Annotated in this window: 58 protein-coding genes (1 of these 58 running past the window's edge); 30 read left to right on the forward strand and 28 right to left on the reverse strand. The window is 73.9% G+C overall.

Going from position 1 to position 54,854, the window contains the following annotated elements; all coding sequences use genetic code 11:
- Positions 1–543 (forward strand): sensor histidine kinase (locus tag O2W53_RS03790; RefSeq protein WP_331253780.1); only part of this gene is annotated, 543 nt, incomplete at its 5' end.
- On the forward strand, positions 540–1,202 hold the full coding sequence (locus tag O2W53_RS03795; protein ID WP_269161703.1) for a response regulator: 663 nt from the start codon (positions 540–542) through the stop codon (positions 1,200–1,202). The genes O2W53_RS03790 and O2W53_RS03795, both read left to right, overlap by 4 nt.
- 45 nt (positions 1,203–1,247) lie before the next feature.
- Here O2W53_RS03795 and O2W53_RS03800 read toward each other — a convergent pair whose 3' ends face one another.
- Entirely contained in the window at positions 1,248–2,114 is an 867-nt protein-coding gene (locus tag O2W53_RS03800; RefSeq protein ID WP_269161704.1) for a helix-turn-helix domain-containing protein, read from the reverse strand.
- Between the two features lie 101 nt (positions 2,115–2,215).
- Between O2W53_RS03800 and O2W53_RS03805 the strand changes: the two genes are divergently transcribed.
- Positions 2,216–3,604, forward strand: coding sequence for an MFS transporter (locus O2W53_RS03805; RefSeq protein ID WP_269161705.1), 1,389 nt, complete (start codon positions 2,216–2,218; stop codon positions 3,602–3,604).
- A gap of 114 nt (positions 3,605–3,718) precedes the next feature.
- Here the strand turns inward: O2W53_RS03805 and O2W53_RS03810 are convergent, their stop codons facing one another.
- Positions 3,719–4,459: an alpha/beta fold hydrolase gene (locus O2W53_RS03810; protein WP_269161706.1), complete on the reverse strand. Its 741-nt coding sequence runs from the start codon at positions 4,457–4,459 to the stop codon at positions 3,719–3,721.
- Between O2W53_RS03810 and O2W53_RS03815 the strand changes: the two genes are divergently transcribed.
- The gene (locus O2W53_RS03815; RefSeq protein WP_269162369.1) at positions 4,458–5,231 is read left to right on the forward strand and encodes a helix-turn-helix transcriptional regulator; all 774 of its coding nucleotides are present in this window, start codon (positions 4,458–4,460) and stop codon (positions 5,229–5,231) included. The genes O2W53_RS03810 and O2W53_RS03815 overlap by 2 nt on opposite strands.
- A 44-nt stretch (positions 5,232–5,275) precedes the next feature.
- Positions 5,276–6,070, forward strand: a complete 795-nt coding sequence (locus O2W53_RS03820) for an alpha/beta fold hydrolase (RefSeq protein ID WP_269161707.1) — start codon at positions 5,276–5,278, stop codon at positions 6,068–6,070.
- Here the strand turns inward: O2W53_RS03820 and O2W53_RS03825 are convergent.
- From O2W53_RS03825 to O2W53_RS03835, 3 genes are all read right to left on the reverse strand, one after another.
- Positions 6,060–6,428, reverse strand: a complete 369-nt coding sequence (locus O2W53_RS03825; RefSeq protein WP_269161708.1) for a VOC family protein — start codon at positions 6,426–6,428, stop codon at positions 6,060–6,062. The two genes, O2W53_RS03820 and O2W53_RS03825, sit on opposite strands and share 11 nt — an antisense overlap.
- A gap of 72 nt (positions 6,429–6,500) precedes the next feature.
- Positions 6,501–7,649 (reverse strand): RNA polymerase sigma factor, encoded by a 1,149-nt coding sequence (locus O2W53_RS03830; RefSeq protein ID WP_269161709.1) that lies wholly within the window; start codon positions 7,647–7,649, stop codon positions 6,501–6,503.
- The gene (locus tag O2W53_RS03835; protein ID WP_269161710.1) at positions 7,646–8,053 is read right to left on the reverse strand and encodes a YciI family protein; all 408 of its coding nucleotides are present in this window, start codon (positions 8,051–8,053) and stop codon (positions 7,646–7,648) included. Before O2W53_RS03835 ends, O2W53_RS03830 begins: the two co-directional genes overlap by 4 nt.
- Positions 8,054–8,319: 266 nt before the next feature.
- Between O2W53_RS03835 and O2W53_RS03840 the strand changes: the two genes are divergently transcribed.
- Positions 8,320–9,522, forward strand: a complete 1,203-nt coding sequence (locus O2W53_RS03840) for an HNH endonuclease signature motif containing protein (protein WP_269161711.1) — start codon at positions 8,320–8,322, stop codon at positions 9,520–9,522.
- Between the two features lie 100 nt (positions 9,523–9,622).
- On the opposite strand, the gene O2W53_RS03845 is transcribed toward O2W53_RS03840, so the two are convergent.
- Complete coding sequence (locus O2W53_RS03845) at positions 9,623–10,513, reverse strand: helix-turn-helix domain-containing protein (protein ID WP_269161712.1); 891 nt, start codon at positions 10,511–10,513, stop codon at positions 9,623–9,625.
- Between the two features lie 102 nt (positions 10,514–10,615).
- On the opposite strand from O2W53_RS03845, the gene O2W53_RS03850 reads away from it, so the two are divergent.
- Entirely contained in the window at positions 10,616–11,443 is an 828-nt protein-coding gene (locus O2W53_RS03850; protein ID WP_269161713.1) for an SDR family oxidoreductase, read from the forward strand.
- An 86-nt stretch (positions 11,444–11,529) separates the two neighbouring features.
- Here the strand turns inward: O2W53_RS03850 and O2W53_RS03855 are convergent, their stop codons facing one another.
- Complete coding sequence (locus O2W53_RS03855; RefSeq protein ID WP_269161714.1) at positions 11,530–12,225, reverse strand: SDR family NAD(P)-dependent oxidoreductase; 696 nt, start codon at positions 12,223–12,225, stop codon at positions 11,530–11,532.
- A gap of 100 nt (positions 12,226–12,325) precedes the next feature.
- On the opposite strand from O2W53_RS03855, the gene O2W53_RS03860 reads away from it, so the two are divergent.
- Positions 12,326–13,159 carry a helix-turn-helix transcriptional regulator gene (locus O2W53_RS03860; protein WP_269161715.1) on the forward strand — a complete coding sequence of 278 codons (834 nt, stop codon included), beginning with the start codon at positions 12,326–12,328 and terminating at the stop codon, positions 13,157–13,159.
- A 7-nt stretch (positions 13,160–13,166) separates the two neighbouring features.
- Here O2W53_RS03860 and O2W53_RS03865 read toward each other — a convergent pair whose 3' ends face one another.
- Together O2W53_RS03865 and O2W53_RS03870 are read right to left on the reverse strand one after the other, a co-directional pair.
- Positions 13,167–14,036 carry an RNA polymerase sigma-70 factor gene (locus O2W53_RS03865; RefSeq protein ID WP_269161716.1) on the reverse strand — a complete coding sequence of 290 codons (870 nt, stop codon included), beginning with the start codon at positions 14,034–14,036 and terminating at the stop codon, positions 13,167–13,169.
- Entirely contained in the window at positions 14,033–14,626 is a 594-nt protein-coding gene (locus O2W53_RS03870; protein ID WP_269161717.1) for a carboxymuconolactone decarboxylase family protein, read from the reverse strand. Before O2W53_RS03870 ends, O2W53_RS03865 begins: the two co-directional genes overlap by 4 nt.
- 81 nt (positions 14,627–14,707) lie before the next feature.
- On the opposite strand from O2W53_RS03870, the gene O2W53_RS03875 reads away from it, so the two are divergent.
- Positions 14,708–15,823 carry an NAD(P)/FAD-dependent oxidoreductase gene (locus tag O2W53_RS03875; RefSeq protein WP_269161718.1) on the forward strand — a complete coding sequence of 372 codons (1,116 nt, stop codon included), beginning with the start codon at positions 14,708–14,710 and terminating at the stop codon, positions 15,821–15,823.
- A 15-nt stretch (positions 15,824–15,838) separates the two neighbouring features.
- Here O2W53_RS03875 and O2W53_RS03880 read toward each other — a convergent pair whose 3' ends face one another.
- The 3 genes from O2W53_RS03880 to O2W53_RS03890 form a co-directional block, all read right to left on the reverse strand.
- A complete protein-coding gene (locus O2W53_RS03880) occupies positions 15,839–16,588 on the reverse strand; it encodes an aspartate/glutamate racemase family protein (RefSeq protein ID WP_269161719.1) in 750 nt (249 codons plus the stop codon).
- Positions 16,589–16,592: 4 nt separating this feature from the next.
- Complete coding sequence (locus O2W53_RS03885) at positions 16,593–18,140, reverse strand: NCS1 family nucleobase:cation symporter-1 (RefSeq protein ID WP_269161720.1); 1,548 nt, start codon at positions 18,138–18,140, stop codon at positions 16,593–16,595.
- A gap of 158 nt (positions 18,141–18,298) precedes the next feature.
- Positions 18,299–18,991, reverse strand: coding sequence for a GntR family transcriptional regulator (locus O2W53_RS03890; protein WP_269161721.1), 693 nt, complete (start codon positions 18,989–18,991; stop codon positions 18,299–18,301).
- A 275-nt stretch (positions 18,992–19,266) separates the two neighbouring features.
- Here O2W53_RS03890 and O2W53_RS03895 point away from each other — a divergent pair, with 275 nt between their 5' ends.
- From O2W53_RS03895 to O2W53_RS03945, 11 genes are all read left to right on the forward strand, one after another.
- On the forward strand, positions 19,267–20,958 hold the full coding sequence (locus O2W53_RS03895; RefSeq protein WP_269161722.1) for a lytic transglycosylase domain-containing protein: 1,692 nt from the start codon (positions 19,267–19,269) through the stop codon (positions 20,956–20,958).
- The gene (locus tag O2W53_RS03900; protein WP_269161723.1) at positions 20,925–21,554 is read left to right on the forward strand and encodes a class I SAM-dependent methyltransferase; all 630 of its coding nucleotides are present in this window, start codon (positions 20,925–20,927) and stop codon (positions 21,552–21,554) included. Before O2W53_RS03895 ends, O2W53_RS03900 begins: the two co-directional genes overlap by 34 nt.
- 84 nt (positions 21,555–21,638) lie before the next feature.
- Positions 21,639–22,334, forward strand: a complete 696-nt coding sequence (locus tag O2W53_RS03905; RefSeq protein WP_269161724.1) for a prepilin peptidase — start codon at positions 21,639–21,641, stop codon at positions 22,332–22,334.
- 146 nt (positions 22,335–22,480) lie between these two features.
- Entirely contained in the window at positions 22,481–22,726 is a 246-nt protein-coding gene (locus tag O2W53_RS03910; protein WP_269161725.1) for a Flp family type IVb pilin, read from the forward strand.
- 68 nt (positions 22,727–22,794) lie between these two features.
- A complete protein-coding gene (locus O2W53_RS03915) occupies positions 22,795–23,214 on the forward strand; it encodes a TadE/TadG family type IV pilus assembly protein (RefSeq protein ID WP_269161726.1) in 420 nt (139 codons plus the stop codon).
- Entirely contained in the window at positions 23,205–24,143 is a 939-nt protein-coding gene (locus tag O2W53_RS03920; protein ID WP_269161727.1) for a pilus assembly protein TadG-related protein, read from the forward strand. Before O2W53_RS03915 ends, O2W53_RS03920 begins: the two co-directional genes overlap by 10 nt.
- Positions 24,144–24,148: 5 nt before the next feature.
- On the forward strand, positions 24,149–24,856 hold the full coding sequence (gene cpaB, locus O2W53_RS03925) for a Flp pilus assembly protein CpaB (protein ID WP_269161728.1): 708 nt from the start codon (positions 24,149–24,151) through the stop codon (positions 24,854–24,856).
- Positions 24,853–26,031 carry an AAA family ATPase gene (locus O2W53_RS03930; protein WP_269161729.1) on the forward strand — a complete coding sequence of 393 codons (1,179 nt, stop codon included), beginning with the start codon at positions 24,853–24,855 and terminating at the stop codon, positions 26,029–26,031. The genes cpaB and O2W53_RS03930 overlap by 4 nt, the downstream gene beginning before the upstream one ends.
- Positions 26,028–27,521, forward strand: coding sequence for a CpaF family protein (locus O2W53_RS03935; protein WP_269161730.1), 1,494 nt, complete (start codon positions 26,028–26,030; stop codon positions 27,519–27,521). Before O2W53_RS03930 ends, O2W53_RS03935 begins: the two co-directional genes overlap by 4 nt.
- Positions 27,518–28,456: a type II secretion system F family protein gene (locus O2W53_RS03940; protein ID WP_269161731.1), complete on the forward strand. Its 939-nt coding sequence runs from the start codon at positions 27,518–27,520 to the stop codon at positions 28,454–28,456. Before O2W53_RS03935 ends, O2W53_RS03940 begins: the two co-directional genes overlap by 4 nt.
- A complete protein-coding gene (locus O2W53_RS03945; protein WP_269161732.1) occupies positions 28,456–29,343 on the forward strand; it encodes a type II secretion system F family protein in 888 nt (295 codons plus the stop codon). The genes O2W53_RS03940 and O2W53_RS03945 overlap by 1 nt, the downstream gene beginning before the upstream one ends.
- A gap of 18 nt (positions 29,344–29,361) precedes the next feature.
- Here O2W53_RS03945 and O2W53_RS03950 read toward each other — a convergent pair whose 3' ends face one another.
- The 3 genes from O2W53_RS03950 to O2W53_RS03960 all read right to left on the reverse strand — a co-directional run bounded on the left by O2W53_RS03950 (position 29,362) and on the right by O2W53_RS03960 (position 34,010).
- Positions 29,362–30,633 (reverse strand): Cache 3/Cache 2 fusion domain-containing protein, encoded by a 1,272-nt coding sequence (locus tag O2W53_RS03950; RefSeq protein WP_269161733.1) that lies wholly within the window; start codon positions 30,631–30,633, stop codon positions 29,362–29,364.
- Between the two features lie 154 nt (positions 30,634–30,787).
- Positions 30,788–31,747, reverse strand: a complete 960-nt coding sequence (locus tag O2W53_RS03955) for a sensor histidine kinase (RefSeq protein ID WP_269161734.1) — start codon at positions 31,745–31,747, stop codon at positions 30,788–30,790.
- Positions 31,748–31,913: 166 nt separating this feature from the next.
- Complete coding sequence (locus tag O2W53_RS03960) at positions 31,914–34,010, reverse strand: SpoIIE family protein phosphatase (protein WP_269161735.1); 2,097 nt, start codon at positions 34,008–34,010, stop codon at positions 31,914–31,916.
- A gap of 201 nt (positions 34,011–34,211) precedes the next feature.
- Here O2W53_RS03960 and O2W53_RS03965 point away from each other — a divergent pair, with 201 nt between their 5' ends.
- A complete protein-coding gene (locus tag O2W53_RS03965; RefSeq protein ID WP_269161736.1) occupies positions 34,212–35,801 on the forward strand; it encodes an APC family permease in 1,590 nt (529 codons plus the stop codon).
- Here the strand turns inward: O2W53_RS03965 and O2W53_RS03970 are convergent.
- Positions 35,794–37,347 (reverse strand): DHA2 family efflux MFS transporter permease subunit, encoded by a 1,554-nt coding sequence (locus tag O2W53_RS03970; RefSeq protein WP_269161737.1) that lies wholly within the window; start codon positions 37,345–37,347, stop codon positions 35,794–35,796. The two genes, O2W53_RS03965 and O2W53_RS03970, sit on opposite strands and share 8 nt — an antisense overlap.
- A 90-nt stretch (positions 37,348–37,437) precedes the next feature.
- On the opposite strand from O2W53_RS03970, the gene O2W53_RS03975 reads away from it, so the two are divergent.
- Entirely contained in the window at positions 37,438–38,046 is a 609-nt protein-coding gene (locus tag O2W53_RS03975) for a TetR/AcrR family transcriptional regulator (RefSeq protein WP_269161738.1), read from the forward strand.
- An 86-nt stretch (positions 38,047–38,132) separates the two neighbouring features.
- A complete protein-coding gene (locus O2W53_RS03980) occupies positions 38,133–38,315 on the forward strand; it encodes a hypothetical protein (RefSeq protein ID WP_269161739.1) in 183 nt (60 codons plus the stop codon).
- A gap of 71 nt (positions 38,316–38,386) precedes the next feature.
- Here the strand turns inward: O2W53_RS03980 and O2W53_RS03985 are convergent, their stop codons facing one another.
- Positions 38,387–39,598 (reverse strand): DUF2786 domain-containing protein, encoded by a 1,212-nt coding sequence (locus tag O2W53_RS03985; protein ID WP_269161740.1) that lies wholly within the window; start codon positions 39,596–39,598, stop codon positions 38,387–38,389.
- Positions 39,599–39,713: 115 nt separating this feature from the next.
- A complete protein-coding gene (gene purT / locus O2W53_RS03990; protein ID WP_269161741.1) occupies positions 39,714–40,904 on the reverse strand; it encodes a formate-dependent phosphoribosylglycinamide formyltransferase in 1,191 nt (396 codons plus the stop codon).
- Between the two features lie 123 nt (positions 40,905–41,027).
- Here purT and O2W53_RS03995 point away from each other — a divergent pair, with 123 nt between their 5' ends.
- The 4 genes from O2W53_RS03995 to O2W53_RS04010 all read left to right on the forward strand — a co-directional run bounded on the left by O2W53_RS03995 (position 41,028) and on the right by O2W53_RS04010 (position 44,633).
- Positions 41,028–41,810 carry an isocitrate lyase/PEP mutase family protein gene (locus tag O2W53_RS03995; protein WP_269161742.1) on the forward strand — a complete coding sequence of 261 codons (783 nt, stop codon included), beginning with the start codon at positions 41,028–41,030 and terminating at the stop codon, positions 41,808–41,810.
- Between the two features lie 79 nt (positions 41,811–41,889).
- Complete coding sequence (locus O2W53_RS04000; RefSeq protein ID WP_269161743.1) at positions 41,890–42,417, forward strand: DUF6226 family protein; 528 nt, start codon at positions 41,890–41,892, stop codon at positions 42,415–42,417.
- 202 nt (positions 42,418–42,619) lie between these two features.
- Positions 42,620–43,798 (forward strand): acyl-CoA dehydrogenase family protein, encoded by a 1,179-nt coding sequence (locus O2W53_RS04005; protein ID WP_269161744.1) that lies wholly within the window; start codon positions 42,620–42,622, stop codon positions 43,796–43,798.
- A 130-nt stretch (positions 43,799–43,928) separates the two neighbouring features.
- Positions 43,929–44,633, forward strand: a complete 705-nt coding sequence (locus O2W53_RS04010; protein WP_269161745.1) for a response regulator transcription factor — start codon at positions 43,929–43,931, stop codon at positions 44,631–44,633.
- 91 nt (positions 44,634–44,724) lie between these two features.
- On the opposite strand, the gene O2W53_RS04015 is transcribed toward O2W53_RS04010, so the two are convergent.
- The 9 genes from O2W53_RS04015 to O2W53_RS04055 all read right to left on the reverse strand — a co-directional run bounded on the left by O2W53_RS04015 (position 44,725) and on the right by O2W53_RS04055 (position 51,619).
- Positions 44,725–45,549 carry a response regulator gene (locus O2W53_RS04015; protein ID WP_269161746.1) on the reverse strand — a complete coding sequence of 275 codons (825 nt, stop codon included), beginning with the start codon at positions 45,547–45,549 and terminating at the stop codon, positions 44,725–44,727.
- The gene (locus tag O2W53_RS04020) at positions 45,543–45,959 is read right to left on the reverse strand and encodes a fibronectin type III domain-containing protein (RefSeq protein ID WP_269161747.1); all 417 of its coding nucleotides are present in this window, start codon (positions 45,957–45,959) and stop codon (positions 45,543–45,545) included. Before O2W53_RS04020 ends, O2W53_RS04015 begins: the two co-directional genes overlap by 7 nt.
- Positions 45,956–46,606, reverse strand: coding sequence for a signal peptidase I (locus O2W53_RS04025; protein WP_269161748.1), 651 nt, complete (start codon positions 46,604–46,606; stop codon positions 45,956–45,958). Before O2W53_RS04025 ends, O2W53_RS04020 begins: the two co-directional genes overlap by 4 nt.
- 47 nt (positions 46,607–46,653) lie before the next feature.
- Positions 46,654–47,271 (reverse strand): TasA family protein, encoded by a 618-nt coding sequence (locus O2W53_RS04030; protein WP_269161749.1) that lies wholly within the window; start codon positions 47,269–47,271, stop codon positions 46,654–46,656.
- Between the two features lie 124 nt (positions 47,272–47,395).
- Positions 47,396–48,826, reverse strand: a complete 1,431-nt coding sequence (locus tag O2W53_RS04035) for a sensor histidine kinase (RefSeq protein WP_269161750.1) — start codon at positions 48,824–48,826, stop codon at positions 47,396–47,398.
- Positions 48,823–49,209, reverse strand: coding sequence for a response regulator transcription factor (locus O2W53_RS04040; protein WP_269161751.1), 387 nt, complete (start codon positions 49,207–49,209; stop codon positions 48,823–48,825). Before O2W53_RS04040 ends, O2W53_RS04035 begins: the two co-directional genes overlap by 4 nt.
- Positions 49,210–49,409: 200 nt before the next feature.
- Entirely contained in the window at positions 49,410–50,108 is a 699-nt protein-coding gene (locus tag O2W53_RS04045) for a DUF3618 domain-containing protein (RefSeq protein WP_269161752.1), read from the reverse strand.
- A 36-nt stretch (positions 50,109–50,144) separates the two neighbouring features.
- A complete protein-coding gene (locus tag O2W53_RS04050; RefSeq protein ID WP_269161753.1) occupies positions 50,145–50,789 on the reverse strand; it encodes a phage holin family protein in 645 nt (214 codons plus the stop codon).
- Positions 50,786–51,619 (reverse strand): hypothetical protein, encoded by an 834-nt coding sequence (locus O2W53_RS04055; RefSeq protein WP_269161754.1) that lies wholly within the window; start codon positions 51,617–51,619, stop codon positions 50,786–50,788. The genes O2W53_RS04050 and O2W53_RS04055 overlap by 4 nt, the downstream gene beginning before the upstream one ends.
- 364 nt (positions 51,620–51,983) lie before the next feature.
- Between O2W53_RS04055 and O2W53_RS04060 the strand changes: the two genes are divergently transcribed.
- A complete protein-coding gene (locus O2W53_RS04060) occupies positions 51,984–52,847 on the forward strand; it encodes a siderophore-interacting protein (RefSeq protein ID WP_269161755.1) in 864 nt (287 codons plus the stop codon).
- Positions 52,848–52,860: 13 nt separating this feature from the next.
- Here O2W53_RS04060 and ypfJ read toward each other — a convergent pair whose 3' ends face one another.
- Positions 52,861–53,796: a KPN_02809 family neutral zinc metallopeptidase gene (gene ypfJ, locus O2W53_RS04065; protein ID WP_269161756.1), complete on the reverse strand. Its 936-nt coding sequence runs from the start codon at positions 53,794–53,796 to the stop codon at positions 52,861–52,863.
- 126 nt (positions 53,797–53,922) lie between these two features.
- Between ypfJ and O2W53_RS04070 the strand changes: the two genes are divergently transcribed.
- On the forward strand, positions 53,923–54,369 hold the full coding sequence (locus tag O2W53_RS04070; protein WP_269161757.1) for a nitroreductase family deazaflavin-dependent oxidoreductase: 447 nt from the start codon (positions 53,923–53,925) through the stop codon (positions 54,367–54,369).
- Positions 54,273–54,854: the 5' portion of an SDR family NAD(P)-dependent oxidoreductase gene (locus O2W53_RS04075; RefSeq protein ID WP_269161758.1), read on the forward strand. 336 nt of this gene lie beyond the right edge of the window; the window shows 582 of its 918 coding nt (coding positions 1–582); its start codon is at positions 54,273–54,275; its stop codon lies beyond the right edge, outside the window. Before O2W53_RS04070 ends, O2W53_RS04075 begins: the two co-directional genes overlap by 97 nt.

Below are 54,854 nucleotides of genomic sequence, written 5' to 3' on the forward strand. Positions count from 1 at the left end.
GCCGAGCACCTCCTGGACAAGCGTCCCGAGCAGGCCCGGGAGCTGCTGGCCGGGCTCAGCGTCTCCACGTCAGCGGCCCTCCAGGAGCTCAAGGCCACCGTGGCGGTGCTGCGCACCGCCGACGACGACCCCCCGGCCGACACCGTGCCGGCACCAGGGCTCGACCAGCTCGACGAGCTGGTCGAGCCCTGCCGGGCCGCCGGCATCGACGTCACGGTGCACCGCGAGGGGCCGCTGGCGTGCCTGCCCCGGCTGGTCGACATCACCGCCTACCGGGTCGTCCAGGAGGCGCTGACCAACGTCACCAAGCACGCGGTCCAGCCGTCCGTGACGATCACCGCGCGCCGCACCGAGGACACCGTCTGCGTCCAGGTGGTGAACACCGGCGTCCGGCCCGGTCCGGTGGGATCGGGCTACGGGCTGATCGGGATGCGTGAGCGCGCGCTCGCGCTGGACGGCACGGTGGAGGCCGGCCCGGTCGGGTCCGGCCGGTACGCCGTGACCTTCGCCGTCCCGCTGACGCCCTGGGAGGGACCCCGATGATCCGAGTGCTGCTGGCCGACGACCAGGCGCTGCTGCGCTCGACGTTCCGCATGCTGATCGACTCCGAGAACGACATGACCGTCGTCGCCGAGGCCGCCAACGGCGCGGAGGCCGTCGACCTCGCCCATCAGCACCGTCCGGACCTGGTCCTGATGGACATCCGGATGCCGGTCCTGGACGGGCTCGCCGCCACCCGGCAGATCTGCTCCGACCCCGACCTGACCGGCACGCGGGTGCTGATCCTGACCACCTTCGAGTCCGACGAGCACGTGGCGCACGCGCTCCGGGCCGGGGCGAGCGGCTTCCTGGGCAAGGACGTCACCCCTGCCGAGCTGCTCGCCGGGATCCGGACGGTCGTGGACGGCGAGGCCCTGCTCTCGCCGGTCGCCACCCGGGTGCTGGTGAACCGCTTCCTCGCCAGTGCGGACGGCGTCGGAGACCTGCCGCGCGGACTGCTCCCGAGGCTGACCGACCGCGAGCGCGAGATCACCGGCCTGGCCGCGCTCGGCCTGTCCAACCAGGAGATCGCCGACCGGCTGGTCGTGAGCCCGCTGACCGTCCGCACCCACGTGCACCGGGCCATGACGAAGCTGGGCGCCCGCGACCGGGCACAGCTCGTCGTCATCGCCTACCAGGAGGGGCTGGTCCGAGCGCCCTGACCGGCTACCGCACCACCGGTGGAGCCGCGCGCGCCCGGGATCGAGTCATGGAGCGTTGTGCAGCACTCCGGCCCGGGGTGCCGGCCAGCTGCGGCGGAGCAGGTCCAGGGCTGCGGCGGACGGCGTCCCGGGCGCAGCGGTGTAGAGCAGCACGCGGTGGCCGGCGTCGTCGGGTGGGGTGAGCACCTCGAACGCCACCTCCAGCTCGCCGACCTCCGGATGCCTCAGCTGCTTGGTGCCGGACACACAGTTCGCCACCGGGTGCCGGGCCCACAGCTGGGCGAACTCCGCGCTCTGCACGGTCAGCTCGCCCACCAGCCGGGTCAGCTCCTCGTCGTCCGGCGACCGGCCGGCCAGCACCCGCAGCGACGACACCGCCCGCTGCGCCTCCTCGTCCCACCGCTCGTACAGCTCGCGGGTGTGCGCGTCCAGGAACAGCAGGCGGGTCATGTTCGGGCGCTCGGCCGGGCGGTGCGGTGAGTCGAACGGCAGGTGTCCGGCGACCAGGCGGTGCCCGAGCGCGTTCCAGCCGAGCACCTCGCTGCGCCGTCCGAGCACCACCGCCGGGGTGTCCGGCATCGACTCGATCAGCCGCAGCATCCCCGGGCGGATCACGTCCGGGCGCGTCCGGGAACGGCGGCGGGTTGGAGCGTGGGCCAGGGTGCGCAGGTGCGCCCGCTCGTCGGCGTCCAGCTCCAGCGCCCGGGCCAGCGCGTCGAGCACCGCCTCCGACGCGTTGGCGCTGAGTCCCTGCTCCAACCGCGCGTAGTACGTGGCGCTCACCCCGGCCAGCATGGCCAGCTCCTCGCGCCGCAGCCCGGGCACCCGGCGCGCGCCGTAGCCGCGCAGTCCGACGTCCGCCGGCTGCAACGCCGCCCGGCGCACGCGCAGGAACTCCCCGAGCTCGGTCACGGGCTCATCCTGCCGCCGGCCACAACACCCAGCCTGTCCCTGCCAGTGACAGGAACCCGGGGGTGTGGTTGCCCGGCGGCTGTCAGCGCAGCGTCGCCGGGGTGACCACCATCGCCCCACCGACCCGGCAGCGCGCCGCCCTCGCCGTGCTGCTCACCGCGAGCTTCACCCTCGCCGTCGACTTCTCCATCCTCAACGTCGCCCTGCCCACCATCGGTGCGGACGTCAGCTTCCGCCTCGCCGACCTGCAGTGGATCGCCACCGCCTTCGCGCTCTGCGCCGCCGGGCTCACCCTGCTCATGGGCCGGGTCGCCGACCTCGCCGGACGGCGGCGGATGTTCCTGCTCGGCATGGCCCTGCTCGGCGCCGGCTCCCTGCTCGGCGGGCTCGCGACCATCCCGGCGGTGCTGCTCACCGCCCGGGTCGCCCAGGGCGTCGCCACCGCGATCGTCGTCCCGGCCGCGCTGGCGCTGCTGCTCGGCACGTTCCCCGAAGGCCCCGCCCGCGACCGGGCGCTCGGGTTGAACGGTGCGCTGATGGCCGCCGGGTTCACCACCGGCGCCGTCCTCGGCGGGCTGCTGACCGACCTGCTCAGCTGGAGGTGGGCCTTCTTCCTCAACGTCCCGGTCGCCGTGCTCGTGCTGATCGTCGCGCCGCGGGTTCTCGCCGAGCGCCCGGCCGAACAGCGCACCCGGCTCGACGTGCCCGGTGCGGCGACCGTGACGCTCGGGCTGCTCGCGCTCGTCTTCGGGCTGACCCGCGCCGCATCGCACGGCTGGACCGACGGCCTGACGCTGCTCGCCTTCGCCGTTGCCGTGGCGCTGCTGGTCGCCTTCGTCGCCGTCGAGCGGAGGACGGCGTCCCCGCTCGTGCCGCTGTCGGTCCTCCGCCGGCGCAGCGTCGCCATCGGCAACATCGCCGGCGCGCTCGCCTTCGTCACCGAGACGTCGCTGGTCTTCCTGCTCACCCTGTACCTGCAGGAGGTGCTCGGCTACAGCCCGCTCGGCGCCGGACTGTCCTTCGCCGTCCTCGGGCTCGGCACCGTTCTCGGTGGGCTGCTCGGGCCGCGGGTGATCGGCCGGTTCGGCAACCGGACGGCGATCGTCGGCGGCTTCGTCGTCCAGGCCGTCGCGACGCTGTCGCTGGTCTTCGTCTCCGCGGCCGCCGCGTCGATCTGGCTGGTGCTGGCCGCCACCTTCGTCGGAGGAGTCGCCAACCTCGTCGTCATCGTCGGGTTCGTGGTCACCGCGACGTCCGGGCTGCCCGAGACCGAGCAGGGCCTGGCCACCGGGCTGACCACGATGAGCCAGCAGATCGGCATCACCCTCGGCACGCCGGTGATGAGCGCCGTCGTCACCGCGGTGGTGCTCGGTGGCTCCGGCGTGCTCGACGGGGTGACGACGGCGATCGCGGTCAACGGTGCGCTGTGCCTGCTCGGCGCGGCGGTCGTGGCGGCGCGCCTCGGCCGGCGGTCGGCGCATCGCCGGTGACCTCTACCCGGGCGATGGCGTGGCGTGGGGCGGCATCGGCGTGTGGCATGCGTCCTGTCGGGGACGGAAGGGGGTCAGCCGCACACGCTGACCCCCTTCGAGGAAGCTCGCGCTTCAGCTGACCCGGGAAGCTGCAGAGTGGATCGCGTTCGCGAGGTCGCGAGGACGGCTCCACATGGGCCAGTGCCCGGTGGGGAGGTCGATGACGTCGAGCTGCTCGAGGTTGGCGACCTCGGCGAACATGGGGTGTCCTGCGCGGGCCAGCTCCAGCAGCTGCGCGCTCGGGATCGAGCAGCACACGATCGTGGTCGCGACACTCAGTCGTGCATCGTTCGTGAGCTCCACGGGCTGACGGAGCACGGGACCGGGCTCGGGGACAGCCCTGGCCCGAAAGCGCTCGAGGACCTCCGGGCTCAGGCCCTCGAGGCTGGCTTGCTCCCCGAGGACGTCGAAGGGCGGCAGCGGCAGCTCCTGCAGTGCTCCCGGCACGTCCGGAGCGAAGACACCCCCTGGCACCACCGGCCCGGAGTCGACCCACACCACCCGGTGGACGAGCTCAGGGTGCCGGTCCAGCACGAGACTGACCGGGGCGTTGGCCCCACTGTGAGCGACCAGAACCGCCGGCTGGTCCTCGCAGACCCCGGCCTGCGCCATGGTCTGCTCGATCGCCGCTGCTTGATCGTCGAGGGTCTTGGACGAACGCTCGGGGTCCTGCTCGTCCAGTCCGGGGAGCGTCATCGGGATCGCACGCCAGTCGTCGGCTGTCAGGTGTTCCAGCACCTCATCCCATGCCCAGGCGCCCAGCCAGTGGCCGGCGATCAGGATGGTGGTCGGGCTGCTCGTCGTTGTCGCCATGCCCCGATGCTCCGGGGTCGTCTGGACAGCTGTATGTCACGATTTCTGTCATGAATTCCGCCGAGTTCGGACAGTGAAGCGAGCGGAACGGCTCCACGCCCTGTCCGAGATGCTGCGCCGCAACGGCGCGCGAGGCTGCACCGCCGGGCGGCTGGCGACCGAGTTCGACGTGTCCGTGCGAACGGTCAAGAGAGACCTCGCTGCGCTGGAAAACAGCGGCGCGCCGATCTGGTCACGTCCCGGGCCCGGCGGTGGCTACGGATTGACCACAGGCGGGTCCCTGCCGCCCGTCAGTCTCTCCCCGGCCCAGGCGGTGGCGCTCCTGGCGGCTGTCTCCGCTGCACCCGACGCCCCCTACGGCGATCTGGCCTCAGCTGCGGTCCAGAAGATCGTGGATGTCCTCGATCCCAGGACCCGAGCGAAGGCCGACGAGCTGGCGCGCCGCGTCTGGGTCAACGCGCCACCCTCCAGATCGCGCGCTGTCACGTCAGCGCTCGAGGCGGCGATGGCCGAGCAACGAGTGATCCGGATCCGCTACACCTCGAGCGACGGCACCACGACCACCCGCGACGTCGAACCCGTGTTGTTCGCCTCCACGAACGGCCAGTGGCACCTGATCGGCTGGTGCCGGCTGCGCAACGCCATGCGGTGGTTCACCGTGTCCCGCATCAAGCAGGCCAGCACGACCACGATCGCCTGCGGCAGCCACACGATCGACGAGGTCGGGACACCCCCAGCGAACGCCAGACCCGTACACGGCCCCAGCGACTGATCTGTTCGATCAACGTGTCCGGTCAGGACGACTAGCGTGCCGGCATGGACAGCCAAGTCGGCGGGGTGTCGGTCCACCACGTCGAGCACGGGACCGGCCCGCCGCTCGTCGCGCTGCACGGTGCCGGCGTCGACCACCGGGAGATCGAGGCGGCGGTCGAGGCCGTCGTCCCGGACGTCGGACTGCGCCGCGTCTACCCGGACCTGCCCGGGATGGGGCGTTCGACGGCCGACGGCCTGACCAGCAACGACGACGTCGTCACGCTGCTCGCCGGCTTCGTCGAGCAGCTGGCCGGCGAACCGGTGCTGCTGCTCGGGCACTCCTACGGCGCCTACCTGGCCCGGGGTCTGGCGGCCCGCCGGCCGGACCTCGTGCGCGGCCTCGCGCTGGTGTGCCCGCTCGGCGAGCGGACCGGACAGGTGCCCGAGCACGAGGTGGTCCGCCAGGACGACGACGCCCATGACGAGCTCGCGCCGGAGCAGCGAGCGGAGTTCGACGAGTACTTCGTGGTCCGCACCCGGGCGACCGCCCGCCGCTACCGCGACCACGTCGTGCCGGGCACGACGCTGGTCGACGAAGCCGCGTTGGAGCGGGTCTTCGCGGGGTGGTCGATCGACCTGGGCGCGGGCGGCTACGACGGGCCCACGCTCATCGTCGCCGGCCGCCGCGACTCCACGGTCGGCTGGGCCGACGCGGTCGGGCTGCTGGGCGACCACCCGCACGCCACCCTGGCGGTAGTGGACGGCGCCGGCCACGCGCTGGTGCATGAGCGGCCCGAGGTCTTCGGCGCGCTGCTCCGCGAGTGGATCGACCGCGCCCGCCCGGACGTCAGTCCCTGACGGGGCACTGCAGGTTGATCGGGTTGCCGTCCGGGTCGGTCACGTGGGCCACCCGCATGCCCCACGCCATGTCCGTCGGCCCTCCGGTGACCGCGCCGCCGTGCGAGCGGACCGAGTCCAGGAGCGCGTCGACGTCGTCGACGCCGATGCCCAGCAGGGTCCGGTTGCCGGCGGGTGGCTCGGCCTCCCGGACGAGCCCCAGCACCGAGTCACCGATGCGCAGGCTGAGGAAGAACGGCGGGTCGCCGTCGTCCTCCGGCGGGGTCTGCTCGACCACGTGAGCGTTCAGTACTCCGACGTAGAAGTCCCTCAGGCGTTCCGGGTCAGCGGTGAGGATCATGGGCAGGATCGTGGGCATGGGGTCTCCTCCGGGGGTCGGTCGCCTCGCAGCACTGACTCCGGGATGGTGGGGAAGTCATCGGCCCGGCCGTCAGCGGGAGTTGAGCCGGGCCGCCTGGCGCGTCAGGTGGTCGCGCTCGGCTGCGTTGCCCGCCAGGGCGGCCGCCTCGGCGTAGAGCCGCGCCGCCGCCGTCCGGTCGCCGTCCTTCTCGTGCAGGTACGCCTGGACGGCGGCGAAGCGGGGGACCGAGGCGTCCACCGAGGCGAGCGCTGCCAGGCCGGCGCGCGGACCGTCCGCCTCGCCGACGGCGACCGCGCGGTTGAGCCGCACCACCGGGCTACCGGTCAGCCGGACCAGCTCGTCGTACCACTCCACGATCTGCACCCAGTCGGTCTCCGCGGCCGACCGCGCGTCGGCGTGCAGCGCCGCGATCGCGGCCTGGGCCTGGTACTCGCCCAGCCGGTCCCGAGCCAGGGCTGCCTGCAGCACCTGGACCCCCTCGCTGATCAGCGCGATGTCCCACCGGTCGCGGTCCTGCTCGGCGAGCGGCACCAGGCTGCCGTCGGGCGCGGTCCGGGCGGCCCGCCGCGCGTGGTGGAGCAGCATCAGGGCGAGCAGCCCCGCCACCTCCGGGTGGTCGACGGAGGCCGCGAGCTGCCGGGTGAGCCGGATCGCCTCCGCAGCCAGGTCGACATCCCCGGAGTAGCCCTCGTTGAACACCAGGTACAGCACGCGCAGCACGGTGGCGACGTCGCCGGGCTCGTTGAAGTGGACGTCGGACACGGTGCGCTTGGCCCGGCTGATCCGCTGCGCCATCGTCGCCTCGGGCACCAGGTAGGCCGCGGCGATCTGCCGCGTGGTCAGCCCGCCCACGGCGCGCAGCGTGAGCGCCACCGCCGACGCGGGCGTCAACGCCGGGTGGGCGCAGAGGAAGTACAGCTGCAGCGTGTCGTCCGCCGAGGGCACCGGCCCGGACGGCGGCTCGTCGGCGACGGTCTCCTCCCGGCGACGGCGGGTGGTCTCCGCCCGGGTCGCGTCGAGGAACCGGCGCCAGGCCACGGTGACCAGCCAGCCCGTCGGGTCCCGCGGTGGGGCGGCCGGCCAGCTGCGGACCGCCTCGATCAGCGCCTCCTGGACGGCGTCCTCGGCCGCCGCGAAGTCGGCTCCGCGACGGACGAGGACGCCGAGCACGCCCGGCACCAGGCTGCGCACCAGGACGTCGTCCACCGGTGGGGTCACTCGGTGATGGTGGGGGGCGCGCCCAGGAACGGGCGCAGCTCGAGCCACTCGTGGATCGGCCGGCCGCCCGCACCTGGCGCGGCCGACAGCTCGCCTGCCAGCTCGACGGCGCGCTGGTGGCTGTCGACGTCGATGACCATCCAGCCGGCGATGAGGTCCTTCGTCTCCGCGAACGGCCCGTCGGTCACCGGCGGGCGGCCCTCGCCGTCGTACCGGACCCACGACCCCTCGGGGGCCAGTGCCTGACCGTCGACGAACTCGCCGGTCTCCTCGAGCTTCGCCGCGAAGTCCTCCATGTACTGGATGTGGGCGGAGACCTCGTCGGGGGTCCACTGGTCCATCGGGACGTCGTTCACCGCAGCCGGGGCGCCGCGGTAGTGCTTGAGCAGCAGGTACTTGGCCATCGTGGTTCTCCTCGCTGGTGGTGCGGCCATCGTGGCCGCGGACACCCGGGAGACGGAACCGGTCGCGCGTTCTCGACATCGGACGTCGCTCAATGGCGGCGCTCTTGCCGTCGGCCGCTCATCGGGCAGCTGGGCACTGCTTTCTCGCGGCTTGTCAAGGTGCCTCGGACATCTGTGGACAAGCGTCTGACCTGGGGATTCGGGTTGAGCGGCATTCTCGTCCGCGGTAGTATTCGTACACACGTTCGAATGCTGCAGGAGGTGTCGTGAGCGAGTTGATGTCGGCTCTCGATGCCCTCGCGTCGGACGATCTGCACTCGTTCACGGACGGTCAGGTGCTGGACCGGACGGCGATGCTGGTGCAGCTGGTCAATCGCGCCTCGGCGGAGTTGACCCGCACGGTCCGGCGCGCGGAGACCACGCAGGCCGCGGAGCGCGACGGGTTGAAGTCGATGCGGTCGTGGCTGATCGGGCACGTGCGGCTGGCCCCGGCCGAGGCGTCGCGGGTCCTGCGGTCGGGTCGGGCGTTGGAGCACTTCCCGGCGCTGGCCGCTGGTTTCGCTGAGGGGTCGGTGACGGCGGCGCAGATGGACGTGGTCGCTGCTGCGGTGGGGGAGCGTGAGCGGGCCCGGGCTGCCGAGCAGGACGTCGACCTGGGCGCGTTCGATCGGGTGTGGGCGCAGGTGGCGGCCGAGTCGCCGCACCAGTCGCTGGTGGCCGCGGTGCAGGCCTTCGAGGACGCGCTGGACCCCGACGGCCCGGAGCCGGACCCGACGGAGGGGCGGCGGCTGACGATCGCCAAGCACGCCGATGGCAGCGTCACCGGCCGGTTCGACCTGGACGCTGTTGGTGGGGAGAAGGTGCAGGCGGCGATCGAGTCGATCGTGCAGGCCGACCGCCCCCAGGGCGATGAGCGGACCCGAGCTCAGCAGAACGCCGACGCGCTCGTGCAGCTGTGCGACAACCAGCTGGCCTCGGGCAGCCTGCCGATCCTGCGCACCGTGAAGCCGCACGTGGTGGTCGGCATCGACCTCGACGACCTGGTCGACCCCGCGACCGGCGCGGGTGCGGCGGAGCTGGGCTTCGGGGCGACGATCTCCGCCGCCCGGGCCCGCTACCTGGCCTGTGACGGCAGCATCTCCCGGATCGTGATGGGCTCCGACGGGGTCCCGCTGGACCTGGGGAGAGACCACCGGGTGGTCACCCCCGGGCTGCGCAAGGCGGTCGAGCGGCGGGACAAGTCCTGTGTGTTCGCCGGTTGCGGCGCCCCGAGCTGGTGGTGCGACGTCCACCACCTGGTCCACTGGCTGCACGGCGGCGAGACCTCGCTGCAGAACTCAGCGCTGTTGTGCGAACGCCACCACACCAAGGTCCATCACGGGTTCCGGGTCGAACGAGATCCCGGCGGGCGATGGCGTACCTGGCGACCCGACGGCACCGAGATCCTGATCGGACCGCTCCTGCACTGAACTGCCCGGCCCGGTGCTCAGTCGCGCCCGGGCCCCGGCATGCCGCCCGGGTCCCGGCATGCCGCTCGGGTCTCGGCAGCACCGAGCGATGTCCCGGCTGCTACACGGAGTGCGCGGTCGTCGGGTCGAGCGCCTGGCCACCACGGTGCGCTGCCTGAGGATCGGCCGCAGCAGCCCCGGCGATCGTGGAGAGCAGGGCCAGTGACTCGGCCGAGCGGGAACCCGGCTCTGCCTGGTAGACCACCAGCACCTGGTCCTCGGCGTCTGCGACGGAGAACTTGTCGTAGCGCAGCTCCAGGTCACCGACCTGCGGGTGCTGCATCCGGTACACGCCCCCGCCGGGGTGCCGGCGTACGTCGTGGCGGGCCCACAGCCGCCGGAACAGGTCGCTGCGCACCGACAGCTCGCCGACCAGCTCGGCCAGCCGCGGATCGTCGACGTCCGGGCCGGCTGCGCTCCGCAGCACGGCGACCAGGTCGACGGCGGTCGCCTCCAGCTCGGCCGGGGAGCCGAACCTGCCCGGCTCCAGGAGAACGGTCCGCAACAGGTTGGTGCCCGGGGTGAACAGCGGCGTCAGCGCCACGGCCAACCGGTTGGCCGCCAGCACGTCGAGGTGGCGGCCCTGCACGAAGGCGGGCGTGTGGTCCCACGACGCGATGAGCTGGGTGACGCTCGGTCGCACCCGCTCGGCACGGCGCTGCGCGCGCCGGCGGCGGGGTGCCGGGTCCGCCAGGTCGTGCAGGTGCGCGGTCGACGCGCCGTCCAGGCCCAGCGCCCGCGCCACCGCGTCGAGCACCTGCGCCGACGGGTGCCGGTCACGCCCCTGCTCCAAGCGTGTGTAGTACTCGGTGCTCACCCCGGCCAGCATCGCCAGTTCGTCACGGCGCAGCCCGGGCACGCGGCGGTGGTTGGTCACCACGACCCCGACGTCCTCTGGGCGTACCTGCTCTCGCCGGGCACGCAGGTACTCACCGATCAGGTTCTCCGCCACGCCCGAACGGTAGGTCGCCGCGCCACCCACCTGGCTGTCCCTGCCGGCACCCCCCTCACCGGGGGCCTGGTTGCCGGCGCACCGCCTCCCGACGCTGGGCGCATGACACGAACCTGGCTCATCACCGGGGTGAGCAGCGGCTTCGGCCGTCAGCTCACCGAACGGCTGCTCGCCCGCGGCGACCGCGTCGCCGGCACCGTCCGACGGCCGGACGCCGTCGCCGACCTCGTCGACACCCATCCCGACACCTTCGCCGTCCACCGCCTGGACCTCACCGAGACCGACCGCATCCGGTCGGTGGTGGACGCCGCACAGGCGCACTTCGGCCGGCTGGACGTCGTCGTGAGCAACGCCGGCTACGGACTGTTCGGCGCCGCCGAGGAGCTCAGCGACGACCAGGTCCGCCACCAGCTCGACACCAACCTGCTCGGCTCCATCCAGCTGATCCGCGCCGCGCTCCCGCACCTGCGTGCCGCCGGCGGCGGGCGGGTCCTCCAGCTGTCGTCGATGGCCGGCCAGGCCGCGTGGCCGGGCTCCTCGCTGTACAACGCCTCGAAGTGGGGCATCGAGGGCTTCTGCGAGGCGCTGGCCCCCGAGGTGGCGCCGTTCGGCATCGGCGTCACCATCGTCGAGCCTGGAGGTGCCCGCACCGACTTCGGGCACGGCGGGCTGCGCTTCGCCGACCCGCTCGACGCCTACGACGTCTCGCCAGCCGCGGCGGTCCGCACCTTCCGGGACGGCGGGCCACCCGGCGTCATCGGGGACCCGGCCCGGATGGCCGCCGCGATGATCGACAGCGTGGACCGGGACCCCGCCCCGCTCCGCCTCGTGCTCGGCAGCGACTCGTGGGTCGGGATGACCGCGGCACTCGAGGCCCGGCTGGACGCCGTCCGCGCGCAGCGGGCCACCGCCGCCGCCACCGACTCGTGACCGGAACGGTCGGCGCGAGGCTCCCCAGCGGAGGGCGCCCCGCGCCGCCCGGGCCGGCCGGGGAACGGCCCGGGCCCGGGCGCGGGTCACCAGGCGACGGCGCCGTGCCGGTCGGTGAAGGTGCCGGTCGGGCCGTCCGCGCCGATCGACGCCATCGCGACGATCGCGTCCGTGCCCTCGGTGACGGTCTGCGGGCCGGCGTGGCCGTTGAAGTCCGTCGCCGTGTAGCCCGGGTCCACGACGTTGATCCGCAGCTCCGGGAGGAACTGGGCGTAGACCGAGGTGAGCATGTTGACCGCCGCCTTGCTGGCCGAGTAGCCGAGCGAGGGGACCGAGTGCTCGATCCGGGACTCGTCCGAGCGCACGGCGAACGAGCCGAGCCCGCTGGTCACGTTCACGATCACCGGGGCCGCCGACTCGCGCAGCAGCGGCAGGAAGGCGTGCGTCGTCCGGACGAGCCCACCGGTGTTGGTGTCGAGCACCGCCATCAGGTCCGCGGCGGTGTACTCGTCGACCGCGCCGATCGGCCCGGAGACGCCGGCGTTGTTGACCAGCACGTCCAGCCCGCCGAAGCGCTCGCGCACCTCCTTCGCCGCCGAGGCCACCGACTCGTCGGAGGTCACGTCGATGCGCACCCACTCCACGCCCAGCTCCTCGGCCGCGCGCTGACCGCGCTCCGCGTCGCGGGCGCCGATGACCACTCGGTGCCCCTGCTCCTTCAGCCGCCGGGCCGCCTCGAAGCCCAGGCTCTTGTTGCCGCCAGTGATCAATGTCGTCGTCATGCACCCACCGTGCGCCCGTCCGGAGGACGTCGACTGGTGCCGTCCGACCGTATGACTGGCAGTACCACCCATCCCGGCCGCAGTGGACGACGATGAGCCCATGACCGACCGAGGGGACTTCGCGGCGCTGCTGCGCGCATGGCGGGAACGCCTCCAGCCGGCCGCGGTCGGGTTCCCCACCGGGCAGCGCCGCACCAAGGGGCTGCGCCGGGAGGAGGTCGCCCTGCTGGCCGGCGTCTCGGTCGACTACCTCGTCCGGCTGGAGCAGGGCCGCGCCGACCGCCCCTCGGCGCAGGTCGTCGCCTCGCTCGCCCGGGTGCTGCAGCTGTCCGACCTCGAGCGCGACCAGCTGTACCTCGCCGCCGGCCTGCCCGCGCCGCTGCCCAGCGCCGTCCCCACGCACATTCCGGCCAGCGTGCAGCGGCTGCTCGCCCGGCTCCCGGACGTCGCCATCGGGGTCTGGACGGCGCACTGGACCCTGCTGACCGCCAACGCGGCGTGGCGCGCCCTGCTGGGGGACATGCCGGCCGGCCTCAACCTGGTCGCCGCGGAGTTCGCCGGCCGGGCCCCGCAGGTCGTGTGGAGCGACGGTGACCTGGAACGTCACCAGCGGGCCCTCGTCTCCGACCTGCGCAGTGCCCAGATCCGCTACCCGGACGACCCGTCCGTGCGGGCGCTGCTCGCCGAGCTGCAGCCCGACGCGCGCTTCGCGCAGCTGTGGGCCGAGGGCACGGTGGTCGAGCACAGGTTCCAGGCGAAGACCTTCGTGCACCCGCGCGTCGGCCGGGTGACGGTCGACTGCGACGTCCTCACCGTGATCGGCACCGACCTGCGCATCGTCACCTACACCGCCGAGCCGGGCACCGAGGACGCCTCCCGGTTCGACCTGATCCGCACCCTCGGGTTGGCGGAGGTCGTCGGACCGTCCGCCTGACGGCCGGTCAGCGCCGGAGCTCGGCCACCTCGTCGAGCCGGCCCAGCTTGTGCGGGTTGCGCACCGCGTACATCCGGGAGATCCGGCCGTCCGCCACGACGAAGGTGATCGCCGTGTCGAACTCGCCGCCCGGGTCGATCCGGGCGGCGACCCCGCCGTTGATCAGCGGCGTGGTGATCAGCACCCCGGGCGCGAACTCGGCGAACCGGGACAGCGCCCCGGCCACCCGCTCCCGGCCGGCGAACGGGCGCCGGGCAGCGGGCGCCAGGCCGCCGCCGTCCGCGACCACCACGACGTCCGGCGCCAGCACGTCCAGCAGCGCCTGCACGTCGCCGCCGGTGAGTGCGGCCAGGAACCGGTCCACCACCAGCTGCTGCTCGGCCGGGTCGACCACCATCCGCGGACGGCGGGCGGCCACGTGCTCCCGCGCCCGGTGCGCGATCTGCCGGACGGCGGCGCCCGACTTGCCCACCGCCTCGGCGATCTCCTCGTACGGCACGTCGAAGACCTCGTGCAGCACCAGCACCGCACGCTCGGTCGGCCCCAGCGTCTCCAGCACGGTCAGCATCGCCAGCGAGACGCTCTCCGCGAGCTCGACGTCCTCGGCGACGTCCGGGCTGGTCAGCAGCGGCTCGGGCAGCCACTCGCCGACGTAGTCCTCCCGGCGGCGGGACACGGTGCGCAGCCGGTTCAGCGACTGCCGGGTGACGACCCGGACCAGGTACGCCCGCGGGTCACGCACCTCCGCGCGGTCCGCCTCGGCCCACCGCAGCCACGTCTCCTGCACGACGTCGTCGGCGTCGGCGGCCGAGCCGAGCATCTCGTAGGCGACGGTGAACAGCAGGCTGCGGTGGGCCAGGAACGGGTCGTCGGTCATGCCGAGGCGGCGTCCGTCCGCGACGGGGCAGCCAGCGGCGGCAGGCCGCAGGACGCCGAGAACTCCGCGGACCGGATGCCGAGCGCGACGTTGGCCCGGGCGGTGAGGTTCATCGCGCCGATCCTGGCAGTCAGTTCCACCAGCGCGGGCGCCCCGAGCTCGGCGAGCAGGGCGGCCGACAGCTCGTCGGTCACCGCCGGCGGCGTCTGGCTCATCGCCTCGGCGTACTCCATCACCCGGCGCTCCAGGGGGGTGAAGACGTCGGACTCCCGCCACCGCGGCACCTCCCGCGCCCGGGCCTCGTCGAGCCCGCGGTCGTGGGTCAGGAAGTGGTGCAGGTCCAGGCAGAAGCTGCAGCCGATCGTGCTGGCTGCGGCCATGGACGCGAACGACGCCAGGTCGCGGTCCAGCCGGTCCCAGGACTCGGACTTCCGGCCGAGCCCCATCAGGGCCTTGAACACCGGCGGGTGGTGCCACATCACGCCGATCGACTCCGGCACCGTGCCGAACATCCGTCGGGTCATCGCCCTGACCAGGGCTCCGTAGACGCCGGTGACCGCGGTCGCCGGGACGCGGGTGCTGCTCGTCATGTCTCCTCCAGGTGAGTGGTGGGTCGACATGGAGACACCGGCCGCGAGCCCGGTGTGACACCTCTCCGGGAGACTGCGGGGGTGCGGAGTGGAGGCAGTGGCCAGATCCGGGTCGTCGTCCTCGGCGCTGGGGTGCTCGGGGTCTCGACGGCGGCGCAGCTGGCCGCCCGGGGTGCCCGGGTCACGCTGCTGACGGACGGCGAGCCGGCCAGCGGCGCGTCGGGACGGTCGCTGTCCTGGCTGAACTCGGCCGGCGACTTCCCACCGGAGTACCACCGGCTCCGCATGCTCGGCCTCGATCGGTACCGGGCCTTCGCCACCCGCCCCGACTCGACCGCGCACATCGCCTTCGACGGCGGCCTCCGCTGGGGCGACGGGGTCCGCGCCTCGTTCGAGCACCAGCGCGCGATCGGCTACCCGGCCGAGTGGCTGAGTCGTGTGGACGTCGCCGCGCGGCTCCCCGGGGTGGACGCCGGGGCGATCCCGGGCGACGGCGCACTGCTCAACCCGGACGAGGGCTGGGTCGACCTGCCGTCGCTCATCGGGCAGCTGGTGCGGGACCTGCGGGCCGCTGGGGGAGTGGTGCGCACCTCGGCCGGTCCGTGCCAGGTGGTCGTGCAGGGCGGCCGGGTCGTCGGCGTGCGGACCGGCACCGGTGACGTGCTCGACGCCGACGCCGTCGTGCTGGCCACGGGCGCCGACGTCCCGCGCACCCTCGCCGGTCTCGGTGTGCACCTGCCCGACGCCACCTCGAACGCGCTGCTCGTCCGCACCCCGCCGTTCGGGCACCGGCTCCGCGCCGTGCTGAACACGCCGCGGGTGGCGCTCCGACCCGCCCTGGGCGGCGGGATCGTCCTGGACGCCGGCTGGTCGGAGGAGGAGGTGGTGCGCCGGGACGACGGGACGTTCGACGTCCGCGACTCCACGGTGCAGGGGCTGCTGTCCGAGGCGGCGCAGGTGCTGGCCGGTCGGCCGGTGCTGTCCTGCGCGTCCTACGGCGTCGGGCGCAAGCCGATCCCCGGCGACGGGCACCCGGTGCTCGGCATCGTCCCCGGGATCGACGGCCTCACCGTCGCCTTCACCCACAGCGGCGCGACGCTCGGCCTCGTCGCCGGGGAGCTGCTGGCCGGGGAGGTCCTGGACGGAGCGCCGAGCCCTCTGCTGGCTGCCTTCCGGCTCGGCCGGTTCGCGGGGTAGTCCGGCACCCCGGTGTCAGTGGACGGCGACGGGCTCCGGGACGCCGAACTCCGCCAGCGCGCCGGTGTACCGCTTCGGCAGGGGAGCGGCGTACTCACCGCGCTTGCCGGTGCGCAGCCCCAGCCGCGCCAGCCCCTCGACCGTCGCGACGGCCGCCGCCACACCGTCGATCACCGGCACCCCCACCCGCCGGGTCAGCTCCGCGGCGAGGTCGGCCATCCCCGCGCAGCCCAGCACGATCGCGTCGACGCCCTCGGTCGCGACGACGTCCTCGCACTCGGCGGCGATCCGCGAACGGGCCGCTGGGTCGGTCTCCAGCGCCAGGACGGCGATCTCCACCGCCCGGATCGTGCGGCACTGCTCCCGCACCCCGTACCGGCCGGCGAGCTCCCAGGCCCGACCGGTCGTCCGCTGCAGGGTCGTCACCACGCCGAAGGTGCGCCCCAGGTACGTCGCCGTCCGCATGCCGGCCTCGGCGATGCCCACCACCGGCCCGGTCGCGACCTCCCGTGCGGCGTCCAGCCCCGGGTCACCGAAGCAGGCGATGACGTGCCCGGCGGCGCCGGCCTCCTCGCCGACCGCGACCTGGGCGAGCAGCCCCGGCACGGCGAGCGCCTCGTCGTAGTGGCTCTCGATCGAGGCCGGCCCCATCTCCGGGTGCACGGCGACCACCACGGTGCCCGGGCCGGCGGCGGCCCGGGCACTGCGCCTGATCAGGTCGGTCATCGAGGCGGTGGTGTTCGGGTTGACGATCTGGATCAGCACGGCCTCAGACCCGGGTGCCGTCGGAGACGCCGGCCTCGGCCGGGTCGAGCAGCACGATCATCGGCCGCACCCGCTCCAGCCCGGCGAAGAGCACGAAGCCGAGGCCGCAGCCGATGAACCAGCCGTAGTCGCCCACCGAGGTGAACAGCGTCAGCAGGATCGTCGGCACCCCGGCCCCGAGCACGGCGAGGACGGCGTTGGGGTTGTAGCCGCCGCGGAACCAGTACCGGCCGGTCGGGGACATCGAGTACATGTCGTCGACGGCGACCCGCTGCTTGCTCGCCAGGTAGTAGCCGGCGATCAGGATGCCGAACAGCGGGCCGATCAGGCTGCCCAGGATGCCGAGGCTGAACCGGATGCCCTCGGCGCTGTCGTACCAGTTCCAGGGGGTGAGCAGCACCGACCCGACGGCGGCGATCATCCCGCCGGCGCGCCAGCTGATCTTCTGCGGCGCCACGTTGGAGAAGTCGAACGCCGGGGCGATGAAGTTCGCGACGATGTTGATGCCGATCGTCGCGATGACGAAGGTCAGCCCGCCCAGCAGGATCGCGAACGTGGAGTCGATCGCCTCCACGGTGGCGATCGGGTCGGTGATCAGCTCACCGAACACCGGCACGGTCGCCGAGGCGCAGACCACGGTCAGCAGCGAGAAGAAGAGGAAGTTCAGCGGCAGGCCGAGCAGGTTGCCGCGCTTCACCGCGGCGAAGCTCTTGCCGTACCGGGCGAAGTCGCCGAAGTTCAGCATCGGGCCGGAGAAGTAGGAGACCACCAGCGCGATCGCGCCGAGCATCGTGGAGACCGTCGCCCACCCGCTCAGCGTCGGGCCGGTGTGCAGGCTCAGGTCGATGTTGGACCAGCCGGCCTCCGAGACCAGGTAGACCGCCAGCACGATCATGACGACGTAGACGGCCGGGCCGGCGAAGTCGATGAACTTCCGGATCGTCTCCATGCCCCGCCAGAACAGCGCCGCCTGCGCCACCCAGAGCACCGCGAAGGAGATCCAGCCCAACGCGGCCAGCCCCAGGAACGACGGCTCGAGCAGCGCCTCGGCGCCCGGGACGAACTTCAGCCAGATGATGTTCAGGCTGCTCGCGGCCAGGAAGGTCTGCACGCCGTACCAGGCGACCGCGATCAGGCCGCGGATGATCGCCGGGATGTTGGCGCCCTTGACGCCGAAGACGGCGCGGTTGATCACCGGGTACGGGACGCCGGTCTTCTGGCTGGGCTTGGCCACCAGGTTGACGAACACCTGCACGATCACGATCCCGACGACCAGGGCGATGAGCACCTGCCAGGCCGCGATGCCCAGGGCGAAGAGGCTGCCCGCGGTCACGTACCCGCCGACGCTGTGCACGTCCGACATCCAGAACGCGAAGATGTTGTAGGAGCCCCAGCGCTGCTGGCGCAGCGGGGCGAGGTCCTCGTTGGTGAGCCGGGGGTCGTAGTCGGCGCCGATCAGCGCGCCGCCGGGTGCGGCGGCCGAGGGCGCCGTCCCGAGGGGGGTGGGGACGTCGGTCGCGAGCGCCACCGGCTCGGGGGACGTGGTGGTCATGGAGGGCTCCTGCGGATCGTCGGCTGGTGCGGGCAGCGGCGGGTCACGAGCTCGTCGGTGTCCCGGCAGCGGCGAGGAGCGGCCGTCCGGGAGCGACGGCGCGAACGCTAGGGAGCCGGTGTTGCCCCCGGATGTCCGCGCGGGTATATCCGCCGGGCTCAGCCGTCGGCGGGGATGCCGGCGACGATCTCCTGCAGCCGCGCGTAGTGGGCGCCGGTCACCTGGGTCAGGGCCGCGACGTCACCGGCGGCGAACGCGTCGAGCATGGCGACGTGGTCGGCGGCCAGCGCCGCGGTCGCGGCAGCGGAGGCGTGCGACATGGGCCGCCCGGGCTCGGTGACGTTCCAGGCCCGCTCGAACATCTGCAGCAGGCGGTGCATCTGGCACGGGGCGATCAGCGCCAGGTGGAAGCGCCGGCTCCAGCGGTGGTGGTCGTCGGCACCGCCGGCGGCGGTCGCCGCCTCCAGTTCCCGCAGCGCCGCCGCCGCGACGGCGACGTCCTGCGGCGTCGAGCGGGGCACCGCGGCGGCCTGCGCGGCTGCCTCCAGCGAGGCCCGGACGACGTAGAGCTCGGCGAGCTCGGCCCGGCTCAGTCGCGCGACGACGTAGGCGCCCCGCACCTCGTGCTCGACCAGCCCCTCGGCCACCAGCGTCTTCAGCGCCTCGCGCACCGGGATCCGGCTGAGGGAGAACCGGGCGGCGACGTCGTCCACCGGGATCGGTACCCCGGGGCGGACCAGGCCGGCCAGGATGGCCGTGCGCAGCTCCTCCAGCACGAGCGCCTGCGAGGGGGCGTCGCGGGCGCTGGCCAGCGCAGCGACCCAGGGCGCGGGAGGGCGCTGTCGGGACATCCCACCGCCTCTCCCCGCCGTCCGGCGGCCGGGACGCTAGCGGAGGCGTGTTTCCGCCACGTTGACCCGCCGTCGCCCCGTCGCCGCGTGCCGATCACCTTCGGCTCCCAGGAGTTCACCCAACGAGCATGGCGCGATCCAGGGGCCCGGTTTACGGTCCTTCTCGTCCGGAGCCGGGGATCGTTCGATGCCCGCCCGGCCGCAGCAGGTTGACGGCCACAGGGGGAACTGGTGCCTGAAGTCATGCCATGCGAGCACGTGCGGGTCCTCGGCTGATGAGCCGGGCCCGCCGCGGACGGCACACGAACACCCGGTCGAGCCGGGTGCGGGCACCCGGCGTCGTCGCCAGCGCGGGCATCACCACCGCCCTGGTCGCCTTCCTCCCCGCGGCCAGCGCCGCACCCGGTGCCGCTCCGGCGCCACCGCCGTCCTCTCGCCTGATGGCCGTCGAGGCCGACGCGCTCGTGCCCCGCCCGCCCTCCGGTCTGCGGGACGAGTTCGTGCCACCGCTGGAACCGCTGCTCGAGACCATGGCGATCGCGACCGACGCTGATCCGAGCAGCGCCCCCGCGACAGCCACCGCCGCGACCGCCCCGACCGCCGAGGCCCCGACCGCCGCCGCCCCGACCGGCGAGGCGTCGCCACTGGCCGCCAGCGGGATCCCGTCGACCGCACTGACGGCCTACGAACGCGCCGCCGCGCTCTCCGCCGACTGCGGCATCAGCTGGACCCTGATCGCCGCCATCGGCCGGGTCGAGTCCAACCACGGCCGCTTCGCCGGTGCCACCCTGCACACCGACGGGCTGTCGAGCCCGCCGATCATCGGCATCCCGCTCGACGGCACCAACAACACCGCCCGGATCCTCGACTCCGACGACGGCGTGCTGGACGGCGACACCGTCTACGACCGCGCCGTCGGCCCGATGCAGTTCATCCCCACCACCTGGGCGATGTACGACAGCGACGGCAACGGCGACGGGCGCCGCGACCCCTTCAACATCAACGACGCCGCCGTCGCCACCGGCAAGTACCTCTGCGCCGCGGGTGGGGACCTCTCCACGCCGGAGGGCCAGTCGCGCGCCGTCTTCGCCTACAACCACTCCGACAGCTACGTGGCCACGGTGCTCGGGCTGTCCGCCACGTACGCCGGGACGACGCCGGAACCGGTGCCCACCCCGGAAGGTCCGGCGCCGACCGTGCCACCGGCCGCCCCCGCCCCGCCGCCCGCGATCGAGCCGCCGCCGGCCGTCGAGCCGCCTGCGGCGCCGGTCGAGCCCCCGCCGCTCCTGGCCGCGCCGGCACCGGTCCCTGCGCCCACGCCGGAGCCGGAGCCCGTGCCGGCTCCTGCGCCGGAGCCCGTGCCGGCTCCTGCGCCGGAGCCCGAGCCCGCGCCGGAACCGGAGCCCGTCCCGGCTCCTGAGCCTGCCCCGGCACCGGAGCCCGCGCCGGAGCCGGAGCCCGTCCCTGCACCGGAGCCCGAGCCGGTCCCGGCTCCCGAGCCGGAGCCCACGCCGGTCCCGGCTCCTGAGCCCGCGCCTGCCCCCGCACCGGAGCCCGCGCCTGCCCCGGCACCGGAGCCCGCGCCTGCCCCGGCACCGGAGCCCGCGCCGGCCCTGTGTGGCATCGAGTTCCAGCCGGCCGAGCCGGTCGTCGTCGACGTGGTGGACGGCACCGGTGACCCGGTCCTGATCGAGGCGGTGACCGGGGTCCTCACCGACGCCGGGCTCACCCTCGGCACGGTCAGCAGCGCCGAGGTCACCGAGTCGGCGATCGAGCACCTCGAGGGTCAGGAGGAGCCGGTGCGGCAGCTGGCCGAGGCGCTCGGCGTCGTGTCGCTGCTCCGGCCGGCGACGGGGGAGAACCTCACCGTCGTCCTGGGCTCTGCCGATGCGGCTCCGCTGGTCGAGGAGCTGGCCACGCTCGCCGACGAGGAGTGCGACACCGCCCCCGCCGAGGAGACCGACTGACCAGCAGCGACACCCAGACGTTCTTCGGCTCCCGGGCCGCCGCCTGGGAGGAGAAGTTCCCCGACGACGGGCCCCGGTTCGAGCGGGCCGTCGCCGAGCTGGGGGTGCGCGCCGGGGACGCCGTCCTCGACGCCGCCTGCGGCACCGGGCGCGCCCTGCCCGTGCTGCGCGCCGCCGCCGGCCCGGCCGGGCTGCTCGTCGGCCTCGACCTGACCGCCGAGATGCTCGCCGAGGCCCAACGGCGTGGTCGCGGGGAGCTGGCGCACCTGGTGCGTGGCAATGTCACCGGGCTGCCGTTCGCGGCGGGGGCGTTCGACGTGCTCTTCGCCTCCGGGCTGGTCTCCCACCTGCCCGACCCCGAGGCCGGCCTGCGTGAGCTGGCCCGGGTCGCCGCCGACGGCGCACGGCTCGGTCTGTTCCACCCGGTCGGCCGGGCAGCGCTGGCCCGGCGGCACGGCCGGGAACTGACCCCGGACGACGTGCGCAGCGAGCCGCGGATCCGGGAGCTGCTCACCGGCACCGGCTGGCGCGTCACCGAGGTCGACGACGCCGAGGACCGCTGGCTGGTGGTGGCCGTCCGGCGCGAGCGCAGGTAGCCGACCACCTCGCGCCTGCCCGGGGGAGCGGTGTCCGCGTGTCACCCTGTGCGGCGTGCTGCACCGGACCCCGCCCCGACTGACGTGAGCGCGCTGCTCGCCGCGGTGGTCGCCGGACTCGGTGGCGCCGTCACCGGCCGGGTCGCCGACTCGCTGGCGCTGGTCGCCCCGCGTCGGGTCGAGGCCGGCGACGGGGCGGTCGCGGTCCGCGTCGACCGGCGGGCCCGCGCGATCGGGGCCCCCTGGCCGGAACTGACCGGGGCGCTCTGCGCCGTCGCGGTCACCCTCCGATTCGGCTGGACGGCGCAGCTGCCCGCGTGGCTGTGGTTCGTCGCGGTCGGCCTGCTGCTCACCGTCGTCGACCTGCGCGAGCAGCTGCTGCCCAACCGGGTGCTGCTGCCGGGGCTGCTGGGCGGCCTCGGCCTGCTGGCCGTCGCCGCCGGGGCGGACGGCGACTGGTCGAGCCTGGGGCGCGCCGCGCTGGCCGGGGGAGCCGCGTTCGCGGTGCTGCTGGTGATGGCGCTGGCCGCCCCGAGCGGACTGGGGATGGGCGACGTCAAGCTGGCCGGGCTGCTCGGTTTCTACCTGGGTTGGCTCGGCTGGCCCGTCGTCCTGGTCGGGTTCTTCCTCGGTTTCCTGCTGCAGGCCGTGGTCGGGCTGGCACTGCTCGCCGCCCGGCGGGTGGGACGGCGGACCGGGCTGCCGTTCGGGCCGGCGCTGCTCGGCGGTGCCCTGGTCGCGGCGCTGCTGACCGAGGACTGGCTCCTGCTCCTGCCGTGACCCGCGAACAGGTCGTTCACCCGGTCGGGTGAGCCGGTCCGCGCTGGGCTGTGCTTCGGGTTGCGCACGTCCGAACAACGGGGTGAAGACCGCGACCCGGGTCACCCGACCCGATCAGCCGACGGTCGGTTCCCCAGGAGCTCACGTTGGTCAGCCTGTTCCAGACGCTGCACACCCTGTCCTACGTCACCGCCGACCGCGTCGCGGACCGGCTGAGGACGGTCAAGGAGGAGAAGGGCGCCTCCGCCGTGGAGTACGCGATCCTCGTCGGCGCCATCGCCCTCGTCGTCGCGGCGGCCGTCCTCATCTTCGGCAACAAGCTCAAGGCCCTCTTCGACGGCATCTCGCTGGGCGGCACCCCGGCTTCCACGCCCGCCGCACCGACGAGCTGACCGGCGGTCCCTGACCACCGGGGACGTCGTCCCCGCCGCCTTCCCGACCCCACGACAGGAGCACCTCCGTGTCCGGCAGCCCTGCCCGGCCCCGTCCCCGTCCCGCTCGCCGGCTCCTCGGCGAGCGGGGCGCGGCGGCGGTCGAGTTCGCACTGGTGGTCCCGGTGCTGCTGCTCCTGCTCGTGGGGATCATGGAGGTCAGCAAGGCGTTCAACACCCAGGCCACCCTGTCGGCTGCCGCCCGTGAGGGCGCTCGCACCGTCGCCACGGCGGGTACCGCCGCGTCGGCGCTGTCGATCGTGCAGTCGGCGGTCGGGACGCTGGGCGTCCCCGCATCGGCCATCAGCATCACCCCGCTCACCTGCGTGGGCGCAGCGGCGAACACGACGGTGACGGTGACGGTGACCCACCGCCAGACGTTCCTCGGCGGGGTGCTCGGCTCCTCGGGCGCCACCCTGACCGGCAGGGCGGTCATGCGATGCGGATGATCTCCCGGCTGCTGCGCCGCGCTGCTCCGCAGCGGTTGGCCGACGAACGAGGCGCCGTGGCCGTGATGGTCGCCATCATGCTCGTGCCCCTGCTGGGGTTCGCCGCCATCGCGGTGGACGTCGCCTCGTTGTACTCCGACCGCGAGCAGCTGCGCACCGCCGCCGACTCGGCCGCGCTGGCGGTGGCGTCGGACTGCGCGAAGGGCGCCTGCGCCAACCCCACCGCCACCGCGACCTGGGCACTGACCGCCAACGCCGCCCCGGCCGGGGCGACGTTGCGCACCCCGACCGTCGCGATCAGCGGGCAGCAGGTCACGGTGACCATGACCGCCGACCAGGCGCACTGGTTCGCCCCCGTGCTCGGCATCGACAGCACCACCGTGTCCGTCACCTCGGCCGCCACGTGGACGGGCGGCACACCGCTCACCCGCACCCTGCGTGCCCCCGTGGGGCTGTCCTGGTGCGAGTACCAGGCGCAGCTGGCCCGCGGTCAGTTCCTCAACAGCCTCCCGCACCACCTCGACCCGCAGACCACCGCGGCGAGCACCTGCACCGGCCCGGACGGCGAGGCGCTGCGCGGTGGGCAGGCCGTGCTGCAACCCGACTCGGCCAACGGCTGCGTCATCTCGGCCAGCACCGGCAGCAACGTCACGAAGGTCCGACCGGCCCAGGCCTCCCGGGTCGCCGACAACTGCGCGTCCGGCCTCTACAAGCTCGGGCTCCTGTTCGACCAGGTGACCCTCCCGATCTGGGACCAGACCGGGACCAGCGGCGGCACCACCTGGTACCGCGTGCGCGGCTTCGTCACCTTCGAGCTCTGGAACATCGAGCTCGCCAACGCCACGCCGATGCTCACCGGCCGCTTCACCTCGGCATTCGTCGAAGGTGCCGCTGGTGCCGGCTCCGTCTCCCTCGTCCGAGAGAAGTGATCGTCATGCGTCGCGTCCTCGCCGCTCTCGCGGCCCTTGCCCTGGCAGTGTTCGGCGCCGTCGTCCTGATCAGCTACGTCCGGGGCGCCGATGCCCGCGCCGAGGCCGGGGCCGTCCTGGTCCCGGTGCTCGTCGCCGCCGGCGACATCGACGCCGGCACCACGGCCGAGGACGTCGCCGACCTGGTGACGACCGCTCGGGTGCCCAGCCGTCTGGTGGTGGGTGGTCACGTCGACGACCTCGCTGACGTGGCCGGCCTGAGCACCACCACCAAGCTGATCAAGGGCGAGCAGTTGGTGTTCGCACGGTTCGCCGACCCGTCCGTGCAGGCGGCCGCCGCCGGGGTGGTCGAGCCCACGGCGGGCACCGAGGAGGTCAGCCTCACCCTGGAGCCGCAGCGGGCCGTGGGCGGGGCACTGGCCGCCGGCGACCGGATCGGCGTCTTCATCAGCCAGGGCGACCCGACCACGACCGACCTCGCCGTCGGCGAGGTGCTGGTGACCCGGGTGACCGGCGGCGCCGACGACCAGACGGCGGCGATGACCGGCGCCGCGCAGACGATCACGGTGACGCTGGCGCTCACCCCCGAGCAGGCCACCGTGGTCATCGCGGGGATGGAGCAGGGCGCCGTGTGGCTGTCGCTCCAGGAGTCGGTCGATCCTGCCGACACCTCCCTGGACAGCACGACCCCGACCACAGGAGCAGACCAGTGAGCACGGTCCTGACCATCGGTGCCGACGCCGACCTCGTCGCGCGGTTCACCGAGGCCGGCAGCAGCGACGTCGTCGCCCTCGGGGTGGACGCGCTGGCGGAGGGTGTCCTGCTCCGCCACCTCGCCGGACCGGACGCCCCGGACCTGGTGGTGCTGGGGGCCGAGGTCGCGTTGGCCGACTCCTTCGCCCTCGCCGGGCAGCTCGACGGCGCGGCACCGGGCACCAGCGTCGTCGTCGTCGCCTTCACCGATCCCGAGTTGTGGATCGAGGCGATGCGCGCCGGCGTCCGCGACGTCCTCTCCCCGCACGCCTCCACCGCCGACGTCGCTGCCGTCCTCGAGCGGGCGGCCGCCCGCGCCGAGGCCCGCCGGGTCGCGTCGGCGACGGTGCCGCAGGCGCCCACCCGGCGGGTGGTGGTCGTCGCCTCGCCCAAGGGCGGGGTCGGCAAGACCACCGTCGCCACCAACGTGGCCCTCGGCCTGGCCGTGGCCGAGCCCGGGTCCACCGTGCTGGTCGACCTGGACGTGCAGTTCGGGGACGTCGCCAGCGCACTCGCGCTGGTCCCAGAGCACACGCTCCCGGACGCCGTGCGCGGCGCCGCCAGCAACGACCCGCTCGTGCTCAAGACCTACCTCACCCGGCACTCCTCCGGGCTGCACGTGGTCGCCGGCAGCGACTCCCCGGCAGCAGGGGACGCGGTCACCCCGGAGGAGGTCGCGCGGCTGGTCGACATGCTCAGCGCGGAGTTCCGGTACGTGGTGGTCGACACCGCCCCGGGGCTGACCGACCACACGCTCACCGCACTCGAGCGGGCCACCGACCTGGTGCTCATCGGCAGCATGGACGTGCCCGGCGTGCGCGGGCTGCGCAAGGAGCTCGACGTGCTCGGCGAGCTGCAGCTCGTGCCGGCCGGCCGCCACCTGGTGCTCAACGGCGCCGGCTCGGCCGGTGGCCTCGCCCTGGCCGACGTCGAGCGGACCGTCGGCGCCCCGCTGGACCTGGTGCTCCCGCGGCACGACGCCGTCCCGCTGTCGACGAACACCGGCGTCCCGCTGCTGATGAAGGGCGGCAAGGACCCGGTGACCCGCGGGCTCCAGACGCTGGTCGGCCGGCTCGCACCTGCCGCGGCGGCCGGCAAGGGCCGGCGCGGACGCCGGCGGGTCGGTGCCCGATGAGCCTCAGCGACCGTCTCGCCCAGGCCCGTGGCCAGGCGGCCGGTCCCGTGCCGCTCGCACCGGCCCAGGGCGATGAGCCCGTGATCCGGGTCGTGGGACGCCCCGCGCCGCCGCCCACCGGCCTCGCGTCCCGGATCGCCGGGAGGGCCGGCGCCGGCCCCGTCGACCCGGCCACCCGTCCGGCGGCCGGCCCGGACACCCTCACCCAGCTCAAGGAACGGGCCAGCCGCGCCCTGTTCGAGCGGCTGGGCGGCAAGCTCTCCGACGCCGACATCCCCGACGAGCAGCTGCACGCCTTGGTGCGGACGGACCTGCAGCGGGTCATCGCGCACGAGCCGACCCCGCTGTCCGAGGAGGACCGGCGGCGGCTCATCACCGAGCTCACCGACGAGGTGCTCGGCTATGGCCCGCTGCAGCCGCTGCTGGACGACCCGGACGTCACCGAGGTGATGGTCAACGGGCCGGACACCGTCTACGTGGAGCGCGGCGGCCGCATCGTCCGCACCTCGGCCGGGTTCGCCGACGAGCAGCACCTGCGCCGGGTGATCGAGCGCATCGTGTCCCGGGTCGGCCGCCGCATCGACGAGTCCTCGCCGCTGGTCGACGCCCGGCTGCCCGACGGCTCCCGGGTCAACGCGATCATCCCGCCGCTGGCCTTCAGCGGCTCCTCGCTGACCATCCGCAAGTTCGCCCGCCGGCCGCTGCAGATCGCCGACCTGATCGAGGGCGGCACCCTCAGCTCCGACATGGCCGAGCTGCTGCGCGCCTGCGTGGCTGCCCGGCTCAACGTCATCGTCTCCGGCGGTACCGGCACCGGGAAGACGACGCTGCTCAACGTGCTCTCCTCGTTCATCCCCGCGGGCGAGCGGATCATCACCATCGAGGACGCCGTCGAGCTCCAGCTCCAGCAGGAGCACGTCGTCCGGCTGGAGTCCCGCCCGGCCAACATCGAGGGCAAGGGTGCGATCAGCATCCGCGACCTGGTCCGCAACTCCCTGCGCATGCGCCCGGACCGGATCATCATCGGCGAGGTCCGCGGCGGGGAGAGCCTGGACATGCTGCAGGCGATGAACACCGGCCACGACGGGTCGCTGTCCACCGTGCACGCCAACTCCCCGCGGGACGCCGTCGCCCGGCTGGAGACGCTGGTGCTGATGGCCGGCATGGACCTGCCGCTGCGCGCGGTTCGGGAGCAGGTCACCTCCGCCGTCGACGTGATCATCCAGGTCTCCCGGCTGCGCGACGGCAGCCGGCGGGTCACCCACGTCACCGAGGTGCTGGGCCTGGAGGGCGACACCGTGACGCTGCAGGACGCCTTCCTCTTCGACCACTCTGCCGGCAGCGACCGCGACGGCCGGCTGCTCGGCCGCGCGGTGCCCACCGGCATCCGGCCGCGGTTCCTGGAACGGTTCGCCGAGCGCGGGGTCACGCTCGCGCCGCGGGTGCTGGGGGTGCCGCACCTGGCGCCGGTCGGTGGTGGGGGCCGATGAGCCCGCTCGTCTGGGCCGGCGTCGCCGCCTGCGCACTCGCACTCGCGCTCCTGGTCGGGCTGGTCGTCGTCCCGCGGCGTCCCCGGGTGGAGATCACCCGGCTGGACCCGACCGCGGCGCCGGCGCTGCGGGGCCGGTCGGCCCTGACCGCCGCGGCGAACCGGCTCGGTGACCAGTCGCTCCGGCGGCTGGGCCGCCGCGACGCGCTCGTGGCGTCGCTGGAACGTGCCGGGGTCCACCGGTCACCGGCACAGGTCTTCGGCGGGACGGTCGCCGGTGCGCTGCTCGGCGACCTCGTCGGCGGCCTGCTCTGGGGCCTGCTGGGCGGACTGGTGCTGGCGCTGGCCGTCCCGCTCGCCGTCCTGGTGACCCTGGAGGTGCGCAGCCGCCGGCGGCGCTCCGCCTTCGCCGAGCAGCTCGACGACACGCTGCGGCTGATGGCCAGCAGCCTCCGGGCCGGGCACAGCGTGCTGCGGGCGCTGGAGGCCGTCTCCCACGACGGCGCCGCGCCCACGGCCGAGGAGTTCTCCCGGGTGCTCAACGAGGTCCGGGTGGGGCGCGACGTCGTCCTGGCCCTGGAGGAGGTCGCCGAGCGGATGCGCAGCGACGACTTCGGCTGGATCGCCCAGGCCGTCGCCATCCACCGTGAGGTCGGCGGCAACCTGGCGGAGGTGCTCGACCGCGTCGGCGCCACCATCCGGGACCGCGGCCAGCTGCGGCGTCAGGCGCAGGCGCTCTCGGCGGAGGGGCGCGCCTCGGCCGCCGTGCTGCTGGCGCTGCCGGTCGTCGTCGGTGGGGCGATGCACCTGGTCTCGCCGACCTACATCGGCCGGCTCCTGGACGGCGCCACCGGCCTGGTCATGCTGGCGACGGCCGGGGTGCTGATGGTCGTCGGCGCGGTCTGGGTGCGCCGCGTCGTGACGGTGACGTTCTGATGCCCACGATCGTGTGGGTCGCCGTCGCCGCCGTCGTCCTCCCGCTCGCCGTCCTGGCCCAGGTCACGCTGGCCCGGTCCGGGAAGACGCTGGTCGTTGCCCGGCAGAACCTCACGCGTGGCCTGGTCACGCCCGCCTTCGAGGTGGGCACGCTGGAGGCCCGCGGCACCGGGGCCGGCGCCGTCCTCCGCGCGCTGACGCCCGAGTCGGCGGCCCGCCGGATCCGGCGCATGATCGACGTCGCCGGCCGCCCGGCCACCTTCACGATGACCCGCGTGCTGTGGGCCAAGCTCGTGCTCGCCGCTGTGGCGGCGCTGCTCGCTGCCCTGTTCGTGGTGGAGGCGCCCGGCATCCCCGCCGGGCTCGGCGCGGTGGTCGCGGTGCTGGTGGCCTACCACCTGCCCGAGGCAGCGCTGTGGGGCAGAGGTCAGGAGCGGCGGCAGCTGATCGCGCGCCAGCTGCCCGACGTCCTGGACCAAATGACCATCGCCGTGGAGGCCGGGCTGGGCTTCGAGGCCGCGCTGTCCCGCGCGGCCACCACGGGCCGGGGTGCGCTGGCCGAGGAGCTGGTGCGCACCCAGCACGACATCGCCGCCGGTCGGCCGCGGCGCGCCGCCTACGACGCCCTGGCCGCCCGCACCCAGGTCGCGGACCTGCGCCGGTTCGTCGGGGCGGTGAACCAGGCCGACGTCTACGGCATCCCGCTCGCCGACGTGCTGCGGGTGCAGGCCGATGAGATGCGCGTCAAGCGCCGGCAGCGCGCCGAGGAGCAGGCGATGAAGGTGCCGGTCAAGGTCACCTTCCCGCTGATGGTCTGCATCCTGCCGGCGCTGATGATCGTGGTCGTCGGCCCCGCGGTCCTGGGGCTGCTGGAGTCCCTGGGCTGAGCCCCGCCCGCCGCCGGATCAGGCCGGGGCGTCGATCGGCAGGCCGACGTAGAGCATGCCGACCAGCGCACCGGCGGCGGAGTGCACGCCGGCGTAGGCGGTGAAGTAGGGCTTGCCCGCGACGGTGGCCGGGCCGGTGTAGACCTGCCCGCCGAGCACCGCGGCGAGCACCGGGTTGCGGCTGCCGTCGGCGCCGGTGGGGGAGAGGCAGGTGCCGATGTTCCGCCGGCCCTGCGGGTTCACCACCGTGGTCGCCACCCGGACCATCCCGCCGGCGTCGTCGAGTCGCTGGAACAGCGTGCAGGTGCCGCCGACCTGGGCCACCACGTCGTCGACCAGCGCCGACCGGTGCCGCGGGTCGTCGTTCCAGCTCAGCACCTCACCGCCGAGCAGCAGCTCGGGCAGCCCGACGGAGCGCGTCGCCGAGGTCGCCTGGTCGGTCACGGTCACCGTCCGGTGCCCACTGCCCAGCTCGATGCCGCCGGCCTCGTCCAGCAGGTCCTCGGCCAGGGTCAGCGCGCGCCGGACGTAGACCAGCCGCTGGCTGTCGGCCAGCTCGGCGACCGCCTGGGTGATCCGGGCCGACCCGCTGGCCGCCCGGTCGACGTTGTCCACGACCCGCTCGGTGGCGACGCGCTGCTGCTCGACGGCGGCGGCGATGGCGTCCTGCGCATCGGCGATCGAGCCCAGCGTGCCGGTGATCCGGCCGATCGCGGTGACCGCCTGCCGGGTCTCGGACTGCACCGCCTCGATCTGCGCGCCGATGTCCTCGGCGGCCTGGGCGGTGCGGCTGGCCAGCTCCTTGACCTCGTCGGCCACCACGGCGAAGCCCCGGCCCACGTCGCCGGCGCGCGCCGCCTCGACGTAGGCGTTGAGCGCCAGGAACCGGCTCTGCTGGCTGATCGCCGAGATCAACCGCACCATCTGGGTGATCGACTCGCTGGCCTCCTGCAGCGCGGCGATCCGCTCGTCGACCGCGCGGGCGTCCCGCACGGCCTCCTCCGCGACCGCCGAGGCCTGCGTGGTGCTCGAGGAGATGTCCGCGATCGCCGAGCGCAGGTCGGTCAGCGACTCGGCGGCCTGCTGGGAGGTGTCGGACACCTCGCGGCTGGCCGAGGAGAGCACGCCGGCCTGCTGGGCGGCCGCCGCCATGCTGTCGTCCTGCTCGGGCTTGCGGCGGGTGCGCGCGGGCGCCGCCGGACGCGGGGCGAGAATCGCCGGCTCGTCGTCCGGGGGCGCGACGGCGGCGGCAGGCACCGCTGCGGTGCCCCGCGGGGACGGGAAGCGCACGACTCGACTCCTCTCGGACGCGGACCCGTGCCCGCCTCGCGCGGTCAGCCTAGGGGGCGCCGAGGTCGGGAACGCGCTGGTGAGAGCGGCGCGTCGGGAGTCCGGCCGAGCGGGAACGATTGCACGGCCCGGTCGGACGCCGTGCGGCGTCCGGTCAGCGCAGCAGCGTCGTCAGCCGCACGGTCAACCCGTCGGGCCCGTCGATGACGTCGACGTGGTCGCACAGCTGCCGGGCCAGCCACAGGCCCATGCCGCCGTGGGACAGGTCGTCGCCGTGGGCGGGGCCGTAACCGGCGAACGGGTCGTCCATCCCCACCCCGCCGTCGCTGATCGTGCAGACCACCCGGTCGGCCGACGCCCACAGCCGCAGCCGGACCGGTGGGCCACCGTGCCGCACCGCGTTCGCGCTCATCTCGTCGACCGCGAGGTGCAGGTCCTCGAGGGCGTCCTGGGGGCCGTCCAGCTGGGCCAGCCGGCCACCGACCGCGTGCCGCAGCCCGGCGAAGTCCCGTACGTCGTCGACCCGCAGCAGCGGGTCGGTGGCCTCGAGCGGCTCGTCCGGCAGGGGCAGGGCGCGCAGGTAGTCGGCGGGCTCGGTGTAGTCCGGGTTGGGCCGGCGCCCGTCGGCGCTGACCAGGTGGGTGTGCGTGCGCAGCCCGCAGTCGACCAGCTCGGCGGGGAGCGACTCGACGTCGTAGGCACACAGCCCCCAGGTCGGCCACGAGCGCATCGCCTCGTTGAGCACGGCCTCGTACCGCTGCCACTCCAGCCAGTCCCGCGGCGTCTTCCCGAAGTCGGTCTCCCCGACGACCCGCAGCCGGGCGTGCCCGCGACCGGTGACCCGCTCGGCGAGCCGGCGGAAGGCGGTGATCGCTGCAGGCGTGCGCGCCTGGTACACCTCGTGCTGCGGCAGCACGTGCACGTGCTCGTCGCCCAGCGCGTCCCGCAGCATCGTGGCCGAGGGTTCGCTCGTGGTGATCACGGCTGCCTCGCCGGCCTCCAGGCCCGCGCGCAGGAAGGGGACCGCGACGGCGGCCAGCTCCTCGGCGGAGCTGTGCAGGACCAGGTCGTGCCGGAACGTGGCCGGACCCAGCTGGTCTGGCGGTGCGTGCACGTGGTGGGTCCTCTCGTTCGTCGGGGCCGGGTCTGGGGCCGGGTCTGGGGCCGGGTCTGGGGCCGGGTCTGGGGCCGGGTCTGGGGCCGGGGCGTGGGGCCCACGGTAGGCCGATGTCGTTCCGGCGGCTGCGCGTGTGCCCCCCGGGGAGGTCCGGAGCCCGCCCTCAGCGGCTCGCCGGGTCGTCGGGGACGACGTCGGGCACCCGGTTGGGGCCGGCCTCCACCGGGCGCGGGCGGTCCTGTCGGTGCAGTCGCACGGCGACCAGGGCGACGTCGTCCTCGGGCTTGCCGTCGACCAGCCGCTCGATCAGCTCGTCCAGCAGCTGGCCCAACGGGAGGTCGGCCAGCTCGGTCAGGTGGGTCCGCAGCCGGAGCAGGCCGGTGTCCAGGTCGGCGTCCCGGCGTTCGATCAGCCCGTCGGTGTAGAGGAGCACCGTCGACCCGCGGTCCAGGGTGACCACCGACTCGGTGCGTTCGACCGTGGCGTCGACGCCGAGGAGCAGGTCGGCCTTCCAGTCGGCGAGCACCGCCACGCTGCCGTCGGGGTTGAGCGCCAGCGGCGGGAGGTGCCCGGCGTTGGCCCAGACCATCCGGGTCACCCCGCGCTCCAGCTCGTCGGCGGTCTGCTCGAACCTGGCCACCGCGGCGGTGGCCAGGGTGTCCAGCTGGAGCAGCGTCATCGCCGAGTCCAGCCCGCGGAGGACCTCCACCGGCCCGGCGTCGCTGTAGGCGGCGATGCCGCGCAGCAGGCTGCGCACCTGGCCCATGGCCGCGGCTGCGGCCGTGTCGTGGCCGACGACGTCCCCGATGACCACCATCGTCGAGCCGCTGGGCTGCAGGAAGGCGTCGTACCAGTCACCGCCCACCCGGGCGGCCTCGGCCGCCGGCAGATAACGGACCACGATCTCGGCGTGGTCGGGCTCCGGCGGATCGGTGAGCAGGCTGCGCTGCAGCACCTCGGCCATCTGCTGCTGCTGGTCGAACAGGCGCGCGTTGTCCAGCGCCAGACCGGCCCGGTCGGCGACGTCCTGGGCCACTGCGACGTCCGCCTCGGTGGCCGAGTGCGCGTCGGCGTAGGCCAGCGTCAGCAGCCCCAGCGTCCGGCCGCGTGCCCGGAGCGGGAGCGCCACCTCCGCCCGGGGGGCGAGCACGGTCAGCAGGTCCCGGGCCTGCCCGGGCGGCAGCAGGTCGAGCACCTCGGAACCGGCGAAGGTCACCGCCTCGTCGGCGTGCAGCGCCCGGCCCACCGGCGCGGTGATCGGCATGGCGTCCAGTCGCACCTCGGCGTACCGCTCCAGCGTCGCCCGCTGCGCGGGGTCGACGTGCCAGCTGCCGACGTCCCGGGGGTGGCCGTCGGCGTCGATCACCGTGACGATGCACCAGTCGGCCAGCGCGGGCACGACCAGCCGGGGCAGCCGGGCGGTCGCCGACTGCACGTCCAGCGTGCCGGCGAGCTCGGCGCTGACCTGGGCCAGCAGGGCCAGCCGGCGGGCGGACCGCTCGGCCTGCTCCTGCGCTTGCCGGCGGGCGGTGACCTCGATGGCGTAGACCGACAGCCCGTCCGGCGTCGGCCAGGCGCGCACCTCGTACCAGCCGTTGAGCGGCGCGGGGTAGTGCGCGTCGAACGCGGCCGGTTCGCCGGTGGCGACGGCCCGGCGGTAGCTCTCCTCGAAGGGGCTGCCGACCGAAGCCGGGAAGGCCTCCCAGATGACCCGGCCCAGCAGCTCGTCCCGGCTGCTCCCGAGCAACCGCTCGGCCTCGGCGTTGACGTGCACGAAGCGCCACTCGGGGTCCAGGGAGTAGAAACCGGCCGGCATCGCCTCGAGCACGCGGACGACCCGGGCCTCGGCGGCGAGCTCGTCGGTCGCGTCGTAGGCGACCCCGATCAGCCGGGCCGCCGACCCGTCGGTGCCGGCGACCGCCTGGCCGCGGGCCGACACCCACCGGGTGTGCCCGCCCGGCAGGACGACCCGGAACTCGGCCTCGTACTCCCCGCAGCTGTCGATGGCGGCCTGCAGGGCGTCGGTCACCCGGGGCAGGTCGTCGGGGTGCAGGCGCGCGTTGAACGCCTCGATGCTCTGCTCGAAGGTCGTCCGGTCGTAACCGAACATCTCGATCAGCCGGGCGTCCCAGACGAGCCGTCCGCTCCGGAGGTCCCAGTCGAACGTCCCGATCCGCGCGGCGTCGATGGCCAGCTGCGCCCGGAGCCGGTCACCCTCGACGTCGTCCTCGAGGTCACCGACGTGTGTGGGCTCTGCCACTGACACCCACTCCACCTGGTCGCCCGGCGTCCGGGCCGGGAGCCTCGTCGCTCGCTGTTGAGCTGCAGGAGTTATGTCACGCGCCACCGAGTTGAGGCAAGCGACTCGACGGAGATCACGTCGCCGGACCGGGCACCGGGTGTCCGGTCCGGCGCCCGGTTGTGCGATAACACCAGCCATGGACACGCGCACGGCTCCGGCATGACCAGTTCGTCCCCGGCGCCGCTCGCGCCGCCCCGCGTCGAGGGTGCGGCCGTCGACAAGGGCCTCAAGACCGGCGCCCTGGGCCTGGTCTCCTCGATCGTCCTGGCCGTCTCCTCGACCGCCCCGGCCTACGCGCTGGCCGCGACGCTGGGGTTCGTCGTCATCGTCGTCGGGGTGCAGGCCCCGGCGATCATGCTGCTGGCGTTCGTGCCGATGTGGCTGATCGCGGTCGCCTACTCGGAGCTGAACAAGCGCGAGCCCGACTGCGGGACGACGTTCACCTGGGCCGCCCGGGCCTTCGGACCACGTGCCGGGTGGATGGGCGGCTGGGGGATCATCGCCGCCGACGTCATCGTGATGGCGAACCTCGCCCAGATCGCCGGCTCCTACGGCTACCGGCTGGTCGGCCTCGACGGGCTGGCGGAGAGCGCCGTCTGGACGACGGTGGCCGGCGTCGCCTGGATCGCCGTGATGACCTGGGTCTGCTATCGCGGCATCGAGCCGACCGCTCGGCTGCAGCGGGTGCTGCTGTCCGTCGAGGGCGTCGTGCTGGTGGCCTTCGCCGTGTACGCCCTGGTCAAGGTTTACGGGGGGACGGCGCCCGAGGGCTCGCTCACCCCGTCGCCGTCCTGGTTGTGGCCGTCCGGGATCGGCTGGCCGGCGCTCACCGAGGCGGTGCTGCTGGCGATCTTCATCTACTGGGGCTGGGACTCCGCCGTCGCCGTCAACGAGGAGACCGCTGACCCGACCCGGTCGCCCGGGCGGGCCGCGATCATCTCCACGGTGCTGCTGGTCGGCATCTACACGGTGGTCTCCGTGGCGACCGTGGCCTTCGCCGGCGTCGGGACCGAGGGCATCGGGCTGGGCAACGAGGCCAACGCCGAGGACGTGTTCGTCGCCCTGGGCGCGACGGTCTTCGGGGACGACGTCCTCGGCCGGGCCTTCGAGGCGCTGCTGATCATCTCCGTGCTCACCTCGGCGGCGGCGTGCACGCAGACCACGATCCTGCCCACCGCCCGCGGCACGCTGGCGATGGCCGCCTACGGCGCACTGCCCCGGTCCTTCGCCCGGATCCACCCGCGGTACCTGACGCCCACGGTCTCCACGGTCTGGATGGGGATCGTCTCGATCGCCTTCTACGTGGGCCTGACGATCGTCAGCGAGAACGTGCTGATCGACTCGATCACCGCCACCGGCATGCTGATCGCCTTCTACTACGGGCTCACCGGCTTCGCCTGTGCCTGGCAGTTCCGCCGGGCGCTGCACGGCCCGCGGGACGTCGTCATGCGCCTGGTGCTGCCGCTGCTCGGCGGGCTGTTCATGCTCGCCGTCTTCGTGCTGGCCTGCGTCGAGTACGCCGATCCCGGCTACGGCGAGACGGTGATCGGCGGCGTCGGCGGGGTGTTCGTGGTCGGCGTCGGCGCCCTGCTGCTGGGGCTGGTGCTGATGGTGGTCTACAGCCGGGTCGCGCCGGCGTTCTTCCGCGGCGAGACGATGCTCGACGACGGTGACCTGGTGCTCCGGGACGGCGTCCCGACCGTCACCCCGTCCGACCGGTCCGAGGAGGGTCCCCCTCCCGTCACCTGACCACTGCTGAGCCCTCGGGGGTCGGCTCGGGCTCGGCGACCCGGTGCTGGGCCGGCAGGAACGCCAGGACGACGACCGCACCGATCGCGCTGGCCGCGGCGCACACCCACGACCCGGCGACGACGCCGTCCAGGAAGGACTGCTGGACGGCCGTCACCGCGTCCCCGGGCAGCTGCCCGGCCACCGCGAGGCCGGCGAACACCGAGTCCGCCGCGCTGTCGGCCGCCTGCGGTGGGGCGCCGGCCGCGGTGAGCCCGTCGACCACCGCCGGGGCGTAGACGGTGCTGAGCACCGACCCCACGACGGCGACGCCGAGGGTGCCGCCGACCTCGCGCACGGTGTCGTTCACCGCGGAGCCCGCCCCGGCCTGGTCGCCGCGCAGTGCACCCATCACCGCCTCGGTCGCCGGGCTGGTGACCAGCCCGAGGCCGGCGGCCATGAGCACCATGGCGATCACGATCCGACCCCAATAGCCGGACTCCAGGGTGGTGCCGGCGGCGACGGCGAACCCGGCAACCATGGTCACCAGCCCGGCCGCGACCACCAACTTGGTGCCGACCGCACGCATCGCGACGATCGCCAGCGGGGCGGTGACCCCGATGACGGTGGCGAACGGGAGGGTGGCGAGGCCGGCGGTCAGGGTGCCGTAGCCGCGGACCGACTGGAAGTACTGGGTGATCATGAAGATGAACCCGAACAGGCTGAAGAAGGCCAGCGCGATCGCTCCGCTGCCGACCGACACCCGCGGGTCACGGAACAGCCGGACGTCCAGCAGCGGCTCCTCGGTGCGCAGCTCGTGGACGACGAAGCCGCCGATCGCCAGTGCCGCGACGGCGTAGCCGCCCAGGGTGGCCGCCGAGCCCCAGCCGTGCCCGGGGGCCTCGATCGTGGTCCAGACCAGGAGACCGATGCCCAGCACCGAGGCGGCGGCGCCGGTCAGGTCGAAGCGGTGTGCCCGTGCTCCGCGCGACTCGGGCACCAGCAGCCGGCCGGCCACCAGCGCGACCGCCGCGATCGGCAGGTTGACCAGGAAGACCGAGCCCCAGGAGAAGTGCTCGAGCAGCAGGCCGCCGGTGACCGGGCCGATCGCCACCGACAGGCCGGTGACGGCGGACCAGACGCCCAGTGCGGTCGCCCGCTCGCGGCGATCGGTGAAGACGGTGACCAGCAACGCCAGGGTCGCCGGGTAGACGGCGGCAGCGGCCACGCCCATCGCGGCCCGGCCAGCGATGAGCTGCTCGGTGCTCGTGGCCAGCGAGGCCAGTGCCGAGGTGAGGGCGAAGGCGACCAGCCCGGCCTGGAGCAGCCGCCGCCGGCCGAACCGGTCACCGAGTGCGCCGCCGAGCAGCAGCAGGGCGGCGAAGGCCAATGTGTAGCCGTCGACGACCCACTGCAGGTCGCTGGTGCTGGCCGACAGCTCGCGGCTGATGGTCGGCAGCGCCACGTTGACGATCGTGTTGTCGATGCTGACCAGCAGCACGGACAGGCAGAGCACGGCGAGCACCCACCACCGACGGGTGGCGGGGGCGGGCAGGGGAGTGGTCATCGCGGCCTCCGAGTAGTAGAACGATGTTCCAAAACAGTAGAACGCCGTTCTATACCAGGGCAAGGGCGATCGGTGCAGGAGGATGAGGTCGTGACAGATGTCAGGCCCGGCGCCGGGCGCACCCCGAGCCGAGCGGTCGAACAGGCGCTGGTCGACGCAGCTGAACGGGTGCTCGTGCGGGACGGGCTGAGCGCGGTGACCGTGCGGGCCGTCGCCACCGAGGCCGGGGTCGCCCCGATGGGCGTCTACAACCGCTTCGGCAGCAAGGACGGGTTGATCGCCGCCGTGCTGGTCCGCGGCTTCGACGGGCTGCGGGCCGCGGTCACCGAGGACGCCGACTCCGACCCGGTGGCCCGGCTGCTGGCCAGCGGGCGCAACTACCGGCGGTTCGCCCTGGCCCAGCCGCAGCACTACGGGGCGATGTTCGGCGGGCGGCCGCTGCCCACCGAGGGCGCGGACGAGCTGGTCGAGCACGCTTCGGCCGCCTTCGAGGCGCTGGTCGACCACGTCCGGTACGCGATGGCCCGCGGTGCCCTGCGTGAGGAGGACCCGACCGAGACCGCCCAGCTGATCTGGAGCTCGGTGCACGGAGCGGTGAGCCTCGAGCTCGGCGGGGCGGTGCTCACCCCCGACCCGGCGGCCACCTACGAGTCGCTGCTGCAGCTGATCGTCGACGGGCTGCGCCGACCACCCCCCTGAGGGTGAGGTGTGGCGCCGATCCCCGGGACGACGCTCCAGCGCCCCTCCGTCACTGCCGACACCAGCAGAGACGAGAGGAGCCGGTCATGTTGACTCTGGCGTGCAGTGCAGTGGCCCAGGCGGGGATGGCAGCGACGACGGCGTCGCTGGACGACACCCCCGCGGAGTCGTTGATGTTCGTGGCCGGGTGGCTCACCACGGCCACCGACCTCACCGCGCAGGCGATGCTGATCCGCGACCTCGGCGCGAGTTTCGACGTCCTGATCTGAGGAAGGACCCCCCTGCCCCCCACCGCTCGCGAGCTCGCGGCGGGGCCCTGCAGGGGGGCCGTTCCAGCACCTCACCTGCTGGGCAGGGAGCGACGGCCTGAGCCGAGGTCGGCGTCGTCGGCGGCGCGCCGACCGGCGTGCCAGCCGGCCGGGTCGACCGTGCTCCCGCCCCGGCGGCGCAGCGACGGGAACAGCTCCTCGACCGCCCGGTCGACCGCGGCCGACCGCTCGGCCAGCACCGGCGCCAGCTCGGCGCCGTAGTCGGCCCGGGCCTCGGCGGTCGCCTGCTCGCGGGCCTGGGTGAGCCGCTCCTCCAGCCGCTGGGCGAAGGAGTAGAGGAAGCCCCGGCGGAACGGCGTCGACCGCGCCCGGGCCCCGCCGCTGGAGGCTGCGTCGGCCAGCGCCCGCGCCGCCTGCAGCAGCAGCGAGGTGACCAGCAGTTCCACCAGGTCCACGTCGTCCCGGAAGCCGACCAGGGTGGCGATGCCGAAGCTCGGCAACAGCACCACCCGGACGCCGTTCGCGGTGCCGACGGCCTGCACCACCGCCGCCTTCGCCTCGGTGTGCGGGTCGTCCAGGTGCAGCCGCCGGGCGACCACGCCGGCCGGGGAGCCGTTCCCCCGCTGCGCGAGCACCGCCGTGTCGATGGCGTGCCGGGCCATCAGCGACTGCGCCTTGGCGGTGAGCGCCTCGGCCTCCTCGGCGAACTCCGTGGACTCCGCCTTGGCCAGCAGCGACCGGATCCGGTGCAGCACCTTGTCGTCGGTCCCGCTGCCCGACGCCTCGACCGGCCAGAGCGCAGCCGACCAGCCGCTGGGCGGGGTGAGCAGCTGCTCCAACCTCGGCAGCGTCCGGAACAGCCCGATCAGCCGCAGCACGTCCCGCCAGGCCGGTGCGGACTGGATCCGCTCGGCCCGCCACCAGTCGGCGACGGAGCGGACGTCCGTGTCCAGCGCGCCGAGCTGGGCGGCCCAGGCCTCGGGCACCTGACCGGCAGCCGCCGACCCGGACTCGGCGGTGATGACCGCGGCCGCCAGCCGGGCGGCCCGTTGGCTCACCCGGCGGCGGGCGACGTGCACGACGTCCACCGGCTGCCAGCCGCCCTCCCACAGCTGCGGCAGCGCGGCGATGAGCGTCTGCTGTGCCTGGCCGCCGCTGTCGACACCCGGGTCGCGCCGGGTCAGCCGGGCGACCACCGGGTCGAGCTCGGCGGCCTGCACCCCGGGCTCGGCGGCGAGCCGGGCGCCGGCCAGCAGCAGCATCAGCACCTCGTCGGTGGTCATCGGCGGTCCTCTCCTCGTGCGTGCGCCGGACCAGCGTGGCGGCGGGTGGATCGCGCCGGGGGGCGGTCCGGGCGGTTGTGGACCGGGCGTCCCGTTGTGGACGCCGGTGGGCGGCTCAGGCGCGGGGGCGCACCCGGGAGGCCGCCTCGCGGGCGGTGGCCCGGGCGGCGTCGACGTCCTCGGCGCGGGCCAGCGCCACGCCCATCCGCCGGCGGGTGAAGCTCTCCGGCTTGCCGAACAGCCGCAGCTCGACACCGGGCAGCGCCAGCGCCTCGTCGACCCCGTCGAAGGTGACCCCGGTGGCCTCCACGCCGCCGTAGACGACCGCCGAGGCGCCCGGGTTGCGCAGCGTGGTGTCCACCGGGAGCCCCAGCAGGGCGCGGGCGTGCAGCTCGAACTCGTTCTGCCACTGCGTCGTCATCGTCACCATGCCGGTGTCGTGCGGCCGCGGGCTGACCTCGGAGAACCACACGTCGTCCCCGCGGACGAACAGCTCGACGCCGAACACGCCCAGCCCGCCCAGCTCGGCCGTCACCGCGGCGGAGATCGCCTGCGCGCGGTCCAGCGCCACCGCCGACATCGGCTGCGGCTGCCAGCTCTCCACGTAGTCGCCGGCCTCCTGGCGGTGGCCGATCGGCGCGCAGAAGCCGGTGACCGTCCCCCCGTCGCGCAGCGAGCGCACGGTCAGCAGGGTGATCTCGTAGTCGAAGTCGACGAAGCCCTCGACGATCACCCGGGTGCCGGCGACCCGCCCACCGGCCATCGCGTACGCCCAGGCGCCGTCCACGTCGTCCGGGCCGTCGAGCTTGCTCTGGCCCTTGCCGGAGGAGGACATCACCGGCTTCACCACGCACGGGAAGCCGACCTCGGTGGTCGCGGCGCGTAGCTCCTCCAGCGAGTCGCAGAACCGGTAGGCGCTGGTGGGCAGGCCGAGGTCCTCGGCGGCCAGCCGGCGGATGCCCTCGCGGTCCATGGTCAGCCGGGCGGCCCGCGCGGTCGGGACGACGCGCACCCCCTCGGCCTCCAGCTCGACCAGCGTCTGGGTGGCGATCGCCTCGATCTCCGGGACGACGACGTCGGGCCGCTCGGCCTCGATCAGGGAACGCAGCTGCGCCGGGTCGCTCATCGTCAGCGTCCGGGCGTGGTGGGCGACCTGGTGGCCGGGTGCGTGGTCGTACCGGTCGGCGGCGATGGTCTCCACCCCGAGCCGCTGCAGCGCGATCAGCACCTCCTTGGCCAGTTCCCCGCTGCCCAGCAGCAGCACGCGGGTGGCCGAGGGAGACAGCGGGGTGCCCAGGGAGACCATGCGGACAGGCTAGAGAGGGGCGCGGCGACCGTTCCGCACCGAACGGCGGCCACCCGCGCGCCCGGTCACCGCCACGGCCGGAATCCGCCGGTCAGCCGGCCGTTCCGTCGCTACGTTGCCCTGGTGACCGATCTCGCCAGCCGCGCCCGCACCCTCCTCGACCTGCACCGCGCGCCGGAGCTCCTGGTGCTGGCCAACGTCTGGGACGTCGTCTCGGCCCGGGTCGTCGCCGCCACCCCCGGCGTCCGTGCACTGGCCACCGCGAGCCACGCGATCGCGGCGACGTTCGGCTACGAGGACGGCGAGAAGATCCCGCTCGACCTGCACCTGGACATGGTCGGCCGGATCACCGCCGCCGTGGACCTGCCGGTGTCGATGGACCTGGAGGCCGGCTACGGCGACCCGGGGGAGACCGCCCGCCGGGCGATCAGGCTGGGCGTCGTCGGCGGCAACCTGGAGGACCAGCTGCGGCCGCTGGACGACGCGGTCGCCGCCGTCGAGGCGGTGCTGCGCGCCGGCCGGGACGCCGGCATCGACTTCGTGCTCAACGCCCGCACCGACGCCTTCCTGCTGGCCGAGCCCGGGGCCGACCGGGGCGCGCTGCTCGCCGAGGCCGTGCGGCGGGGACAGGCCTACCTGGCGGCGGGCGCACCGGCGGTCTTCGTGCCCGGCGTCGTCTCCCGCGAGGAGGTCGCGGGCCTCGTGGCCGGCCTCGGCCGCGGGCGGGTGTCGGTGATGGCCGTCCCCGGGGCCTCGCCGTCGGGCCGGGAGCTGACCGACCTCGGCGTCACCCGGGTCTCCACCGGACCGTTCACCCAGCGGGTGGCGCTGACCGCACTGCAGGACGCCGCCGTCGAGCTGGTCGCCGGCGGCGCCCTCCCGCCCGGCACCCGCTCCCTGAGCTGACCGCACTCGCCGGCACCGCTCGGCGCCGCACGCGGGAAAAGCCGGGACGACGGAGCAGGTGGAGTCCTACCGTTCCGGCATGGGCGATCGCTGGGGACCGGGCGGACCTCCTCCGGAGGCGTACAGCCGGGTCACCGATCCGCAGCGGTACACGGCCCTGCACCACGTCGCCGACCAGCTCGTCACCGACCTCGCCGAGCGGTACGACGTCGCGGTCACCGACGAGCCGGCGCCCGGGCCGGGCGAGGTGCGCGCCGTCCGGCTGCACCCTCGGTCCGCCGGGGGCGCCGACCTGGTGGTGGTGCACACCGACGTCGGGGTGCGCCTGCGGGCCGGCCGCTGGGCCGAGGAGTCGTTCCCGCACTGCGGCTGCGACGCCTGCGACGAGGAACCCGGGGACCTCGCCGACGAGCTCGGGGAGTTCGTCCTCGACGTGGTGCACGGGCGGCTCGCCGAGGAGCTGACCGGCGGCCTCCGCACCGGCACGCTCGCGGTGCGGCGGCCGCGATCGGCCGGGAACCAGTCGTTGAGCCGCGACGACGTCCGACGACTCGGACCTCCGGGGCGCCACGCGTGGTCGCCGTGGCCGGAGCTGGGCGGCCGGTGACACCCCTGCGGGGAGTCGCTCGTCGAGTGACAGCCCAGCGGGCTTCCCGGCCTGCGAGACCCCGCTGAGCAGTCACTCGGCGACAGGAGGTGCCGGGCCGTCAGGGGTGAGCTGGGACACGCTCGGTGGCTGGCTCGGCGGTTCCGGCGGAGCATCGGGGGCAGGACGTCGATGACGACGAGAGAGAGAAGGCACCGCCGCCATGACCGATCTGCTCCTGCCCGCCGACTTCTTCGGTTTCCAGACGCTGTTGTCCGACGACGAGCAGAAGGAACTGCTCGCCCTCCGGGAGTTCCTGGAGTCGGAGATCAAGCCGCACGTCAACGCCGCTTGGGCGTCGGCGGAGTTCCCGCACGACCTGATCCCCAAGTTCGCCGAGGCCGACATCGTGGGCCGCTCCTACGACTGGGAGGGCCGCCCGCGCGCCTCCCGGCTGTACACCGGCTTCCAGGCGATGGAGCTGTCCCGGGTCGACCCGTCGATGGCCACCTTCCTGGGCGTGCACAACGGCCTGGCGATGGGCTCGATCATGATCCTCGGCTCGGAGGAGCAGCGGCAGCGCTGGATCCCGTCGATGATGCAGATGCAGACCATCGGCGCCTTCGGGCTGACCGAGCCCGAAGGTGGTTCCGACGTCGCCCGCGGCATGCGCACCACCGCCCGGCGGGACCGCGACTCCTGGGTGCTCAACGGCGCCAAGCGCTGGATCGGCAACGGCACCTTCGCCGACGTCGTGGTGGTCTTCGCCCGGGACGAGGCCGACGACCAGGTGAAGACCTTCGTCGTGGAGAAGGGCACCCCCGGCTTCACGGCCAGCAAGATCGAGGACAAGTTCGCGCTGCGCACGGTGCAGAACGCCGACCTCACCTTCACCGACTGCCGCATCCCCGCCGAGAACAAGCTCGAGGACGGCAACACCTTCAAGGACGTCAACAAGGTGCTCAAGGTGACCCGGGGCGGGGTCGCCTGGAGCGGCGTCGGGTGTCAGCTGGGCGCCTACGAGGTGGCGGTGGCCTACGCCAAGGAGCGTCACCAGTTCGGCAAGGCGATCGGTTCCTTCCAGCTGATCCAGGACCTGCTGGCCCGGATGCTGGGCAACGTCACCGCCAGCCTGGGGATGACCGTGCGGCTGTCCCAGCTGCAGGAGACCGACGACCTGCGCGACGACCAGGCCGCGCTGGCCAAGAGCTACGTGACCGCCAGGGGTCGGGAGACCGTCGGCTGGGCCCGGGAGCTCTTCGGTGGGAACGGGATCGTGCTGGACTTCGACGTCGTCCGGTACTTCAACGACGCCGAGGCGCTGTACTCCTACGAGGGCACCCGCGAGATGAACACCCTCATCGTCGGCCGCTCGATCACCGGGATGAGCGCCTTCGTCTGAGCCCTGGCGGGCTCACTCCTTCGGGGCGGTGGGCTCGGTCCGGGGTGCAGAGCCGACCGTCTGCGGACGATCACCAGCAAGGACGCCGATGTGGCGTCCCTGCTGGTGATCAGTCGTGGGGGGAGGGGTCGTGCCGGGTCAGTCCGTGCTCGTGGTCGAGGACACCGACGAGATCCGTGAGCTCGTCGTCACGGTGCTCCGCCGGGCCGGGATGGACGTCCGCGAGGCCACCACCGGTGCCTCCTGCCTGGCCGAGGTGCGCCGCGAGGCGCCCGACGTCGTCGTCCTGGACCTCGGTCTGCCCGACGCCGACGGCACCGAGGTGTGCCGGCAGCTGCGCGCCGAGACCGACTGCTACGTCCTGATGCTGACCGCGCGGGCGGAGGAGGTCGACCTGCTGATCGGCCTCGCCGTCGGGGCGGACGGCTACATGGCCAAGCCGTTCTCACCGCGGGAGCTGGTGGCCCGCGTGCAGACGATGCTGCGCCGGCCACGCACCCCGGCGGTCCCGGAGCCGCGCCCGTCCCTGGAGGACTCCGTCCAGCGGCTGGCCGACCTCGAGGTCGACCCGGACAGCCGCGAGGTGCGGGTGGACGGCGCTGCCGTCGACCTGACCCGCACCGAGTTCGACCTGCTCGCCGCGCTGGTCTCCCGGCCCGGGCGGGTGCTGCAGCGGGAGACGCTGCTGCGCGAGGTCTGGCAGACCGACTGGGAGGGCAACCTCCGACTGGTCGAGGCCCACATGTCCAACCTGCGGCGCAAGCTCACGGCCGCAGGGTTGAGCCACCCCGAGATCAAGACCGTTCGGGGGGTCGGCTACCGCTTGGTGGCCTGAGGAAGGGCCAGGACCGCACCCGGTCCTGGGCAGGACAGCTGCATCCGACGACGAGGCCCGGCCCCCTGTGGGGACCGGGCCTCGTTGTCGTTCAGGCGGCCAGGCCGCGCCGCCGGGCGGCCGTCCGGGCGATCGCTGCGTCGACGACGTGCACCAGCCCGGCGAGGTCGTGGCGTCCGGTGGTCGCGTCGGCGGCCGAGGCGAGCTCCCCCCGGCGGCGGGCGTCGTCCCGGCGGGCTGACGGTCCGGTCAGGCCGGTCAGCTCGGCGAGCCGCTGGTGGGCCAGGATCCCGCGCCGGGCGTCGGCGGCGATCGCCTGGCACACGCCGGCCACCTCGGGGTGACCGAGCTGACCGGACGTGCCGGCGAGGGCGTGCGCCGCGTCCGCGACGGCGCGGGGGTCCCCGGCGCGGACGCTGCGGGAGATGGCGGACAGCCGGGTGGGCAGGGCGTCGGCGTACATGGCCTGCAGCCGGTCCTGCAGGTCGGCGTCCAGGTCGGCGTCGTGCAGGTCCTCCACGTCGACCAGGTCGTGGGCGCCGGCCTCGTCGGCCGGGGCGGCGGTGCGGCTGCGCACCAGGTCCACCAGCAGTCGGGCGTCGACGGGTGCGGCGAGGCAGGCCAGGGCGCCGGCGGCGGCTGCGGCGGCGCGGACCTCGTCGGTGGGGTCGGGGGTGACCACCAGGAAGTGGGCGGTGCTGCCGGCGCGGCGCAGTTCGGTGAGCAGCCCGGGGCCGTCGACGGCGCCGGGCACGGTGGCGGAGGTGACCACCAGGTCCAGGGCGACCGCGCTGCTGAGCCAGCGGGCGTCCTCGGCGTCGGCGGCCTCGTGGACGCCCCAGCCGACCAGCTCGAGCAGGCCGGTGACCTGCTGTCGCGCGGCGGGGGAGGCGTCGATCACGAGAGCGGTCAGCATCGGACGGTCCCTGTCTGTGCGGACACCGCGGTCCAGCCGTAGCGGGTCAGCGCGGTGACGGTGAAGGTGTAGCTGCGGTTCGTCTGGTAGCCGGAGACGGAGGTGCTCGTGGTCGTGGCGCCGGTCTCGGCCACCACGGTGGAGCCGCCGCCGGCGGCCTGGGTGGTGATCCGGTAGCCGATGACGTCGGGGGAGGTGCTCGGGGCCCAGCTGACGCGGGTGCTGAACCAGATGAAGCACCACGTGTCGCTGGTGGTGACCTTCGTCGGCGGTGCGACGGTGGCGGTGCCGACCGAGGCGCTCAGGGACGCCGAGTCGTCGAACGCGGCCTGGGCGGCGGTCGCGGTGACACCCAGGACGGTGGCGACCACGACGGCGACCAGCAGGACCCCGCGGCGGAGGCGGGTCACGGCTGGACCTCGATCTCGTCGTCCTGCCGGACCTCGGTGGCCGGGCGCCAGATCGACAGCAGCAGCCAGCCGGCCAGCAGGGCGGGGGCGCCGTACACGAGGGCCTGGCTGACCACCGGGGTGCGCAGGGCCTGGATCGCGTGACCGAGCTCGGGGACGACGGCCCGGACCTGGTAGGCGGTGTCGCCCTGCAGGACGGCCTGCCACGGGTCGACCGCCTCGTTGGCGTCTCCCTTGGTCTCGACGGTGACCGCCCCGTCGGCGCCGTGCTCCACGGAGACGACGCGGTGGCTGACGAGGTGGTGGTCGTCGATCGGGATGTGGTAGGCGATGATCATGCCCTCGGTGACCTCGCTGACCGGCAGCGGCGTCACGATCGTGACGTCACCCGGGTCGATGGCCGGGGACATGCTCGCGGTGAGCATCGTCATCGTCCGGTAGTCCAGGACGTGCGGCCCGACGGCCAGCAGGCCGAAGGCCAGGACGGCGACGGTGACCAGCAGCCGGAGGGACCAGCGGAACGTCAGGCCGGCCACGCGCTTCCCGAGGCCGGCGGCGCGGCCCGGTCGGGTGGACTGCTGCGCCGGACGCCGGGCGGTCGCGGTGTCCGTGAGGAGTGCGGGGCGGGCGAGCAGGGCGGTGGTCATGGCGGTTCCTCCGGGGCGGGGTCAGCAGGTGGGCAGGGGGAACCGCGTCAGCGGTTGGTGCCGGTCTGCTGGGTGCCGGTGAAGCTGAGCGCCAGGGTGGAGGTCTTGCCCTGGAAGGTGTTGTCGGCGGTGGTCGGCAGGCTCAGGGTGACGACGAGGTGGTCGCTGCCCTTCGGCGCGAGGCTCGCGGCGTTGGCGAAGCCGACGTTGGTCACGGCCGGGCCGGTGGCGACCGGGGTCGTGACGCCGCTGCAGGTGTAGGTGGCGACGCCGTTGACGACCGACTCGGTCCAGGTCACCGAGCAGGAGGCGACGCTCAGCTGCAGGCCGTTGGCCTTGTCGGTGTCCAGGACGCTGGAGACGGTGGCGCTCGAGGTGAGCTGGATGCCGGCGAAGCCGAGGTCCCCGGTGTTGACCAGGTCGACCGAACGGCTGATCGAGTCCCCGGGGACGAAGCCGGCGGCGTTCATCGGCAGCGTGGCGGTGCTGTTGACCGAGTTCAGGTCCAGCGACAGGGTGCCCGAGGCGACCGAGGCGTTCAGCGGGGCGGTGCTGTCGGTGAACGTGCCGAAGGTGCCCATGCCGGCGACGGCGGCAGCGGCGCCGACGATGCCGAGCGAGCCGATGACCTTGCGGGCGGTCCGGGTGCGGGTGGTGGCGGTCATGTCTGCGTCTCCCTGGTCTGGCCGTGTCGGCGGGTGTTCCCGGCGACAGACACGACTCTGGAGGGCCATCCGCAGGGCTCCCACCAGCGATCCGCAAGAGAACCGCAAGATGCGGCGGGGGCCGTCAGACCGGCAGGGGCAGCGCCAGGGTGAACGTCGTCCCGCGTCCTTCGGCGCTCACCACGTCCAGGGTGCCGCCGTGCGCGGTGGTGATCGCCTTGGTGATGGTCAGGCCCAGCCCCACCCCCGGGACGGCGTTGCGCCGGGCGGTCGAGGCGCGGAAGAAGCTGGTGAACAGCCTCCCCTGCTCACTGTTCGGGATGCCGACGCCGGTGTCGCTGACCGACAGCAACGCCACCGGGGTCGCGCCGGCAGCGGGGACGTCGACGAGCGCACCGTCCGCGTTCCGCCAGGCCGTCTGCAGCCGCAGGGCGACCCGGCCGCCGGCGGGGGTGAACTTGACGGCGTTGGACACCAGGTTGTCGCAGGCCTGCCCCAACCGGAGCGCGTCACCGGAGACGACCAGCCCGCCGTCCGGGACGTCGACGGACACCGCCACCCCGCGCGCCGTGGCGGTGACCCGGGCGGTCTCCTCGGCGGACCGGACGATGCCGGCCAGGTCGACCTCCGCCGGTTGCAGGGTGAACCGGCCCGCGTCGACCTGGGCGGTGAACAGCAGGTCGCCGACCAGCCGCAGCAGGCGCTGCGCGTTGCGTTCGACGGTGCCCAGGTACTGCCGCTGGTCGTCGGTCAGCGGCTGCTCCGGATCGTCCAGGACGAGTTCCAGGTACCCCAGGATCGAGCTGAGCGGGGTGCGCAGCTCGTGGGAGATCAGGCTGACGAACTGGTCCTTGAGCCGTTCGGTGGCGCGCACCTCGGTCATGTCGGTGCCGACGAAGTTCCAGCCGGTCTGCTCGCCGTCGTCGTCGGTGCGCGGGGTGATCGCCACCGACACGGTCAGCCGCCGTCCGTCGGCGGTCAGGTAGGTCCAGTCCCGGACGTCGCTGCCCTGCTCCCGGGCGACGTGCACCAGGGTGGCGAACGGGGTGCCGCCACCGGCGTCCAGTTCCTCCGCGTCCAGTTCCTCCGGGGCGTGGAAGTCGGTGATCGACCGGGTGCGGACGACGTCGGCCCGGGGGAGCCCGAGCATCCGTTCGGCCCCGGGGTTCCACACCCGGACGAGGCCGTCCCGGTCGGTGCCGATGATCGACTGCTCGGTGACCGCGTCGATGACGCTGGTCATGGTCTCCGCCCGAGCCCGCAGCATCCGGGTGGCGACCTCCAGCTCGTCCGCGGTCGACTGACGCTGCGAGAAGAGGTCCATGCGCTGGGCCTCCAGCACCCGGGCGGCGGTCTGTTCCCGGTGCAGTCGCCACGTCAGGTCGGCGACGGCGAGCAGCACGACGGCTCCGGCCAGCAGGACCAGGGGGAGGGCGGGACGGACGACGAGCACCAGGACGCCGGCTGCCGCCACGGCGGCGGATCCCAGCCCGGCCGGGCCGGTGCGGTGGGCCGGCCCGGAGGAGCGGGCGACGGGATCGGCGACCGCGGTCACGCGGGGTGCTCCGCGGTCAGCAGCCGGATCTGTCGGACCAGGCCGGCGACGGTGAAGGGCTTGGGCAGGTAGGCGTCCGCACCCGTGGCCAGACCGCGGGCCACGTCGTCGGGGGAGGCGCCGGCCGACAGCAGCAGCACCTGGCAGTCGGCGGTGGCGGGGTCGGCGCGGAGTGCGAGGCAGACCTCCAGACCGGTCGCCGCCGGCATGGAGACGTCGAGGACCACGAGGTCGGGGCGTTCGGCGCGTGCCACGGCGAGGGCCTGGACGCCGTCGGCCACCGCAGCCACGACGGTGCAGCCGGCCTTGCCGACCGCGAGGGCGACGAGGTGCCGGATGTCGTCCTCGTCGTCGGCCACCAACACGCGTGCGGGTGCGTCCACCGCGGTCGCTCCGTCCTCTCGGCCGGCTGCGCCCCCGAGCCGGGGACGCAGTCCGTCCTGTCGTGGAACGGCGCACGCCGGGCCGGGCTGGAGCTCCCCGGTGGGGTGCTCACCCGATCAGGGGGCGCCACCACCTGGCCCGAGACGCACGACGGGCCCCGGTGCAGCTGCACCGGGGCCCGTCGGGGAGTTGCCGTGGGTCAGGAGGAGGCCTTCCCCTGCACCTTCTGCTTGGAGTCCTGCGCCTTGCCCTGGACGTTCGAGGCAGCGGACTGGCCCTCGGACTTCACCGTCTCGGCGCTGTCCTGAGCCGACGACTTGACCGTCTCGGCGCCGTCCTGAGCGGTCGCCTTGACCGACTCCATGGCGTCCTGCGCCGCCGGCTTCAGGTTGTCGCCGATCTCCTGCGCGACGTTCTTCGCCTGGTCGACGAACGGCTGCTTGTGCTCCTTGACCGCTGCTTCGGCCTGCGAGGCGAGCTGCTTCTCCTTCTCGCTGGTCGGCAGGAGCGAGGAGACGAGCCAGCCGACACCGAAGGCGATCAGGCCCGCGGCGAGCGGGTTGCCCTGCGCCTGGCGCTGGAGGGTCTCGGGGGCCTGCTGGACGGTGTCCATGGCGCTGTGCGCGGCGTCCTGGACGTTGCCCGCTGCGTTGTGGGCCGCGCCCTGGGCCTGGCCCTGGGCGTTCGACGCGCGGCCGCTCACCTGGTCACGGGTGTCGTGCGCTGCCCCGAAGACCTTGTCCTTCAGGCCGGACATGCCGCTCTTGGCCTTGTCCACGCGACGGTCGACGACCCGCGTCGGGTTGACCTTCTCGTTCAGCGCGTCCACGTCGTAGCTCAAGTTGGCGCGGGTGTCCTCGATCTGGCGCCGGATCACATCCGGGTCACTGCTGGTCATGTCGTTCTCCTTGGGGGAGTAGCTGCTGGGGGGAGGTCAGTTGGGCTTGAGCGCGCCGGGGACCTGCTGGAGCGTGTCGACCGTCTGCTCGGGCTTGGGGTTGAGCGTCTTGAAGCGGCTCATGTCCACCTGCGTGACCCGCTTGGGGTCGACCTGCTTCAGCGTCTTGCGTCCCTTGGAGTAGAGGACGAAGGCGACGATGGCCCACAGGACGCCGACGATCAGGGCGGCGAGTCCGGCGTCCATGAAGTTCTCCAGGCCCCACCAGAGCGCGAAGCTGAGGAACAGCGCGACCATGTGGCCGGCGTACCCGGCGCCGCCGAGCATCCCGGCACCCTTGCCGGCCTTGGCGGCCTCTTCCTTGGCGTGGGCGGTGACCTTGGCCGCCTCCTCCTTGGCGATGGTGGTGGCCTGGTTCGCCTCCTGCCGCATCTCCGCCTTGGCGAGCTCGAGCTCCTGGCGCATCAGCGTCGACAGGTCCTTGCTCACCTCGCTGAGCAGCGTGCCGACCGAGACGTTCTCCACCTCGGGGTGACCGTCGTCGGTCATCGGCTGGGCAGTGTTGCCCGTATGCTGCTCCTCGTACTGGCCCGGGGCTGCGTAACCGGTCGCGCCGCCCTGGACGTACCCCGTACCGGGCTGGCCGTACGGCTGCGCGCCCGCGCCGCTCGGGTGGCTCATCGTCGACCCTCACCCGGGGTGCGGGCCGGGTCGTCCCAGCCGGCGGCGGTGGTCGGGGGGACTGCCGTGCCCTCCGGGGGGACCGTGCCGTACGGCGGCGGCGGGACCGTTCCGGTGGTGCCGGTGGTTGCGTAGCCGGTCGCCGGGGTGCCGGCGACGTAGTTCGTGCCGGCGGTCTCGGTGGCGTAGCGGGGGCCGTTGCCGATCTGCTGCTGGCCACCGTTGCCGGAGGAGTCGCTGCCCGAGTCGTCACCCTTGTGGGCGGCGACGACGCCGCTGGTCAGACGACCCGCGACGATGCCGGCCACGGCTGCCCCCAGCAGGAACATGCCCGGCTTGCGACGGGCGAACTTGCGCACCTCGTCGACGAGCTCACCGGGCTCGCGGTCCTGGAGCCAGCCGGCCATCTCCTCGACCTTGTCCCCGGCCTGGCGCACCAGGTCGGCGGCCGGGCCGGTCGGAGCCTGCTCGCTGCCGTCGACCATGACGCGCAGCTGCTTGGCGATCTCGCTCAGCCCCTCGCCGGCCTTCTGCTGGCCGCCGCGGACCTGGTCCTGGACCTGCGAGCGACCCTGCTGCACGAGATCCTGCGCCTGGCGCTTGGTCTCCTGGGTGACCTGCTTGGCCTGGTCGGCTGCGGTCCCGGCGACGTCCTTCGCCTGGTCCGCCGCGGTACCGGCGACCTGGCTGCCCGCCTGCTGGGCGGTCTTGCCCACGTCGCGGGCCTGGTCCTTGGCGACGTCGGACGTCTTGGGGGAGCCGGACGTCTGGGAGGCGCCGGATGCGTCTGACGCGCCGGACTGCCTCGGTGTGTCGATGGAGTGGGTCATCGTTCCTCCTCGTCCTGCATGGGCTGTTCGTGGTCTGTTGTCGATGCCTGGGCATCCGTGCCCGTCGACCACGCCCGCTCCCGCGCACGGTCCATCACCGGCCCACAGGGTCGGGTGGTCGTGCCAGGTGGCGGGGCGGCGTGTGAGCACTCGCGTGCCCTGGTCGAAAACGCTCGGTGGGTCCCACCGTGGCCTCGGTGGGGCGCCGTTCCGCTGGAGACCTGGTACCCCTGCGGGGCAGGCGCACAAACGGGCATTTCCGTATTTCGTCGATCTTGCGAACAGGGGTCGGAGCTGCGGTCGGGTCGCCGCGTAGGGTGCCGTCGGAGGCAAGGCAAGCCTTCCCTGACCAGAGGAGGCCGTGGTGGCCAGTGCGACGAAGGACGAACGGGTCCGCCGTCCCCGGGTGGCCCGGGTGGGCGAGGTGCTGCGCACCTCGCGCCTGACCCCGCACATGATCCGGGTGGTCCTCGGCGGCGAGGGCCTGGCCGGCTTCCCGGCCGGTGAGTTCACCGACCACTACGTGAAGCTGCTCTTCCCGCCGGCCGATGCGCCCTACGGCGTCCCCTTCGACGCGGAGCAGGTCCGCGCCGAGCTGCCCGCCGAGGTCTGGCCGGTCACCCGCACGTACACCGTGCGCTCCTGGGACCCGGCCGCCGGCGAGCTGACGATCGACTTCGTGCACCACGGTGACACCGGCCTGGCCGGGCCGTGGGCGGCGAACGCGCAGCCCGGTGACCTGATCCAGCTGCTCGGCCCCGGTGGCGCCTATGCCCCGAGCCCGGACGCCGACTGGCACCTGCTGGTCGGCGACGAGAGCGCGCTGCCGGCGATCGCTGCCGCCCTGCCCCGGCTCCCGGGGGGCGTGCCGGCGTTCGTCTTCCTGGAGGTCGCCGGGCCGGCGGAGCAGCAGCCGGACCTGGTGCTCGCCGACGGGGTCACCGTCGTGTGGGTGCACCGCGAGGGCAGGGCACCGGGGGAGGCCCTGGTGACGGCGGTGAAGGCGGTCCAGCTGCCGGCCGGCACCGGCCACGTGTTCGTGCACGGCGAGGCGGGGCTGGTCAAGGATCTCCGGCTGCACCTGCGCACCGAGCGCGGCCTCGACCCGGCGTTCACCTCCATCTCCGGCTACTGGCGGAAGGGCCGCACCGAGGACCGCTGGCAGGCCGAGAAGCCGGAGTGGAACGCCGAGGTCGAGGCGGCCGAGCAGGCGCTCGCCGCCGGCTGAGCGGTCCTCCCGCTCAGCCGACGTCGTCGGTGCCGAAGGTGTCGCACTGCGCCGGGTCGCCGGTGGCGTAGCCGGTGCTGAACCACTGGCGCCGCTGCTCGGACGAGCCGTGGGTAAAGGCGTCCTGGTCGACGGTGCCGCCGCCGAGCTCGGTCTGGATGAAGTCGTCGCCGATCCGCCCGGCGGTGTCCAGTGCGCGGTCGATGTCGTCGTCGGTGATGTCGGCGATCAGCGGTGCCCCGGAGTCGTCGGGCACCGACTCGGCGCGGTTCGCCCAGGTGCCGGCGTAGCAGTCGGCCTGCAGCTCCAGGCGCACGGTGCCGCTGGCGGGCCCGGTCTCGCCCGGGGTGACCAGTCGGTTGGTGCCCAGCAGGTGCTGCACGTGGTGGCCGTACTCGTGGGCCAGCACGTAGGCGTTGACGAAGGCACCGCCCGCGGCGCCGAACCGGGTCTGCAGGTCGTCGAAGAAGCTCAGGTCGATGTAGACCTGCTCGTCGGCCGGGCAGTAGAACGGGCCCGACCCGCTGGTCGCCCCGCCGCAGCCGGTCTGCACGGAGCCCGCGAAGAAGACGGTGTCCGCAGGGCGGTAGTCGGGTCCCAGGGTCGCGCCCCAGTGGTCCTGGATCGACTCGATGTCGGCGACCAGTGCGCACTCGACCGAGGCGTTGGCGTCCGCGCCGGTCCGGCAGTTCGCCGCCAGCTCGCTGTTGTCGGCGGTCTGACCACCGCTCAGCCCACCGAGCGTGCTGGCCAGCCCCGCCGTGTCGCCCCCGCCGCCGCCGAGCACCTGGAACAGGACGACGACGAGCAGCCCGACCACGCCCAGCCCGCCGCCACCGACGGCCAGCCCCCGGCCACCGGCTCGGCCACCGCTCCGGCCACCGCCGCGCCGGCCGCGGCGGTCCTGGACGCCGGAGGTGTCCAGCCGGGCACCCTCACGGAACCTCATCGAACGACGACCTCCTGGTCGGGGACGGACACCGGTGGGGTGCGCCCGCAGCACTCTGCCCGGGGCGGCACCGCTGCGCACGCCGAGGCCGTGCGGTCGCTCGGTGCCGGGACCTAGGGTCAGGTCATGCCCGTCGAAGGTGAGTACGAGCCGAGTCCGGAGAAGTGGGTCCGCGACCAGGTGGAGGTGTACGAGCGCACCCGCGGCAGGGAGGGCAACACCCTGCCCGGCCGCACCGAGCCGGTCGTCGTCTTCACCACCCGCGGCGCCAAGAGCGGCAAGGTCCGCAAGAACCCGTTGATGAAGGTCGAGCACGACGGCGTGTACGCGATGGTCGCCTCGCAGGGCGGCGCGCCGAAGCACCCGACCTGGTACTTCAACCTCAAGGCCCACCCCGACGAGGTCACCGTCCAGGACGGTGAGCAGGTCTGGGACGGGGTGGCACGCGAGGTCGACGGCGACGAGTACGCCCAGTGGTGGGAACGCGCGGTCGCCGCCTACCGCGACTACGCGGACTACCAGCGCAAGACCGATCGGAAGATCCCGATCGTCCTGGTCGAGCCGAAGAACTGAGCGGCGACGGTCCGGTCGTCGTCGTCACCGGTGCCAGCGACGGCATCGGTGCGGCGGCCGTCCGCCGGCTGCACCGCAGCGGCGCCCGGGTCGTGGTGGTCGGCCGGTCGCCGGAGAAGACCGCCGCGGTCGCCGCCGAGCTGGACGGCGTCCGGTCGGCCACCGTCGACCTCGCCCGGCTGGACGACGTCCGGCGGCTGGCTGCGGAGCTGGCCGACCTGCCGCGGATCGACGTGCTCGCGCACAACGCCGGCGCGTCGTTCGCCCGGCGGGAGCTGACCGTCGACGGGCACGAGCGCACCACCCAGGTCGACCACCTCGGGCCCTACCTGCTCACCCGGCTGCTCGAGGAGCAGCTGCGGGCCTCGCGGGCGCGGGTGGTGACGACCTCGTCGTTCATGCACTGGGTCGGCGGGGCCCAGCGCGGTCACCTGCTCGACAGCGCCGGCCCCCACCTCGCCACCCGCGCCTACGCGCGGGCCAAG

Source organism: Modestobacter sp. VKM Ac-2978 (assembly GCF_026968025.1).
In the GTDB taxonomy this organism is placed as follows: domain Bacteria; phylum Actinomycetota; class Actinomycetes; order Mycobacteriales; family Geodermatophilaceae; genus Modestobacter.

Excerpts from the sequence above, each read along its gene's own strand:
- O2W53_RS03970 (WP_269161737.1), bottom strand. The coding sequence starts at position 37,347 with ATGACCACTCCCCTGCCCGCCCCCGCCACCCGTCGGTGGTGGGTGCTC.
- O2W53_RS04030 (WP_269161749.1), bottom strand. The coding sequence starts at position 47,271 with ATGACCGCCACCACCCGCACCCGGACCGCCCGCAAGGTCATCGGCTCG.
- O2W53_RS03985 (WP_269161740.1), bottom strand. The coding sequence starts at position 39,598 with ATGACCACCGACGAGGTGCTGATGCTGCTGCTGGCCGGCGCCCGGCTC.
- O2W53_RS03815 (WP_269162369.1), top strand. The coding sequence starts at position 4,458 with ATGCCCCGATGCTCCGGGGTCGTCTGGACAGCTGTATGTCACGATTTC.
- O2W53_RS04005 (WP_269161744.1), top strand. The coding sequence starts at position 42,620 with ATGACCGATCTGCTCCTGCCCGCCGACTTCTTCGGTTTCCAGACGCTG.
- O2W53_RS03890 (WP_269161721.1), bottom strand. The coding sequence starts at position 18,991 with ATGTCCCGACAGCGCCCTCCCGCGCCCTGGGTCGCTGCGCTGGCCAGC.
- ypfJ (WP_269161756.1), bottom strand. The coding sequence starts at position 53,796 with ATGAGGTTCCGTGAGGGTGCCCGGCTGGACACCTCCGGCGTCCAGGAC.
- O2W53_RS04055 (WP_269161754.1), bottom strand. The coding sequence starts at position 51,619 with ATGACCCACTCCATCGACACACCGAGGCAGTCCGGCGCGTCAGACGCA.
- O2W53_RS03965 (WP_269161736.1), top strand. The coding sequence starts at position 34,212 with ATGACCAGTTCGTCCCCGGCGCCGCTCGCGCCGCCCCGCGTCGAGGGT.
- O2W53_RS03810 (WP_269161706.1), bottom strand. The coding sequence starts at position 4,459 with ATGGCGACAACGACGAGCAGCCCGACCACCATCCTGATCGCCGGCCAC.
- O2W53_RS03935 (WP_269161730.1), top strand. The coding sequence starts at position 26,028 with ATGAGCCTCAGCGACCGTCTCGCCCAGGCCCGTGGCCAGGCGGCCGGT.
- O2W53_RS04015 (WP_269161746.1), bottom strand. The coding sequence starts at position 45,549 with ATGCTGACCGCTCTCGTGATCGACGCCTCCCCCGCCGCGCGACAGCAG.
- O2W53_RS03825 (WP_269161708.1), bottom strand. The coding sequence starts at position 6,428 with ATGCCCACGATCCTGCCCATGATCCTCACCGCTGACCCGGAACGCCTG.
- O2W53_RS03865 (WP_269161716.1), bottom strand. The coding sequence starts at position 14,036 with ATGACCGACGACCCGTTCCTGGCCCACCGCAGCCTGCTGTTCACCGTC.
- O2W53_RS03980 (WP_269161739.1), top strand. The coding sequence starts at position 38,133 with ATGTTGACTCTGGCGTGCAGTGCAGTGGCCCAGGCGGGGATGGCAGCG.
- O2W53_RS03885 (WP_269161720.1), bottom strand. The coding sequence starts at position 18,140 with ATGACCACCACGTCCCCCGAGCCGGTGGCGCTCGCGACCGACGTCCCC.
- purT (WP_269161741.1), bottom strand. The coding sequence starts at position 40,904 with ATGGTCTCCCTGGGCACCCCGCTGTCTCCCTCGGCCACCCGCGTGCTG.
- O2W53_RS03855 (WP_269161714.1), bottom strand. The coding sequence starts at position 12,225 with ATGACGACGACATTGATCACTGGCGGCAACAAGAGCCTGGGCTTCGAG.
- O2W53_RS04025 (WP_269161748.1), bottom strand. The coding sequence starts at position 46,606 with ATGACCACCGCCCTGCTCGCCCGCCCCGCACTCCTCACGGACACCGCG.
- O2W53_RS03920 (WP_269161727.1), top strand. The coding sequence starts at position 23,205 with ATGCGGATGATCTCCCGGCTGCTGCGCCGCGCTGCTCCGCAGCGGTTG.
- O2W53_RS03850 (WP_269161713.1), top strand. The coding sequence starts at position 10,616 with ATGACACGAACCTGGCTCATCACCGGGGTGAGCAGCGGCTTCGGCCGT.
- O2W53_RS04000 (WP_269161743.1), top strand. The coding sequence starts at position 41,890 with ATGGGCGATCGCTGGGGACCGGGCGGACCTCCTCCGGAGGCGTACAGC.
- cpaB (WP_269161728.1), top strand. The coding sequence starts at position 24,149 with ATGCGTCGCGTCCTCGCCGCTCTCGCGGCCCTTGCCCTGGCAGTGTTC.
- O2W53_RS03835 (WP_269161710.1), bottom strand. The coding sequence starts at position 8,053 with ATGGCCAAGTACCTGCTGCTCAAGCACTACCGCGGCGCCCCGGCTGCG.
- O2W53_RS04050 (WP_269161753.1), bottom strand. The coding sequence starts at position 50,789 with ATGAGCCACCCGAGCGGCGCGGGCGCGCAGCCGTACGGCCAGCCCGGT.
- O2W53_RS03820 (WP_269161707.1), top strand. The coding sequence starts at position 5,276 with ATGGACAGCCAAGTCGGCGGGGTGTCGGTCCACCACGTCGAGCACGGG.
- O2W53_RS04070 (WP_269161757.1), top strand. The coding sequence starts at position 53,923 with ATGCCCGTCGAAGGTGAGTACGAGCCGAGTCCGGAGAAGTGGGTCCGC.
- O2W53_RS03795 (WP_269161703.1), top strand. The coding sequence starts at position 540 with ATGATCCGAGTGCTGCTGGCCGACGACCAGGCGCTGCTGCGCTCGACG.
- O2W53_RS03940 (WP_269161731.1), top strand. The coding sequence starts at position 27,518 with ATGAGCCCGCTCGTCTGGGCCGGCGTCGCCGCCTGCGCACTCGCACTC.
- O2W53_RS03945 (WP_269161732.1), top strand. The coding sequence starts at position 28,456 with ATGCCCACGATCGTGTGGGTCGCCGTCGCCGCCGTCGTCCTCCCGCTC.
- O2W53_RS03870 (WP_269161717.1), bottom strand. The coding sequence starts at position 14,626 with ATGACGAGCAGCACCCGCGTCCCGGCGACCGCGGTCACCGGCGTCTAC.
- O2W53_RS04045 (WP_269161752.1), bottom strand. The coding sequence starts at position 50,108 with ATGACCAGCAGTGACCCGGATGTGATCCGGCGCCAGATCGAGGACACC.
- O2W53_RS03860 (WP_269161715.1), top strand. The coding sequence starts at position 12,326 with ATGACCGACCGAGGGGACTTCGCGGCGCTGCTGCGCGCATGGCGGGAA.
- O2W53_RS03895 (WP_269161722.1), top strand. The coding sequence starts at position 19,267 with ATGAGCCGGGCCCGCCGCGGACGGCACACGAACACCCGGTCGAGCCGG.